This is a genomic window from Bacillus sp. FSL K6-2819, from assembly GCF_038008305.1.
Classification (GTDB): Bacteria; Bacillota; Bacilli; order Bacillales; family Bacillaceae; genus Bacillus; species Bacillus amyloliquefaciens.
Window position 1 is genome coordinate 37,501 of the sequence record NZ_JBBOYV010000001.1, and the last position, 57,671, is coordinate 95,171.

Below are 57,671 nucleotides of genomic sequence, written 5' to 3' on the forward strand. Positions count from 1 at the left end.
TTGACCAGGTAAACCCTGATGATCTGCAGATGAAGAATAAAGGATTTTTCGCCCGTTTGTTTAAAAGGGTATCTGGTTCTGTGCAGGAAGTGCTTTCGAAATATCAAAAGACAAGTGTGCAGATTGAGCGTATCAGCAGAAGGCTCGAGCATTCTAAAAATGTGCTGTTGAGTGACAATAAACTGTTAGATCAACTGTACGCCCAAAATAAACAATACTTCTCTGACTTAAATCTGTATATAGCGGCGGGTGAATTAAAGTTAGATGAGCTGAAAACAAAGCTGATTCCCGAAGCGGCAAGAAAAGCCGAATCACGGGAACACAATCAAATGGCCGCGCAGGAAGTGAATGATCTTCGCCAGTTTGCCGACCGTCTGGATAAGAGAGTGCATGATCTGCTTCTGAGCAGGCAGATTACGCTTCAGAGTGCGCCGCAAATCCGTTTGATTCAAAACACGAATCAGGCACTGGCGGAAAAAATTCAGTCCTCCATTGTTACGGCTATTCCATTATGGAAGAATCAAGTTGCGATCGCGCTGACGCTTATGAGGCAGCGGAGTGCGGCAGATGCGCAGCAGAAGGCGGCTGATACGACAAATCAATTGCTGCTGAAAAACGCTGAACTTCTGAAAACAAGTACAGTCGAGACAGCCAAAGCTAATGAGCGAGGCCTTGTTGAGGCAGATACCCTCAAAAAAGTGCAGGAAAGCTTAGTCAGCACACTTGAAGAAATCATGTCTATTCAAGAAGACGGCAGGATGAAACGCAAACGTGCCGAAGAGGAGCTTGTTATCATGGAAGGCGACTTGAAAAAGAAGCTGCTTAATATGACGCTCGGCCGTGATGACGTCTAGCTGGCAAAAAGTCTTAGCTTTAAGTTGGCTCACAGGCACGATATAATAAGAAAGACAGGCAAAGGATTTGTTTAAAAATGGACACACCTTTATATACAGCGCTGCTGAAGCATGCGCACCGAAATACGTATTCTTTTCATGTTCCGGGACATCACAATGGAGATGTCTTTTTTGATGAAGCCAAATCTGTATATCAATCTCTTTTATCTATTGATATGACTGAGATCACGGGGCTTGATGACTTGCATCACCCAACGGGAGTCATCAAAGAAGCACAAGATTTGGTGAGCAGGCTTTACGGCTCTCAGGAAAGCTTCTTTCTCGTCAATGGAACGACTGCCGGCAACCTGGCGATGATTTTGGCTGTTTGTGAACCGGACGAACCCATCCTGATTCAGCGTAATTGTCACAAATCTGTTTTTCATGCGGTGGCAATGGCCGGAGCCAAGCCGGTGTATTTGGCACCGGAAATTGATAAAAATATGCATGTGCCTTCCTATGTATCCCTTTCAGTCATCGAAAAAGCGTTAGCGTCATATCCGAATGCGAAAGGCCTTGTTCTGACCAACCCGACTTACTACGGGCATGCTGCCGATTTGAATGCGGCAGTTAAAAAAGCTCATTCATACGGCGTTCCTGTACTGGTAGACGAGGCTCATGGTGCTCACTTTGTGTTGGGTGAACCGTTCCCGCCTTCATCATTGGCTATGGGGGCGGATGCAGTTGTTCAATCGGCTCACAAAACGCTTCCGGCTATGACGATGGGATCTTACTTTCATTTAAACAGCAGCCGGATTGACAGAGATCGATTAACCTATTATCTAAGCAGTTTGCAAAGCAGCAGCCCGTCATATCCGATTATGGCATCTTTAGATACGGCGCGCGCTTATATACAGGATATCGCTGAAAAAGGAACACTCCCTGTTCATATAGCGCACATTGAGCAAATAAAACGGAACTTCGCATCAATTTCTTCTATTGAAGTAATCGAGCCCTCCGGATATGGGATCAAAGCGGACCCGTTAAAACTCATTCTTCGCTCAAAGCTCGGACATTCCGGCTATTCATTACAAAATATTTTGGAGAGCGAAGGCATTTTTGCCGAGCTGGCTGACGAGTATCAAGTATTGCTCGTACTGCCGATAGGCGGCCGGCGGATGATTAAACAGGAAACCGTAAAAAACATACAGCAGAAACTGGAGAATACACCGCCCGATAGACTGCCGGAAGCAGTGGATTGGACATTCCCATCCATTACGACACTTGAATATCCGCAAAATGAAATGCGCAAGTTTGCAAAAGAGCTTACGGATATGAATAAAGCGGCCGGTCGCTTGCATGCGGGGAATATTATTCCTTATCCTCCGGGAATCCCGCTTATCATGGACGGAGAACGGATAACAGAAGAGATCGTACAAAAGCTTTCCCGTTTAATCGGCATGGATGCGCATATTCAAGGCTTGTTAAACGGGGAACAATTACTTGTTTATACAGAAGAGGAGAAATCATGAGCGGTTTATTTATTACATTTGAAGGTCCTGAAGGTGCAGGAAAAACGACAGTGCTTCAGGAAATAAAAGATATTCTGTCGGCGGAGGGGCACCCGGTGACAGCGACAAGAGAACCGGGCGGCATTGACATTGCTGAGCAGATCAGAGAAGTGATCTTAAATAAAAACAATACACTGATGGATGCCAAAACGGAAGCGCTCCTTTACGCCGCGGCCAGAAGACAGCATTTAGTCGAAAAGGTGCAGCCTGCATTGAAAGAAGGGCGCATTGTACTGTGTGATCGTTTCATCGACAGCTCACTGGCTTATCAAGGCTATGCGAGAGGACTGGGCATTGATGAAGTTTTTTCTATCAACCGGTTTGCAATTGGCGATACGATGCCTGATGTCACCATCTATTTTTCTATCGATCCGGAAGAAGGGCTGAAACGGATTACGTCGAATGATTCAAGAGAAAAGAATCGTCTCGACCTTGAGGCGCTGCATTTTCACACGAAAGTACGGGAAGGGTACCAAAAAGTCATGCAGCGTTTTCCGGAAAGATTCCATACAATCGACGCATCGAGAAAGAAGGAATTCGTCATTCAAGACGCGCTTCAGGTGATAAATGAGGCATTGAAAAAAATTCAGTTGTGACCTGTTTCTCATAAGTTGATATAATGAATGTAACGACAATGTTCTTTCCAACCTAAAGGGGGCCTAGAGAATGAAATTAATAGTGGCAGTGGTGCAGGATCAGGACAGCAACAGGCTTTTGAAAGTATTAACCGACCACAACTTCAGGGTGACGAAGCTTGCGACAACAGGCGGATTTCTTAAATCAGGCAATACGACGTTTATGATCGGAGTGGAAGATATCCGTGTCGATAAAGCGCTCAGCCTCATTAAAGAAAATGGCTGTAAACGCGATCAGATGATTGCCCCGGTATCCCCGATGGGCGGGAATGCGGATTCTTACGTTCCATATCCCGTCGAAGTGGAAGTCGGCGGAGCGACGGTCTTTGTCCTTCCGGTCGATGAATTTCATCAATTTTAAGGATTTGACGACGTGAAAATAAATTCTGACTTACGCACCTTTATTGAGAAAAAGCAGCAGCCTGCCTATAAAGTGGCAGAGCTTTCCGGAACTTTTAAAAGTTCAATGGACAGCCAAAGCAGTAAGCTGAAGTTTGATCAGCTAAGCAGGTTCTTAACGGATATAGAAACGTTCGGGAAAAGACTGACGAAATCGAGGAACTTCAAAGACTTAGCAAAATTCAAAGGGCTGGTGAAGCGTTTTGTAAAAGAGGCCGTAGACAGCGGGTTATCGCATGAGACGGCGAAAAGCTTCGACCTGTACGGCAACAGCCGGACCCTGGGACTTGTGAAAGAAATAGATGAAAAACTGATTCAGCTGACGGAAGAGATGTTGGATCAGGAAAAACCGGCAATTGATTTGCTGGATCGAATCGGAGAAATAAAAGGTTTATTGATTAACCTTTACACATAGAGAGTGATACAATGGCAATATCATGGAAGGAAATGACCGAGCAGCAGCCCAGAGTGATGCGGCTTTTGCATAATAGCATTGAAAAGAAAAGGCTTTCTCACGCATATCTGTTTGAAGGCAAAAAAGGTACGGGCAAATTGGATGCCGCACTGCTTCTCGCAAAAAGCTTTTTTTGCCTTGAAGCCGGGACTGAGCCATGCGGGGAGTGCCGGAACTGCAAGCGTATTGCATCCGGAAACCATCCTGACCTGCACGTGGTTCAGCCCGACGGACTATCAATTAAAAAGGCTCAGATCCAATCGCTGCAGGAGGAGTTTTCTAAAACCGGACTGGAATCGCATAAAAAACTGTACATTATATCCCATGCGGATCAAATGACGACAAATGCGGCAAACAGTCTGCTGAAATTTTTAGAGGAGCCGAGTCAAGACACCATCGCAATTCTCATTACTGAGCAGCTCCACAGAATACTGGATACCATCGTTTCGAGATGTCAGGTTCTTCCGTTTCAGCCGCTTCAGCCGAAAGCGATAGAAGAGAGACTGATGGAGCAGGAAGTAAGCCCTCACATGGCCAGACTCTTAGCAAATATGACAAATAACATTGCGGAAGCAGTCGAATTAAGTCGAAATGATGAGTTTGCAGAGTCCAGAGCGAAAGTGATAAAATTGTATGAAGTCTTACATCAGCGGAAAGGACATGCCTTTTTCTTCATTCAGGATCAGTGGGTGCCCTTTTTCAAAGAAAAAACCCATCAAGAAATGGGTCTTGATATGCTCTTATTGATATACCGTGATGTATTATCCATCCAAATTGGAAATGAAGATAAACTGATTTATCAAGACTTATTCCAATCAATAAAACAGCATGCGCTGCAATTTACACAACAAAGCGTTACGAACCAAATTCTCGCTGTTTTAGAAGCAAAAAAACGGCTTCATTCCAATGTGAATGCGCAGGGATTAATGGAGCACTTGGTGTTAACGTTGCAGGAGGGATAAGCTTGTACAACGTAATAGGCGTCCGCTTTAAAAAAGCGGGAAAAATTTATTATTTTGATCCGAACGGATTTGATATAGAACAGGACAGCTGCGTCATTGTTGAAACCGTAAGAGGTGTCGAATACGGACAGGTTGTCATCGCAAATAAACAAGTGGACGAGCATGATGTTGTGCTTCCGCTTCGAAAAGTCATTCGCGTTGCTGATGAACGCGATCTTCTCATTGTAGAAGAAAACAAACAAGAGGCCCTGTCCGCTTTTGAAATCTGTCAGAAAAAAGTGGCTGATCACGGCTTAGATATGAAACTGGTTGATGTTGAGTTTACGTTTGACCGCAATAAAGTCATTTTTTACTTCACAGCCGACGGACGGGTTGATTTCAGGGAATTGGTCAAAGACTTGGCTTCTATCTTTAAAACAAGAATCGAATTGCGTCAAATCGGTGTGAGAGACGAAGCGAAAATGCTCGGCGGTATCGGCCCGTGCGGGAGAATGCTTTGCTGCTCCACGTTCCTCGGTGATTTTGAACCGGTGTCCATCAAAATGGCGAAGGACCAAAATTTATCGTTGAACCCAACGAAAATTTCGGGTCTGTGCGGCCGTTTGATGTGCTGTTTGAAGTACGAAAATGATGAGTATGAGACGGCGAAAGAACAGCTACCGGATTTAGGCGAAATGATTACAACGGCAAACGGCCCCGCAAAGGTTGTCGGTCTTAATATTCTGGAACGGGTGCTTCAGGTGGAACTGAAGAATCGTGAAAAAGTGATAGAATATACTTGGGAAGAGCTCTTGGAAGAGGGCGTCGTATCCGCACAAACCACAGATTAACGAGGTGTGGAACCTTGGATAAAAAAGAGTTAATTGATACTGTCATAAACCTGGAGGAACAAATCGGTTCGCTGTACCGTCAGCTGGGTGACTTAAAGCAGCATATCGGCGAAATGATTGAAGAGAATCACCATCTGCAGCTTGAAAATAAGCATTTGCGGAAGCGGCTTGATGACACGACAGAGCAAATTGAGAAATTCAAGGCCGATCAGAAAGAAACAAAAACACAGAAGGCAGAGCAGAGTGATATAGGAGAAGGGTACGATAATCTGGCCCGGCTGTATCAAGAAGGCTTTCATATTTGCAACGTCCATTATGGGAGCGTCCGCAAGGGAGATTGCCTTTTTTGTCTGTCCTTCTTAAATAAAAAATAAGGAAAAGGCTTCCGCTGATGTCGGAAGCCTTTTTCAAAGAGTGCTGAAAGGAATAAGATTATGGTTTCATTACGTGATGATGAAAGATTGGATTACTTATTAGCAGAGGATATGAAAATTGTACAGAGCCCGACGGTTTTCGCTTTTTCGCTAGATGCCGTGCTGCTGTCAAAGTTTGCATACGTTCCGATTCAAAAGGGCAACATCGTTGATTTATGTACGGGAAATGGGATTGTGCCGCTTTTGCTCAGCACAAGGTCAAAAGCGGATATCACAGGGGTTGAAATTCAGGAGCGTTTGTATGATATGGCGCTCCGAAGTGTCGAATACAACGGTCTGGGCGGTCAGATCAGCCTCATTCATGATGATCTGAAAAATATGCCGGATAGACTCGGACATAATAAATATGACGTTGTCACTTGCAACCCGCCTTATTTTAAAACGCCGAAAGAGGCTGAGCAGAATCTGAACGAACATCTCAGAATCGCAAGGCACGAAATTCTTTGCACGCTTGAAGATGTGATTTCCGTCAGCAGCAAACTGCTGAAACAAGGCGGAAAAGCGGCCCTCGTTCATCGGCCGGGAAGGCTTTTGGAAATCTTTGAATTAATGAAAGCATACCGAATAGAACCGAAACGGGTGCAGTTTATTTATCCGAAACAAGGTAAAGAAGCGAATACCATTTTGGTTGAAGGCATTAAAGGCGGCCGCCCTGATCTCAAAATTCTTCCTCCGCTGTTTGTATATAATGAACAAAATGAATATACGAAAGAGATCCGCACCATTTTATATGGAGACGAATAGTCATTTCTTTTATGTGCTGCTGTGCAATGACAACAGTCTGTATGCCGGTTATACAAATGATCTGCAAAAACGGCTGAAGACCCACAATGAGGGAAAGGGCGCAAAGTACACAAGGGCGAGAAGGCCGGTTTCGTTATGCCATGCGGAATCATTTGAAACAAAACGGGAAGCGATGCAGGCGGAATATCGTTTTAAGCAGCTGACCCGAAAGAAAAAAGAACAATATATAGAAGAAAAACGAAGCAGCAAGGAGGCTGTATATGTTAAGTCGCCAGATGAGTTTTAACGGAAAATCCGAAATGGGAATTCTTTATCTTGTTCCTACACCGATCGGCAACTTGGAGGACATGACCTTTCGTGCAGTGGAGACGCTGAAATCGGTCGATGTCATCGCTGCCGAAGATACGAGACAGACGAAAAAGCTGTGTCACGTCTATGACATAGAAACATCTCTCACCAGCTATCATGAACATAATAAAGAAAGCAGCGGCCATAAAATCATTGAATGGCTGAAAACAGGAAAGAATGTGGCACTGGTCAGTGACGCCGGTATGCCGACAATTTCCGACCCGGGGGCTGAGATTGTAAGAGATTTCACCCAAATCGGCGGATATGTCGTTCCGCTTCCGGGAGCAAATGCGGCGTTAACCGCGCTGACCGCATCAGGTATCACCCCGCAGCCGTTTTTCTTCTATGGATTCTTAAACAGACAGAAAAAAGAAAAGAAGAAGGAACTCGAAATCCTGAAAAAACGGCAGGAAACGATGATATTTTACGAAGCGCCGCACAGGTTAAAAGAAACATTAACAGCAATGCATGCCGTTTTGGGAAATCGAAACATCGCCGTCACGAGGGAATTAACGAAAAAGTACGAGGAATTCATCAGAGGAACGATCGCCGAAGTAATTGAATGGGCAAATGAAGACCAAATCCGCGGTGAGTTCTGTCTCGTTGTCGAAGGCAATCAAGCCGCTGAACCGGATGAAGACGACAAACCCTGGTGGATGGAGCTTTCTGAAAAAGAGCATGTGGAACATTACATAAATGAAGGGGCTTCTTCCAAACAGGCCATAAAACAAACAGCGGTAGATCGGGACGTACCGAAACGCGAGATCTATGACGCTTATCACATTCAATCATAAAAAAAACCGTTCTTGCGTCACAACAAGAACGGTTTTTGTATGAAATAACTTATTTTTGGTTTTGAAGCTGGTTTTGAATTTCAGAGATGATTTGCTCAGCGCCTTCTTTGCTGAGTACCAATTTGCCGCCGGCAAGTTTAAGGTTATCATCAGAGACTTCACCAGTTACTTGGCAAGTCATGTTTGGTTTATATTTTTTAAGGATGATTTTTTCATCATCAACATAAATTTCAAGAGCGTCTTTTTCTGCGATGCCCAGTGTACGGCGAAGTTCGATAGGGATAACTACGCGTCCAAGTTCATCAACTTTACGTACGATACCAGTAGATTTCATTAACAGTCTCCTCCCGAGAGATAATTATTTGTAGTTTATATTTTTCTTCGTCATTATTCGACAAAATTCCTTACATTCCTAGCATAACAAGGTTTCCAATAATCGTCAATCATTTTGTTTACTATTGTTTGTAAGAATTAGTTCTTATAGTAAGTAAAGCCTTGGAAATCCTGAAATAACAGGCTTTTTGACTGCTTTTTCGAACCTATTATCCTATGGAAAATCCTTTTAAATCAAGACTTTCGAACCAAGATGTTTTATATTAGTAGATTATATACGACAAAATTCGACATGTTAAGACTTTATTTAATTTCAATAAAAATTTTTAATTTTATTTACTCTTTTACGCGCAGTACGTATATATCCTTGATCTTAAAGGCTAAGATGGTATCATAGATAGAGGACAAATATCAATATTGTATATCAAATAAAACCGCTCTCGTCCTTTGGGCGTGAGCTTTTCGACATTCTGAATGGGAGGTTGCAACATGCCGCAAGAGAATAATACTTTTTATATTACGACCCCGATATATTATCCGAGCGGAAAATTACATATCGGCCATGCTTATACTACCGTGGCCGGCGATGCAATGGCGCGTTACAAAAGATTAAAGGGATTTGACGTTCGCTACTTAACCGGAACGGATGAACACGGACAAAAAATCCAGCAGAAAGCGGAGGAAGAGAATATCACGCCTCAAGCGTATGTAGACCGCGCTGTTGCTGAAATCCAAAAATTGTGGAAGCAGCTCGACATTTCTCACGATGATTTCATCCGGACTACGGAAAGCCGGCACAAAGAAATCATTGAGAAAGTGTTTCAAAAGCTTCTTGATAATGGTGATATTTATCTGGATGAGTATGAGGGCTGGTACAGCATTCCTGACGAAACATTCTATACTGAAACACAGCTGGTGGATGTGGAACGTAATGAGAAGGGCGAGGTTGTCGGCGGAAAAAGCCCGGACAGCGGCCACCCTGTCGAATTAATCAAAGAGGAATCATACTTCTTCCGCATGAGCAAATATGCAGACCGCCTGCTGAAGTTTTATGAAGAAAACCCTTCATTTATCCAGCCGGAATCACGCAAAAATGAAATGATTAATAACTTCATTAAACCGGGTCTTGAAGATTTGGCCGTTTCCAGAACGACGTTTGACTGGGGCGTAAAAGTGCCGGGAAATCCGAAGCATGTCGTGTATGTATGGATTGACGCATTATTCAACTATATTACAGCGCTCGGTTACGATACGGAAAATGACGAGCTTTACAAAAAGTACTGGCCGGCTGACGTTCACCTGGTCGGTAAGGAAATTGTCCGTTTCCACACCATCTACTGGCCGATTATGCTGATGGCGCTTGATCTCCCGTTGCCTAAGCAAGTTTTCGCGCATGGCTGGTTATTGATGAAAGACGGAAAAATGTCGAAATCAAAAGGAAACGTTGTTGATCCGGTAACATTGATTGAACGTTACGGCTTGGATGAGCTTCGTTATTACCTGCTTCGCGAAGTGCCGTTCGGTTCAGACGGTGTCTTTACGCCGGAAGGTTTCGTAGAACGAATTAATTATGACTTGGCAAACGACTTAGGAAATCTTCTGAATCGGACAGTCGCCATGATCCAAAAATATTTTGACGGTGAGATTGGTTCATATGAAGGAAATGTGACCGATTTTGATCAAGAGCTTTCTTCTGTAGCCGGAGAAACGGTTCAAGCTTATGAAAAGGCAATGGAAAACATGGAGTTTTCAGTAGCTTTATCAACGCTATGGCAATTGATCAGCCGTACGAACAAATATATTGATGAAACTGCTCCGTGGGTGCTGGCAAAAGATCCGGAAAAAGAAAAAGAATTACGCTCAGTCATGTATCATTTAGCTGAATCATTGCGTATTTCGGCTGTACTTCTTCAGCCTTTCTTGACGCAAACACCTGAAAAAATGTTTGCCCAGCTCGGAGTTGAGGATCAGTCTCTTAAAGCTTGGGACAGCATTCAGACATTTGGCCAATTAAAGAGCACAAAAGTGAAAAAAGGGGAACCGCTTTTCCCTCGTCTTGAAGCTGAAGAGGAAGTAGCTTACATCAAGCAAAAAATGCAGGGGACTGCTCCTGTGAAAGAAGAAAAGGCGGAAGAGCCGCAAGAAGTTGAGCGCCTTCCTGAAATTACGTTTGATCAATTCATGGATACAGAACTTCGCGTTGCAGAAGTCTTGTCCGCAGAACCGGTAAAAAAAGCGGATCGTCTGTTGAAACTGCAAATTGATTTGGGCTTTGAACAGCGCCAAGTTGTATCAGGTATCGCGAAACATTACACACCGGATCAGCTTGTGGGAATGAAAATCATTTGTGTAACGAACTTAAAACCGGTAAAACTGAGAGGCGAGCTTTCTCAAGGGATGATCCTCGCAGGAGAATCTGACGGTGTCCTCAAGGTTGTAGCTGTCGATCAGTCATTACCGAAAGGCACTAGAATTAAATAATAAGGGGCAAAAGGTGTTTCACGTGTAACATTCCGTCGAACACCTTTTGTTTTTCAACAAGAAAGGAGTTTTTATGATGCTTTTTGATACACATGCGCACTTAAACGCCGAGCAATTCGACACAGATCTTGAGGAAGTCATTGCTCGTGCAAAGGCTGAAAAGGTTGAACGAATTGTCGTTGTCGGATTCGACAAACCCACTATCACGCGGGCGATGGAACTGATTGAGGAATATCACTTTATATACGCTGCGATCGGCTGGCATCCGGTAGATGCAATCGACATGACAGAAGAAGATTTAACGTGGATTAAGGAACTGTCCTCTCACGAAAAAGTCGTGGCAATCGGAGAAATGGGCCTTGATTATCACTGGGACAAATCACCAAAGGATATTCAAAAAGAGGTGTTCCGAAAACAAATCGCGCTCGCCAAGGAAGTGAACCTTCCAATCATCATTCACAATCGCGATGCAACGGAAGATGTTGTCACGATTTTGAAAGAAGAGGGGGCTGAAGAAGTCGGCGGTATTATGCACTGCTTTACGGGCAGCGCGGAGGTTGCGCGGCAGTGTATGGATATGAATTTCTATATCTCATTCGGCGGACCGGTCACCTTCAAAAATGCGAAGAAACCAAAAGAAGTGGCAAAGGAAATTCCGAATGACCGCTTGCTGATTGAAACGGACTGCCCTTTCCTGACACCGCATCCTTTCCGCGGCAAACGGAATGAGCCAAGCTACGTGAAATATGTTGCGGAACAGCTCGCTGAATTAAAAGGACTGACGTATGAAGAAATTGCTTCGATTACAACTGAAAATGCAAAAAGACTTTTCCGCATGAACTGACAGAATGCGCTGTCGTAACGTGTAAAGGCTTGTCCGATTCAGAGGATATATCAAACAGTTCTACAAGCTTCCTTCTTCTCATAAGATAGGTTGTCGATATCTCTTTCTTCCTTTTTTTGCTTTGTTTTTGCATAATGAGGGATACGCTGAAGGTTTTTGATCTTCGAGATGGGAGGGTTGACAGCATTTTAGATACTCTATATAATCTCTCCGAGGAGAAGGAGGCGTTTTTCATCACACAAAAAATGAAAAAACTGTTTTCCGTAAAGCTTGGTAAAAGCAAGGTTATTCTTATTGCAGCTATTATTCTGCTGGGAGGAACCGGGACTGCATACGGGGCGCATGAGCTCTCAAAACAATCAGTCTCTGTTTCCATCAACGGCAAGAAAAAGCAAATACGCACTCATGCAAAAACAGTTGGGGAACTTCTGGAAGATTTACATATAAAGACGAGAAATGAAGACCGGATTACCCCCTCTAAGCAGACAGCATTGGCAGACAACATGAATGTCGTGTATGAAGCTGCAAAGCAGATCCGCGTGACAAGAGGCGGAGAAGAAAAGACTTTATGGTCAACGGCAAAAACAGTCGGCGCATTTCTAGACGAACAGCATACACCTGTGAATCAGCACGATAAAATAGATCCGGCAGCAGATACGAAAGTGACAAACGGCATGAAAGTCACGGTAGATCCGGCTTTTCAGGTCACTGTAAATGATGCGGGAAAGAAAAAGAAAATATGGACGACTTCGACTACGGTCGCTGACTTTTTAACGCAGCATAAGATGGACATGAAAGACGAAGATAAAGTAAAACCGGCATTACACGAAAAGCTCACAAAAGATCAAGCCGGCATACAAATCACTCGTATCGAAAAAGTCACCGATGTAGTTGAGGAAAAAATAGCGTATCAAGTGAAAGAAAAAGAAGATGCGTCACTCGACAGCGGGGAAGAAAAGATCGTTCAAAAAGGAAAAGAAGGCAAGCTTAAAAAGCATTTTCATGTTGTTAAAGAAAATGGAAAAGAAGTATCGAGAAAGCTTGTTAAAGAAGAAACATCTGAAAAAAGCAAAGACCAGATCATTGCGGTCGGCACAAAGCGGCACAGTCCCAAGATTGAGCAGCTCAGTGCAAAGGCATCTTCGGGCGAAGCCGGATCTTCCGGTAAAGTGATTACCGTGTCTTCCACGGCATATACCGCAAGCTGCAGCGGCTGTTCCGGCCATACGGCTACAGGCGTTAACCTGACAAGTAATCCGAATGCCAAAGTCATTGCGGTAGACCCAAGCGTCATTCCGCTCGGCACAAGAGTCCACGTAGACGGATATGGGGACGCTGTGGCCGCTGACACAGGCTCGGCCATTAAAGGAAGACGGATTGATGTCTTTTTCCCTGAAAAATCTTCGGCTTACCGCTGGGGGAAAAAACAGGTCAAAATAAAAATCTTAAATTAATTCCGATTCATTCAGAGGGTTTTGCGCCCTCTGTTTTTTTCGTTATAATAGGTAAAGTGTATTTTCAGTATATTAGACGTGACATGTAAGCAAAGGTTTCGTTTTGGATATAAAAAGTTTTTTTGGAGGAAGTAATGAAAATTAAAGAAATTATTGTAGTCGAGGGACGCGATGACACCGCGCGCATAAAACTTGCCGTTGATGCGGACACGATCGAGACGAACGGTTCAGCGATCGGAGACGAAGTCATCAGGCAGATTCGGCTGGCGCAGGAAACGAGAGGGGTCATCGTGCTGACGGACCCGGATTTTCCCGGGGAAAAGATCCGGAAAACCATTTCTGAAGCAGTGCCCGGCTGTAAACACGCATTTCTGCCCAAACATCTTGCCAAACCGAAAAACAAGCGCGGAATAGGCGTTGAGCACGCATCCATTGAAAGCATCAGAGCATGTCTGGAAAATGTGCATGAAGAGATGGAGGCAAAGCCGAGTGAGATTTCAGCTGAAGATTTAATACAGGCCGGTCTGATCGGCGGGCCGGCTGCTAAAAGACGCCGCGAACGTTTGGGCGACCTGCTGAAAATCGGATATACAAACGGCAAACAGCTTCAAAAACGGCTGCAAATGTTTCAAATCAAAAGAAGTGATTTTATTGATGCGCTCGATGCTATGATGCAGGAGGAACAGGATGAACAATAAAGATATCGCGACACCTATCAGAACGAAGGAAATTCTGAAAAAGTACGGTTTCTCTTTTAAAAAGAGTCTTGGACAGAATTTCTTAATTGACACAAACATATTGGACAGGATTGTGGACCATGCAGAAATAACGGATCGGACCGGTGTGATTGAAATCGGGCCCGGAATCGGCGCGCTGACAGAGCAGCTTGCCAAACGGGCGAAAAAGGTCGTCGCGTTTGAAATTGATCAGCGCCTCCTGCCCATTCTCAATGACACGCTGTCTCCTTATGACAATGTAACGATCATTCATCATGATGTGCTGAAAGCAGACGTTAAGTCAGTTATTGAAGAGCAGTTTCAGGACTGTGATGAAATTATGGTGACGGCGAATCTCCCGTATTATGTGACGACACCGATCATCATGAAGCTTTTGGAAGAACATCTTCCGTTAAAAGGAATTGTCGTGATGCTGCAAAAAGAGGTCGCTGAGCGGATGGCCGCAGATCCTTCCTCTAAGGAGTATGGATCTCTTTCCATTGCGGTTCAGTTCTACACGGAGGCCAAGACCGTCATGACCGTGCCGAAAACGGTGTTTGTGCCTCAGCCTAATGTCGATTCCGCGGTCATCCGGCTTTTGCTGCGTGACGGCCCGGCGGTGGACGTCGACAATGAATCATTTTTCTTCCAGCTGATTAAAGCAAGCTTCGCTCAGCGCCGGAAAACTTTGCTGAACAACCTTGTGAACAATCTCCCGGGCGGAAAAGAGAAAAAACCTCAAATTGAAGAAGTCCTTCAAGAAACGAATATTGACGGAAAGCGGCGCGGTGAATCCCTGTCTATAGAAGAATTCGCGCTCCTGTCCAACGGATTGTATAAAGCCCTTTTCTAAGAAGGGCTTTTTGTTTTGCGTCACCACTTGGACTGCCGCTACATAGGCTAGAGAAGAACCTTATTCATTCAACTGCAAGAAAAGCTTGAAACATCAAGCGCCGCAGCGGAAAGAGGTGCATTTGATAAGGCTTCTTTCATGATGAGGCTTAGTCTATTTGTGGAGTGGGTAACGTGCAATTTCAAATAGGAGATATGGTAGCCAGGAAATCCTATCAAATGGATGTTTTATTTCGCATTATCGGCATAGAGCAAACAAGCAAAGGAAATTCAATTGCCATCCTGCATGGTGACGAAGTCAGATTGATTGCGGATGCTGATTTTTCTGATTTAGAGCCTGTAAGAAAAGACGAACAGGCCGTGAGAAAGCAGAAAGATGAAAGCAGGATGAATGAATCTCTCGAGCTGCTCCGCCAGGATTATAAGCTGCTTCGGGAAAAACAGGAATATTACGCGACAAATCAATATCAGCATCAGGAGCACTACTTTCATATGCCCGGCAAGGTATTGCATCTGGACGGCGATGAGGCTTATTTGAAAAAGTGCCTGAACTTTTACGAAAAAATCGGTGTGCCTGTATACGGGATTCATTGCCATGAGAAAAAAATGGCGGCCTCAATAGAGGAGCTGCTCGACAAATACCGGCCGGATATTTTAGTCATCACCGGTCACGATGCTTATTCCAAGCATAAGGGAGGCGTGAACGATTTAAGCGCCTACAGGCATTCCAAACATTTTGTCGAAACCGTTCAACGAGCGAGGTGGAAAGTCCCTCACTTGGACCAGCTGGTGATATTCGCGGGTGCCTGCCAATCCCATTTCGAGTCTTTAATCAGAGCGGGTGCGAATTTTGCAAGTTCACCGTCACGCGTCAACATCCATGCGCTTGACCCGGTCTATATTGTCGCAAAAATCAGCTTCACTCCGTTTATGGAGCGGATCAATGTGTGGGATGTCCTGAGAAACACTCTGACACGAGAGAAAGGGCTGGGAGGAATTGAAACGAAAGGTGTGCTGCGTGTCGGTATGCCGTATAAATCAAATGGATGAGTGAAAAACCCGCATAAATTTCGCTATGCGGGTTAATTATTTTACATATTGATACATAAATTACCGGAACTTGCGAAAAATAACGTAGAAATCAATAGAATTTTGTCAAAATAATTTTGTTGACAATGACTTGATAACGTTGATATAATTTAAATTTTATTTGACAAAATTGGGCTCTTGTTGTACAATAAATGTAGTGAGGTGGATGCAATGGCGAAGACGTTGTCCGATATAAAAAGATCGCTTGATGGGAATTTAGGTAAACGGCTTACGTTAAAAGCAAACGGCGGCCGCCGAAAAACGATTGAGCGTTCGGGCATTTTAGCTGAGACGTACCCTTCTGTTTTTGTGATACAACTAGATCAAGACGAGAACTCGTTTGAAAGAGTTTCATACAGTTATGCTGATATTCTTACTGAGACTGTTGAATTGACATTCAATGATGATGCGGCAAGCTCAGTAGCATTTTAATGGGCAGTGAACCTTTTGTTTACTGCTTTTTGTTTTGCCTTCTAAAGCTCTTCTAATTATTCCCTCGAAAGTTTCAGCCGATTAAACGGAAGCTATAGATGTCACATGTTTTATCGTGGCGTGCACGAATGGTGATCAATTCTATAAAAGGGGTTGTTTCGTTTGGGCAGACGTCGTGGAGTTATGTCAGATGAGTTCAAATATGAGCTGGCAAAGGACCTTGGTTTTTACGATACGGTGAAAAACGAGGGCTGGGGAGGCATTCGGGCGCGCGATGCCGGGAATATGGTAAAGCGCGCAATCGAGATTGCCGAACAGCAGATGGCGGCTCAGAACCAAAATAACCGATAATGCAGTGGCCCGGGGGACAATCCGTTCCCCGGTTTTTTTCTATCGGCTGTCAAAATCAGCGCCAATTTCGGATAAGTACCTCCGGGTCTCCAAATGTGATACAATGTTCATACTTATGTTTAGATGGAGAAGTAGGTGAAAGCTATGCGTATTTTAGAAAAAGCGCCGGCCAAAATCAATCTGTCCCTCGATGTAACGAGTAAACGCCCGGATGGTTATCATGAAGTGGAGATGATCATGACGACAATTGATTTGGCAGATCGGATTGAACTGACAGAACTGCCCGAAAACGTGATCAGAGTGGCGTCGCATAATCGCTTTGTTCCCGATGATCAGCGGAATCTGGCTTATCAGGCAGCCAAACTGCTCAAAGAACGGTACCAAGTCAAAAAAGGCGTTTCTATTATGATTACAAAAGTGATACCTGTAGCAGCAGGGCTTGCCGGCGGAAGCAGCGATGCAGCAGCCACGCTCAGAGGGCTGAACAGACTCTGGGATTTAAAGCTTTCTGTTGAAGAGCTCGCGGAGCTTGGGGCTGAAATCGGTTCAGACGTGTCCTTCTGTGTATACGGCGGAACTGCCCTGGCAACAGGACGCGGTGAGAAGATCAGGCATATCAGTGCTCCGCCTCATTGCTGGGTCGTGCTTGCCAAACCGACGATTGGGGTATCGACTGCCGAAGTGTACCGCCGGCTGAACTTGCAGCAGGTTCGGCATCCGGATGTACAAGCGATGATTGACGCAATTGAAGAAAAAAGTTTCCAAAAGGTTTGCGGACAATTAGGAAACGTATTGGAATCGGTTACGCTCAACCTTCATCCCGAGGTGGCGATGATTAAAAATCAAATGAAACGCTTCGGCGCTGACGCGGTGTTAATGAGCGGAAGCGGACCGACTGTATTCGGTTTGGTTCAATACGAATCAAAGGTGCAGCGGATTTATAACGGGTTAAGAGGTTTCTGTGATCAGGTGTACGCGGTGCGGATGATCGGCGAACAGAATGCTCTTGATTAAATCCGTATGTTAAGTTATATTATTTTTAAATTATTCGGATTTTGGGGGTAAGTTCATGAAGTTTCGTCGCAGCGGCAGATTGGTGGACTTAACAAATTATTTGTTAACCCATCCGCATGAATTAATACCGTTAACGTTTTTCTCAGAACGGTATCAATCAGCAAAGTCATCAATCAGTGAAGATTTAACAATTATTAAACAGACCTTCGAACAGCAAGGCATTGGGACGCTGCTTACAGTGCCGGGAGCTGCCGGAGGCGTCAAATATATTCCGAAAGTAAAACAGGCTGAAGCAGAAGCGTTTATACAGGAGCTGGGACAGTCTTTAGTAAATCCTGAGCGTATCCTTCCGGGCGGTTATGTATATTTAACGGATATCTTAGGCAAACCTTCTGTCCTCTCTAATGCAGGCAGGCTTTTTGCTTCCGTTTTTGCGGAGCGGGAGATTGATGTGGTGATGACCGTTGCGACAAAAGGAATCCCTCTTGCTTACGCAGCGGCCAGTTATCTGAACGTTCCGGTTGTCATCGTACGAAAAGACAATAAAGTGACGGAAGGCTCTACAGTGAGCATCAATTATGTATCAGGGTCGTCTAACCGCATTCAAACAATGTCGCTTGCGAAAAGAAGTTTGGCCACGGGGTCGAACGTTTTGATTATTGACGACTTTATGAAAGCCGGCGGCACAATTAACGGCATGATCAGCCTGCTTGATGAGTTTAATGCGAACGTCGCGGGTATAGGCGTCTTGGTTGAAGCTGAGGGAGTGAATGAACGGCTTGTCGATGAATACATGTCGCTGCTTACCCTTTCAACCATCAACATGAAAGACAAAACGATTGAGATTCAAAACGGCAATTTTCTGCGATTTTTTAAAGAACAGCATTTAAAGAATGGGGAGACAGAAAAATGACAAAAGCAATCCATACGAAACACGCGCCGGCAGCCATCGGGCCATATTCACAAGGCATCATCGTAAATAACATGTTTTACAGCTCAGGCCAGATTCCTCTTACTGCTGAAGGAGAAATGGTAAACGGTGATATCACAGAACAAACGCATCAGGTGTTCAGCAATTTAAAGGCCGTCCTCAAAGAAGCGGGTGCTTCTCTCGAAACGGTTGTAAAAGCAACGGTGTTTATTGCTGACATGGAGCAGTTTGCGGAAGTGAATGAAGTGTACGGACAATACTTTGATGTACATAAGCCGGCAAGGTCTTGTGTGGAAGTGGCGAGACTGCCGAAAGACGCTCTCGTGGAAATTGAAGTCATTGCGCTGGTGAAATCTTAAATCTCAGAAAAGTGGTTCCGGACTCCGGAATCACTTTTTTTATGCAGTATATGATTCCCGAATATGATTTATCACCTAATTGTGTATGTATATCCTATATTTTCAAAAAAACTTTTTGAAACGTGCAGGAATTTAAAGAGAATCGTGGAATTGTTAGACTAATGCTTTTATATAGGGAAAAGGTGGTGAACTACTGTGGAAGTTACTGACGTAAGATTACGCCGCGTGAATACCGATGGTCGCATGAGAGCGATTGCATCCATCACGCTGGATCACGAATTTGTCGTACATGATATTCGTGTGATTGATGGAAACAATGGTCTTTTCGTTGCGATGCCGAGTAAACGCACCCCTGATGGAGAATTCCGCGATATTGCTCATCCTATTAATTCCAGCACGCGGGGCAAGATCCAGGATGCTGTTTTAAATGAGTACCATCGCTTGGGTGATTCTGAAGCATTAGAATATGAAGAAGCCGGGGCTTCTTAAAATAACAAAATGTAAGGACTGCTGATAAAGGCTGACACAAGGCCTTTTCCGGCAGTCCTTTTTTAAATCTGATTTTTCAGTAATAAAGCGATTACATAGAAAATTCTTGCACTTTTTGATGTCTTCTTGAAATCAACAGCTATTTAGGATATATTTTTCTATGGATAAAAGGGATATTGGAGGCCATTAAATGGATAAGCGGTTTGCAGTGATTTTAGCTGCCGGAAAAGGAACGAGAATGAAATCGAAGCTTTATAAGGTCCTTCATCCGGTATGCGGAAAGCCTATGGTAGAGCACGTCGCAGACGAAGCTCTGAAATTATCTTTAGCGAAGCTTGTCACCATCGTAGGACACGGCGCCGAAGATGTGAAGAAGCAGCTCGGACAGAAAAGCGATTACGCAATCCAAGCAGAACAGCTCGGTACGGCTCATGCAGTCAAGCAGGCAAAACCATTTCTTCACGGGGAGAAGGGTGTCACGATCGTTATTTGCGGCGATACACCGCTTCTGACGGCGGAGACGATGGAAGCCATGCTGAATGAACATACAAACAAAGGTGCGAAAGCCACGGTTTTAACGGCCGTTGCCGAAGATCCCGCCGGATACGGAAGAATTATCCGCAGCGAAGACGGCGCCGTTCAAAAAATCGTGGAGCATAAGGATGCTTCGGAGCAAGAACGTCTTGTGAAAGAAATCAACACGGGAACGTACTGTTTTGATAACGAGGCTCTTTTTCGTGTCATCGAACAGGTTTCGAATGAAAATGCCCAAGGCGAGTATTACCTGCCGGATGTTATCGAAATCCTCAAAGACGAAGGCGAAACTGTTGCCGCTTACCAGACTGGTAACTTCCAAGAGACGCTCGGAGTGAATGATAGAGTCGCTCTTTCTCAGGCTGAAATGTATATGAAAGAGCGTATCAACAAACGTCATATGCAAAACGGAGTCACTTTAATTGATCCGATGAATACGTACATCTCACCTGACGCACGTATCGGACAAGATACAGTTATTTATCCCGGAACTGTGTTAAAGGGACAAGCTGAAATCGGCGATGAATGTGTCATCGGCCCTCACACTGAGATAGAGGACAGCTCAATCGGCAGCCGTACTGTGATTAAACAATCCGTTGTCAATCGGAGCAAAGTTGGGAATGATGTAAATATCGGTCCATTTGCTCACATCAGACCCGATTCTGCAATCGGCAATGAAGTGAAAATCGGCAACTTTGTTGAAATCAAGAAAACACAATTCGGCGACCGAAGCAAAGCATCTCACTTAAGCTATATCGGTGATGCCGAAGTAGGTACGGACGTGAATCTGGGCTGCGGCTCCATCACGGTCAATTATGACGGGAAGAAAAAATATTTAACCAAAATTGAAGACGGCGCTTTTATAGGCTGCAACTCCAATCTGGTAGCTCCTGTTACAGTGGGAGAAGGCGCGTACGTCGCTGCGGGTTCAACCGTAACAGAAGATGTGCCGGGCGAAGCGCTTGCCATTGCCAGAGCAAGACAAGTAAATAAAGAAGATTATGTGAAAAACATTCATAAAAAATAATCCTAAAATCGGAGGTTTACCATGTCTAACGAATACGGAGATAAGAATTTAAAGATTTTTTCTTTGAATTCAAATCCAGAACTTGCAAAAGAAATCGCGGATAATGTAGGAGTTCAATTAGGAAAGTGCTCTGTTACAAGATTTAGTGACGGAGAGGTCCAGATCAACATAGAAGAAAGTATTCGCGGCTGTGATTGCTACATCATCCAGTCTACAAGTGCGCCGGTCAACGAGCACATCATGGAATTGCTGATTATGGTTGACGCTTTAAAGCGCGCTTCCGCGAAAACAATCAACATTGTCATCCCGTACTACGGTTATGCGCGCCAGGACAGAAAAGCAAGATCACGTGAACCGATTACGGCAAAACTTTTTGCAAACCTGCTTGAAACAGCGGGAGCGACACGCGTAATCGCACTTGATTTACACGCGCCGCAAATTCAAGGTTTCTTTGATATTCCGATTGACCACTTAATGGGTGTTCCGATTTTAGGCCATTATTTTGAAGGTAAAGACTTGAAAGATATTGTTATTGTTTCACCTGACCACGGCGGTGTGACGCGCGCCCGCAAACTTGCGGACCGTCTGAAAGCGCCGATCGCGATTATCGACAAACGCCGTCCTAGACCGAATGAGGTAGAAGTGATGAACATCGTCGGTAACGTGGAAGGAAAAACAGCGATTCTGATCGATGATATTATTGATACGGCCGGCACAATCACACTTGCCGCAAACGCGCTGGTTGAAAACGGAGCTGCGGAAGTGTATGCATGCTGTACGCACCCTGTATTGTCAGGCCCTGCCGTTGAGCGGATCAATAACTCTAAAATCAAGGAGCTTGTCGTGACGAACAGCATTAAGCTTCCTGAGGAGAAAAAAATCGAACGCTTTAAACAGCTTTCTGTCGGACCGCTTCTGGCTGAAGCGATTATCCGCGTTCACGAGAAACAATCTGTCAGCTATTTATTCAGCTAAACCGAAAGTTTAAGGTTTAAATTCCGGCTATCGTGGGTATTGTTCTAATAGGACGATAAAACGATAATTAGGATGGTGCTGAATATGGCAACTTTAAAAGCAAATGAAAGAACAGATTTTAAACGTTCGACGCTTCGGAAAATCCGTCATTCAGGACACGTTCCGGGGATTATATACGGTAAAGAAACAACGAATACACCTGTCTCTTTAGACAGTGTCGAATTGCTTAAAACATTGCGGGACGAAGGAAAAAACACGATTATCACAATTGATGTCAACGGAAATCAGCAATCGGTTATGGTGACTGAGCTTCAGACAGACCCGCTCAAAAACGAATTGACGCACGCCGATTTTCAAGTCGTGAATATGAGTGAAGAGCTGGAGGCTGAGGTGCCGATTCAGCTGACGGGAGAGGCGAAAGGAGTCAAAGACGGAGGTATCATCCAGCAGCCGCTGCATGAGCTTTCGATTAAGGCTAAACCGAAGGACATCCCTCAGACAATCGATGTTGATATTTCCGGACTGGAAATGAATGATGTGCTGACCATCGCGGATCTGACTGCTGACGGCAATTATACATTTACGAACGATCCGGAAGAAGTCGTGGCTTCCATCCTTCCTCCTAAGCAGGAAGCATTCGAAGAAGATGCAGAACCATCTCCTGAGGAAGAGCCCGAAGGAGAAAATCAATAAGTGCTTTAAGACGTAACCCGCCCGAGGTTACGTCTTTTGTGCTAGAATGAGAAGAATTACAGCGATGTTGAGGGAGGATTTACGATGCTTGTGATTGCCGGTCTGGGTAACCCGGGGAAAACCTATGAGAACACGAGACACAATGTCGGCTTTATGGCCATTGACGAGCTTTCTAAAGAATGGAATATTGAACTGAATAAAACGAAATTCAACGGACTTTACGGAATGGGTTTTGTTTCCGGAAAAAAAGTTCTACTTGTTAAACCGCTTACATATATGAATTTATCAGGAGAATGTTTGCGGCCGCTGTTGGATTATTATGATGCCGACCATGAAGATTTGAAAGTCATATACGATGACCTTGATCTTCCTACGGGGAAAATCAGACTCCGGACGAAGGGGAGCGCAGGCGGACACAACGGAATTAAATCACTTATTCAGCACCTTGGAACCCCTGAATTTGACCGGGTCAGAATCGGAATCGGCCGTCCCGCCAACGGGATGAAAGTCGTTGACTATGTGCTGGGAGCTTTTACGAAAGAAGAAGCGCCGCATATCAATGATGCTGTCTCAAAAACGGTAAAAGCCTGCGAAGCTTCCTTAACGAAACCATTTTTAGAAGTTATGAACGAATTCAACGCAAATGTATAAGATAAATAATGGGAGACCATACTAGGGAAAAATGATTTTTTCACATCAGGAGGTCCAATGTATGGCTTTGCATTATTTCTGCCGCCACTGCGGTATTAAGGTAGGGAGCCTGGAATATACGACGGTGCCGACACAGTCACTTGGATTTCAGCACTTAACAAATGAGGAAAGAAACGATATGATTTCATATAAAGACAATGGAGATCTCCATGTTCTTACAATTTGTGAAGACTGCCAAGAGGCGCTGGAACGGAATCCGCACTACCATGAACACAACACATTTATTCAATAAGAAGCTTTGGTGTAGATTCTAGACCAAAGCGTTTTTCTGTTCTTGCAGAAAACAGAGAGGAGGGGCCCATATGGACAATATTCAAACCTTTATTAAAGAAAGCGATGATTTTAAATCCATTGTTAACGGTTTACATGAGGGGCTGAAGGAACAGCTGCTTGCGGGTCTGTCAGGTTCCGCGCGTTCTGTTTTTACCTCCGCCCTTGCACAGGAAACGAAAAGGCCGATTTTCTTTATCACCCATAATTTATATCAGGCCCAAAAAGTGACAGAAGATCTGACGGCGCTTCTCGGGGATCAATCTGTTTTTCTATACCCCGTAAATGAATTGATTTCTTCAGAAATTGCTGTAGCCAGTCCTGAACTGCGGGCTCAGCGGCTCGATGTCATTAATAGATTAACAAACGGAGAAGCCCCGGTCGTTGTGGCGCCCGTTGCGGCAGTGAGAAGAATGCTTCCGCCGAAGGAGCTGTGGAAAAGCAGCCAAATCGTCATTTCGCTTGGAGACGATATAGAACCGGATCAGCTGTCTGCCCGCCTTGTTGAGGTAGGGTATGAGCGTTCCGATATGGTTTCTGCACCCGGTGAATTCAGTATTCGCGGCGGAATTATCGACATTTATCCGCTGACATCAGAGCATCCGGTGCGAATTGAGCTGTTTGATACGGAGGTCGACTCCATCAGAAGCTTTAACTCTGATGACCAGAGATCAATTGAGACGCTCAAAACGGTGGCGATCGGACCGGCGAAGGAACTGATCATCCGGGCGGAAGAAAAAGCCCGCGCGATGGATAGGCTCGATAAAGGGCTTGCCGACAGTCTGAAAAAGCTGAAGCAGGACAAACAAAAAGAAATGCTTCATATCAACATCTCACATGATAAAGAACGATTATCAACGGGACAGACTGATCAGGAACTTGTGAAGTATCTCTCGTACTTTTACGAAAAACCTGCTAGTTTGCTAGATTATACCCCGTCAGACACCTTGTTAGTGTTAGACGAGGTCAGCCGCATTCATGAAATGGAGGATCAGCTCCAAAAAGAAGAGGCCGAATTTACGACAAGTCTGCTGGAGGAAGGGAAAATTCTGCATGACATTAACTTATCCTTCAGCTTTCAGGAGCTTATGGGCCAAAAGCGGCGTCCGGCAATTTATTTCTCATTATTTTTGCGTCATGTTCAGCATACAAGCCCTCAAAACATCGTGAATGTGACAAGCCGGCAGATGCAGAATTTTCACGGACAGATGAATGTGCTTACCGGTGAAATGGAGCGCTTTAAAAAATCAAACTTCACCGTTGTCTTTTTAGGGGCAAATAAGGACAGAACCGACAGATTGGCATCCGTGCTGGCTGATTACGAAATTGAAGCCGCAAAAACGGACAGCTCCAAAGCGCTTGTGCAAGGACAGGTCTATGTCATGGAAGGCGAACTGCAATCCGGTTTTGAACTGCCGCTGATGAAGCTGGCCGTCATTACAGAGGAAGAGCTGTTCAAAAACCGAATCAAGAAGAAGCCGAGAAAGCAGAAGCTGACAAATGCCGAACGGATCAAAAGCTATTCCGAGCTTCAAGTCGGTGACTATGTCGTCCACGTCAATCACGGGATCGGTAAGTATTTGGGGATCGAAACACTTGAAATCAAGGGCATTCATAAAGATTACCTCAATATTCACTATCAGGGCAGCGATAAGCTGTACGTCCCGGTAGAGCAAATCGACCAGGTGCAGAAGTACGTCGGCTCTGAAGGAAAAGAACCGAAGCTTTATAAACTGGGCGGCAGTGAATGGAAACGGGTTAAGAAAAAAGTCGAAAATTCCGTTCAGGACATCGCCGATGATCTGATTAAGCTTTATGCGGAACGCGAAGCAAGCAAAGGCTATGCTTTCTCGCCTGATCATGAAATGCAGCGGCAGTTCGAGGCTGCTTTCCCTTATCAGGAAACAGACGACCAGCTCCGTTCCATTCAGGAAATTAAAAAGGATATGGAAAGAGAGCGCCCGATGGACCGCTTGCTTTGCGGGGACGTCGGTTACGGTAAGACAGAGGTAGCCATCCGTGCGGCCTTTAAAGCGATCGCCGACGGGAAGCAGGTCGCGCTGCTTGTGCCGACGACGATACTCGCACAGCAGCATTACGAAACCATTATGGAACGTTTCCAAGACTACCCGATTAACATCGGTCTTCTCAGCCGGTTCAGAACGAGAAAAGAATCCAATGAGACCATCAAAGGCCTGAAAAACGGAACGGTAGATATCGTGATCGGAACCCACAGGCTTTTATCTAAAGATGTCGTCTATAAAGATCTCGGCTTGCTCATAATCGACGAAGAGCAGCGGTTCGGCGTCACACATAAGGAAAAAATCAAACAGATCAAAGCCAATGTTGATGTGCTGACTCTGACGGCGACTCCGATTCCTCGTACCCTTCATATGTCCATGCTCGGTGTGCGGGACTTATCTGTTATTGAAACGCCGCCGGAAAACCGTTTTCCTGTCCAGACGTATGTCGTGGAATACAACGGGGCGCTTGTAAGAGAAGCCATCGAAAGAGAACTGGCGCGCGGAGGGCAAGTATATTTCTTATACAACCGCGTGGATGACATTGAGCGGAAGGCTGACGAAATTTCCATGCTCGTTCCTGATGCGAAGGTGGCGTACGCCCACGGGAAAATGACCGAAAATGAATTGGAAAGCGTCATGCTTAATTTTCTGGAAGGGGAATCAGACGTCCTTGTCAGCACGACCATTATTGAGACAGGCGTAGACATACCAAACGTCAATACCTTAATCGTGTTTGACGGAGACAAAATGGGGCTGTCTCAGCTGTATCAGCTGAGAGGACGGGTTGGCCGTTCCAACCGCGTCGCTTACGCCTATTTTACGTATCGCAGAGACAAAGTGCTTACTGAGGTGGCGGAAAAACGGCTGCAGGCGATTAAAGAATTTACCGAGCTTGGTTCAGGCTTTAAAATTGCCATGCGTGACTTGACGATCAGGGGAGCGGGGAATCTCCTCGGCGCCCAGCAGCACGGTTTCATCGACTCAGTCGGTTTTGACCTGTACTCGCAGATGCTCAAGGAAGCGATTGAAGAGCGAAAAGGCGATACACCAAAAATCGAACAGTTTGAGACGGAAATCGACATCGAGCTTGACGCATATATCCCTGAAAACTATATACAAGACGGCAAGCAAAAAATCGATATGTATAAACGCTTCAGATCAATCACTACAATTGAGGAGAAAAACGAGCTTCAAGATGAAATCATCGACAGGTTCGGCAGTTACCCGAAAGAAGTTGAATGGCTGTTTACAGTTGCAGAGATGAAGGTGTACGGAAAATATGAACGCGTCGAACTCATCAAGCAGGATAAGGACGCAGTCAGATTTACCATTTCGGAAGAGGCCAGTGCACAGATTGACGGACAGAAATTGTTCGAACTCGGCAATAAATACGGCCGGCAAATCGGACTGGGAATGGAAGGGAAAAAGCTGAAAATCTCAGTACAGACGAAAGGCCGCAAAACGGAAGAGTGGCTGGAGACCGTACTCGGCATGCTGAAAGGCCTTCAGGGCGTGAAGAAAGAAACAATCGCGTCTTCATAAAAATTGTTACTCTCTGGTGTATATTACATTTGATGTGACGGATACTAATTTCAAGCGAGTGGCGGAAGCTACATAAAGTAGAGAACTTTAGTACTTTCCCTTAAATATCATCACATGAAAGAGAGGCACCAGAGAGATGAAAGCTACAGGTATCGTACGTCGTATTGATGATCTAGGACGGGTCGTCATTCCTAAAGAAATTCGGAGAACACTGCGAATCAGGGAAGGAGACCCGCTTGAAATATTCGTTGACCGCGACGGAGAAGTTATATTGAAAAAATATTCTCCTATCAGTGAGCTTGGCGATTTTGCGAAAGAGTATGCAGATGCATTGTATGACAGTCTCGGCCATTCCGTCTTGATTTGCGACCGTGACGTGTATATTGCCGTTTCAGGCAGTTCGAAAAAAGAATTTCTGAACAAATCCATCAGCGATTTGCTCGAAAAAACGATGGATCAGCGCAGCTCAGTGTTAGAAAACGATGTGAAGTCCGCACAGCTTGTTAATGACATTGAAGAAGATATGAGCTCCTATACAATTGCTCCTATCGTGGCGAATGGCGATCCTATCGGTGCCGTGGTCATTTTTTCTAAGGAACAGGCTCTTGGAGAAGTAGAACATAAAGCGGTAGAAACGGCAGCCAGTTTTTTGGCGAGACAAATGGAACAGTAGGTCTTATTACCATTATTGAAATAAGAAACGGGGAAAGAACAGCTCTTAAACAGTGCTGTTCTTTTTCATATGTGCTCTCTATCGGTCCGCCGGCCGTTAGGATTGTGATATAATAAGCTCGTTTTATAGACGTAATTTTCTAGCGGCTGGAAGGAGCTTTTGGATGAACGATTCAGTTGGCGCCAAACGGCAATCAGCATGGAAAGGTGCTTTTGTGCTCGTCGTTGCGGGGATCGTGACGAAGATATTAAGCGCCGTGTACAGGGTTCCTTTTCAGAATATTGTCGGTGACGTCGGATTTTACATTTATCAGCAGGTGTATCCGTTTTTAGGGATCGCGGTAATGCTGTCAACATCCGGATTTCCGGTAATCATCTCGAAATTAATGAACGATTATAGCGATCATAAACAAAAAATAATGAAAATTTCCGCCTTTTATGTCACGGCGGCCGGACTTGTTCTGTTTGCGCTCATGTATGCCGGTGCGGCGTCGTTGGCCGGTTTTATGGGTGACGCCCGCCTTGTGATGCTGATACGGGTCGCCGCGTTCGCTTTTGTATTGTTTCCGTTCACAGCGATTTTCCGGGGGTATTTCCAAGGCGTGCATGATATGATGCCGTCAGCCTTATCCCAGATTACGGAACAGCTTCTTCGTGTGGCGGTGCTTCTCGGTTTATCCTTTTGGCTTTTGAAAAGCGGCCGCTCATTATACGCGGCGGGTGCGGGCGCTGCCTCGGGGTCACTTGCCGGAAGCTTGGCGGCCCTTTGTGTATTGGCTGTATTCTGGTACAAGCGGAAAGACACAAAGACGGACGGCGGGCATATCGAAACAGGCGTCATTGTGAAAAAGCTGCTGCTTTATTCAGTCACCATCTGTATCAGCAGTGTATTGATGCTGTTGATTCAGCTCGTAGACGCCTTAAACTTATATTCCCTGCTTTCAGACGGGACAGGGAGCCATGCTGCGAAACAGCTGAAAGGCATATACGACCGCGGACAGCCGCTCCTTCAGCTGGGAACGGTGTTCGCCGTCAGTATCGCCGCGTCCCTGGTTCCCTCAATTTCAAAAGCGGTGCATGAGAACAAGCCGTTTATCATAAAAGAGAAAGCGACATCTGCCGTTAAGCTCTGCCTTGCGGTAGGGATCGGCGCGGCGGCCGGACTTTTTTGCATTTTAGATCCGGTGAATATCATGCTTTTCCAAAACAGCGAGGGGACGCAGACCTTACAAATATTCAGCTTATCTATCTTTTTTGCTTCGATTGCGCTTACGGCAGCCGCGATCCTTCAAGGAGCGGGACATACCGTTTTTCCCGCCGTGTCCGTCTTGGCGGGAGGTGCGCTGAAATGGGTGCTGAATGTTTGGCTGGTTCCGGGCTGGGGTATTACAGGAGCGGCGCTGGCGACCGTCTTGGCATTTGCCGCAGCCGCGTGCCTGAACCTGCAGAGAATTTGGTCGAAGGGCTGGCTGACGAATCTCGGCGGCGTTTTTGCCCGTCTATGCGGATGCAGTCTGCTGATGGTCTCTTTTCTGCTCGCATATATGAAGGTTTGGCAGTTATGTGTACCCGTCAGCAGGGCGGGAGCTGCAGGTGAAAGTTTATCTGCGTCAGTCATCGGAGGGCTTTTGTTTATTTATTGTATGATAAGAATGAAAATATTTACGGACGAAGAGCTGAGCAGCCTTCCTTTCGGCAGTACTTTAAGCAAATTGAATAAGAGGAGAGAAAAATATGGCAGGTAACATTACGGTCGTCGGCCTCGGCGCCGGAGACATGGATCAGCTGACAGTGGGCGTACATAAGCTGCTGACTCAGGCGAAGCATCTATATATACGAACGAAAGACCACCCTTTGATTCCAGAATTAGAGCAGGAGGCTGCAGCGGACATCCGGTATTTTGATGATATTTATGAAAAACATGATCAGTTTGAAGCGGTCTATGAAGAGATCACTGACATTCTGTTTGAAAAAGCGAAGCAGGAGGATGTCGTCTACGCAGTGCCCGGCCATCCGTTTGTCGCCGAGAAAACCGTTCAGCTGTTATTTGAACGCCGGGAAGAACAACACGCAGCCGTTCACACCGCCGGGGGGCAAAGCTTTCTGGACGCCACCTTCAACGCACTGCGAATTGACCCGATTGAAGGATTTCAATTTACGGATGCGCAAACAATGACGCCGGATGAGCTTGAACTCCGCCATCACCTGATCATTTGCCAGGTTTATGACCAGATGACAGCCTCTGAGGTCAAGCTGACACTCATGGAGAAATTGCCTGACGACTATGAAGTGGTCATCGTAACGGCAGCAGGAAGCAAGGAAGAAAAGATCACCAAGGTGCCTTTGTTTGAGCTTGACCGCAATGTCGGCATAAATAACTTAACAAGTGTGTATGTTCCGCCGATTAGAAAAGAAGAGCTCCTTTACCAAGAATTTTCTGCATTCCGAAGAATTATTCGTGAGCTTCGCGGGCCGAACGGCTGTCCGTGGGATCAAAAGCAGACACACCAGTCATTAAAGAAATATATGATTGAGGAATGCTACGAACTGCTCGAGGCCATTGACGAAGAGGACACGGATCACATGATAGAAGAACTCGGGGACGTCATGCTTCAGGTTATGCTTCACGCTCAGATCGGAGAAGACGAGGGATATTTCTCAATTGATGATGTCATCAGAGACATCAGTGCGAAGATGGTCAGACGGCACCCGCACGTGTTTAAGGATGTTAAGGTTCAGGATGAACATGATGTCGTCGCCAACTGGGAAGAAATCAAAAAGGCGGAAAAACAAACAACATCCTCTTCGCTGCTGGATTCCGTACCGAAAACACTGCCTTCTCTTGCAAAAGCGGCCAAGCTTCAGAAAAAAGCCGCAAAAACCGGCTTTGACTGGGATGATGTTCAGGATATATGGGACAAAGTGAATGAAGAACTGAAGGAATTTTCTGCGGAGGCTTCTGCTGAATCTGCAGATGAAGTAAGCCTGAAAGCTGAATTCGGCGATGTTTTATTTGCATTGGTCAACATCGGCCGATACTATAAAATTGAGCCTGAGGAAGCGCTCGCCATGACAAATGACAAATTCCGCAGACGCTTTTCTTATATTGAAAAAGAAGCGGCAGCAAAGGGACTTGAATTGACCGGGATGTCTCTTGAAGAAATGGACAAATTGTGGGATGAAGCAAAAGAAATGGAGAGGAGATTCTAATATGAGACTTGATAAGTTTTTAAAAGTATCCAGATTAATTAAGCGCCGCACATTGGCGAAAGAGGTCGCCGATCAAGGGAGAATCACCGTTAACGGGAATCAGGCGAAAGCCAGCTCAGACGTAAAAGCCGGTGATGAACTGACGGTCCGCTTCGGCCAAAAGCTTGTCACCGTAAAGGTAAATGAATTAAAAGAGACAACAAAAAAAGAAGAAGCCGCAGGTATGTATACAATCGTCAAAGAAGAAAAACTCGGCGAATAGGCTTGTTCTAAACAAAGCTCCCGCCTCATACAATGCAGTAATAATGCTAAAAGTATCGAGGATATGGGGGCTGAATAGATGAATTCATATTATGAGCAAAAAGGTTCTTCTTCTGTTCCGGAACAGCATGATGTAACGATGAAAGGGAGAAAGCATTTAGACATTTCGGGCGTCAAGCATGTGGAAAGTTTTGATAACGAAGAGTTTTTGCTGGAAACGGTTATGGGAATGCTTTCCGTCAGAGGTGAGAATCTGCAGATGAAAAACCTTGATGTGGAAAAAGGGATTGTATCTATAAAGGGCAGGGTGTTTGACCTTGTATATTTAGACGAGCAGCAAGGGGATAAAGCTAAAGGGTTTTTTAGCAAGTTGTTTAAATGACGCTGACGACGCAATTTTATACGATGCTGGCAATGACCGGTATGGGCGCCTGGCTCGGAGCGTCGCTTGATACATACAGGCTGTTTGTCAGCCGCGCCAAAACGGCCAGATGGCTGTTATTCGTTCATGATATTCTCTTTTGGATTGTACAAGGCCTGCTGTTTTTCTATGTGCTGCTCAACGTGAATGAAGGAGAACTCAGGATATACATTTTCTTGGCTGTCTTACTGGGTATTGCGACGTACCAAAGTCTGTTTAAACGAATGTATATAAAAATGCTGAAATTGGCCATTCATCTTGCGGTGTCTCTTTATCAATTCGCAAAAAAGCTCATTCAGCACGTGCTGTTCCGTCCGGTGGTCCTGCTATTTAAGCTGCTCATCGGGCTGATCACGTTTATTTCTTTATACTCCTATCGGGTGATTGCCTTTTTTGTGAAATGTCTTTTTAAGATCGTAACATTTTTGCTGTATCCGCTGTTCTTCCTGTTGAAACAAATATTGAAACTTCTTCCTGAAAAGTGGCGTCTTACTTTCAAACGATATTTTCAAAAAAGTGCAGGATTTTTACAAAAGAGCAAGAAACTAATCATAACAATCAGATCGACCATGATACGTATTTTGAAAAGGTGAAAGGAGGGCCGTCTGATTTGAATCTATCTAGAGAACGTACAATAACTGAAATTCAAAACGACTATAAAGAGCAGGTTGAGCGGCAATCCCAGCTTATGAAAAGAAGGCGGAAAGGGCTTTTCAGACGGTTGATTGTATTCGGCGCCCTTGTGTTGTTGACGGCTATTGTCTTAGCGGGTTCTCTGTGGTCACAGACCTCTTCCCTTAGCGCGAATGAAGAAAAGAAAGCTCAGCTGGAAAAACAAGTGAAAGAATTGAACGGGAAACAGGCTGATTTAAAAGATGAAATTTCCAAATTAAAGGATGAGGATTACGTCACAGAGCTAGCCAGAAGAGACTTGTTTATGTCAGGAAATGGTGAGATTCTCTTTAATGTAGAAAAGAAGAGCAAGTAGCCTTGTTGACACTTAAATTTTTATTTAGGTATAATTAAACAAACGATCTTTTTATAAGCCTAAGGAGGAGCACTTTTTTTATGTCGATTGAAGTTGGCAGCAAGTTGCAAGGGAAAATAACAGGTATTACAAATTTCGGAGCATTTGTTGAATTGCCTGGAGGCTCAACCGGTCTCGTTCATATCAGTGAGGTAGCCGATAATTATGTGAAAGACATTAACGAACATTTAAAAGTCGGCGATCAAGTTGAAGTGAAAGTCATCAACGTTGAAAAAGACGGGAAAATTGGTTTATCAATTAAAAAAGCTAAAGACCGTCCGCAAGCCAGACCTAGAAATGATTTCCGTCCGAAAGAATCTTTTGAACAGAAAATGAACAAGTTTCTTAAAGATAGCGAAGACCGCTTATCATCTTTAAAACGAAACACGGAATCAAAACGTGGAGGGCGCGGAGCAAGAAGAGGATAACTTGCTGCTTTCTATAAATACATGGGGCATCCGTCTATCCCGCGGATGCTTTTTTTATTTATCCTCTTAGTCAGAAAATTAAAACTTCATAATTTTTGTTGACGGAATGAAGAAACCTTTGTATTATATAACTTGTGCTTATAAGCACTTATATGGCGGTGTAGCTCAGCTGGCTAGAGCGTACGGTTCATACCCGTGAGGTCGGGGGTTCGATCCCCTCCGCCGCTACCATATATATTTGGCCCGTTGGTCAAGCGGTTAAGACACCGCCCTTTCACGGCGGTAACACGGGTTCGAATCCCGTACGGGTCATCCAAGCGAATCGGCTTCTTTTACAGAAGCCGATTTTTTCATATTTAGACAACTTTTTGAGAAATGTCGGAGGAAATACGAGAGGAAAGGGGAACAAGGGAGAAAGCGTCGAAGAGTTCTTTGAAATCGTTACCTTCTTTTGACAAAATCCTATCTGTGCTTTCATTTATAATGACAAGCAACGAATAAAACAGGTGGGGGATGAGAGCAATGGAAAAAGCGGAAAGAAGAGTGAACGGGCCGATGGCGGGACAAGCTCTGGAAAAACTGCAATCGTTTTTTGAAAAGGCTGCAAAGCTTGCGGTTCATCAAGCGCATTCACTTTTTTTCTATAAGGGTTTCATTTATGTCGTGATCGGTTTTTTACTTGGACGGGCTTTCATATTATCTGAGGTTCTTCCGTTTGCGCTCCCGTTTTTCGGAGCAATGCTTTTGATCAGAAGAGATAAAGCCTTCTATGCTTGTCTGTCGTTACTTGCGGGCGCTTTAACCATTTCGCCGAAACACTCTTTGCTGATTCTGACAGCTTTGGCCGTCTTCACTCTATTTTCAAAAATCGGTACATATATTATGCAGGACCGGGTGAAGATGCTGCCGATCGTGGTGTTTTTCTCCATGGCTGCCGCGAGAATCGGTTTTGTTTATTTTGAAAGCGGCGCTTTTACCACCTATGATTATGTGATGGCTGTTGTCGAGGCGGGCTTGGCCTTTATTTTGACGCTGATCTTTTTGCAAAGCTTGCCGATCTTCACGATCAAAAAAGTGAAACAATCATTAAAAATAGAAGAAATCATCTGTTTTATGATCTTGATCGCATCCGTTTTAACCGGGCTTGCCGGTGTTTCATTTCAAGGAATGCAGGCCGAGCATATCCTGGCCCGCTATGTCGTGCTGAGTTTTTCCTTTGTCGGCGGAGCAAGTATCGGCTGTACTGTCGGTGTTGTGACCGGGCTGATTCTCGGGCTCGCGAATATCGGGAATCTCTATCAAATGAGTCTGCTTGCGTTTTCCGGACTTCTTGGCGGACTGCTGAAGGAAGGCAAGAAAGCCGGCGCCGCAGTCGGATTAGTGATCGGCTCACTGCTGATTTCATTATATGGGGAAGGGTCCGCCGGATTAATGACCACCCTTTACGAATCGTTAATTGCCGTTGCCTTGTTTTTAATTACGCCCCAATCGATTACGAAAAAGGTGGCGCGCTACATACCGGGCACTGCTGAGCACAGTCAGGAACAGCAGCAGTACGCGAGGAAAATCAGAGATGTCACTGCCCAGAAAGTAGACCAGTTCTCCAATGTGTTTCATGCCTTGTCGGAGAGCTTTGCCACCTTTCATCAGACGTCTTCCGATGAGCAGGCTGAAGAAGGGGAAGTGGATCTCTTTTTAAGCAAAATTACTGAGCATTCCTGCCAATCCTGTTATAAGAAAAGCAAATGCTGGGTTCAAAACTTTGATAAAACATATGATTTAATGAAACAAGTTATGCATGAAACAGAAGAAAAACAATATGCCTCAAACCGCAGATTAAAAAAGGAGTTTCAGCAGCACTGTTCCAAATCCAGACAGGTGGAAGAGCTGATTGAAGACGAGCTTGCCCACCATCACGCCCATCTGACGCTGAAAAGAAAAGTCCAGGACAGCAGAAGGCTTGTTGCCGAGCAGCTGTTGGGGGTTTCTGAGGTCATGGCGGACTTTTCTCGGGAAATAAAACGGGAAAGGGAGCAGCATTTTATACAGGAAGAACAAATGATAGAGGCGCTTCAGCATTTCGGAATCGAGATTCAGCATGTCGAGATATACAGCTTGGAGCAGGGCAACATTGATATCGAAATGACAATCCCGTTCAGCGGGGGGCACGGTGAGAGTGAGAAAATTATCGCCCCGATGCTGTCTGACATTCTTGAGGAGCAGATACTTGTCAAAAGCGAACAGCACTCGACTCATCCAAATGGCTACAGCCATGTCGCGTTCGGTTCGACCAAGTCTTACCGGGTATCGACAGGCGCGGCTCATGCGGCAAAAGGCGGCGGTCTTGTCTCCGGCGACAGCTACAGCATGATGGAACTGGGCGCGAGAAAGTATGCGGCCGCGATCAGTGACGGCATGGGCAATGGGGCGAGGGCTCATTATGAGAGTAATGAAACGATTAAACTGCTTGAAAAAATTCTCGAATCCGGTATTGATGAAAAGATAGCGATTAAAACCATCAACAGTATTCTGTCTTTACGGACGACAGACGAAATCTATTCAACTCTTGATCTTTCTATCATCGACCTTCAGGATGCAAGCTGCAAATTCTTGAAGGTCGGTTCAACGCCGAGTTTTATTAAGCGGGGAGATCAAGTCATGAAAGTGCAGGCCAGCAATCTGCCGATCGGCATTATCAATGAATTTGATGTGGAAGTCGTAAGTGAACAGTTAAAAGCGGGTGATCTGCTTGTCATGATGAGTGACGGTATATTTGAAGGACCGAAGCATGTTGAAAACCACGACCTGTGGATGAAACGGAAAATGAAAGGGCTAAAAACCGAAGACCCGCAGGAAATCGCTGATATATTAATGGAAGAGGTCATCAGAACGCGTGCCGGCCAAATCGAAGACGACATGACGGTCGTTGTCGTCCGGATTGATCATAATACGCCGAAATGGGCTTCCATACCTGTGCCGGCAGTTTTCCAAAATAATAAGGAGATTTCTTAAACCTTTCGTATAAATCACTTTCCTTCTGGCGAAGATGGGACTAATCGTATCACCGGGAGGAATGTATGTGAATAAGGGACATTTAAATCAAGTTCTGCTGATTACAGATGGCTGCTCCAATCATGGCGAAGACCCGATCGCAATGGCGGCTTTCGCCAAGGAGCAGGGGATTACGGTGAATGTTATAGGAATTATGGAAGAAAACGCGATTGACCAAGAGGCAATGAAGGAAGTTGAAGGCATCGCCATGGCCGGAGGCGGCGTCCACCAAGTTGTGTATGCATCTCAATTGTCTCAGACGGTTCAAATGGTGACGAAAAAAGCAATGACCCAGACACTGCAGGGTGTCGTCAATCAAGAGCTTAAACAAATTTTAGGGAAAAACGTTGAAATGGAAGAGCTTTCTCCGGAAAAACGCGGCGAAGTGATGGAAGTGGTTGATGAGCTCGGCGAAACGGTTCATCTGCAAGTGCTTGTACTGGTTGATACGAGTGCCAGCATGGCGCCAAAACTGCCGACGGTGAAAGAAGCGCTGATCGATCTTTCCATCAGTTTAAATTCCCGGGCCGGACACAATGAATTTGCAATGTGTATATTTCCCGGGAAAAGCCAGGAAGTTGAGCTTGTGCTGAATTGGACGCCGAAGCTTGAATCCCTTTCTGCACTCTTTGCGAAGCTGTCAACCGGCGGAATCACCCCTACGGGTCCCGCTATCCGGGAAGCGACACAGCAGTTTGAGAGAATCCGCTCAAGAAGGAGCATGTTGGCAGATGATGAACGACGCTTTGACGAGTTTGGCATGTAGTCTGGCACCGGGGACGGCAATTCAGGGCAAATGGAACGGCAAATCCTACAGATTGCTCAAACAGCTTGGCAAAGGGGCTAACGGTATTGTATATCTGGCAGAAGCATCAGGCGGACATGTCGCTTTGAAAATAAGCAGCGACAGCATGTCTGTTACCTCTGAAGTGAATGTCTTGAAATCCTTTTCAAAGGCCCGGTCGCAAACGATGGGGCCTTCTTTTTTTGATGCGGACGATGCGTTTATTCCGCAGCTGAATAAAAATGTATCTTTTTACGTGATGGAGTACATAGAAGGGCCGCTTCTTCCGCAATATATCAGCAGTAAGGGAACAGAGTGGATTCCGGTGCTGATGGTTCAGCTTCTTTCCAGTCTGTCAGTCCTTCATCAGCAAGGATGGGTCTTTGGCGACCTCAAGCCGGAAAACCTCATTGTAACCGGACCTCCGGCTGCCATTCGCTGCATTGATGTAGGGGGAACGACAAAACAGGGCCGCGCAATTAAAGAGTATACGGAGTTTTACGACAGGGGCTATTGGGGGTATGGAACAAGAAAAGCAGAACCATCCTATGACTTGTTTGCTGTAGCGATGATCATGATCCACTGTGTTCAGAAGAAAGAGTGCAAGAAGACAGGCAAGCCGAAAGAGCAGCTTCGGTCCATCATTGAAGGCCATCCGTTTTTGAATAAGTATAAGAAGGTTCTGTTTTCTGCTTTAAACGGCCAATATCCTTCGGCGGAAGCCATGAAGCATGATATCCTGACGGCGGGGCAGTGTATCGGGAGCAAAAGGAAGGATGCCGCAAAGCCTAAGCCGCCGCAAGCAAAACCGCGGCAGGGCACTGTTTCTCAGACCCGGTATAAACCTAAACAAAAACCCGCAAAAAACAATGGTTTATTTGAAACAACACTCATTTTAATCAGCGTTCTCGCCCTTTATTTCGCTTACATCGTCTTTTTTCTCATCTAATGCCGGCCGGACGCCTGAGCTCATGCTTCTTCTTTGCTTGGAGGGAATGAAAGTGATAGGATATGTATATCTTTAAAAAACCTGCTCATCGTGAGGGGGACATTGTGAAAAGCGTGGAAGATTTTTTCAAAACATATCATCTTCAGGCGGAGGGGGAAACGATTATTGCCGGGGTCTCCGGAGGCCCAGATTCAATGGCGCTTCTCAGTATGCTGAATAAGCACTTCGGGAAGTCCTCCGTTATCATAGCGGCGCATGTCGACCATCAGTTCAGAGGATCTGAATCTGAAGAAGATATGAAGTTTGTGCAGTCATACTGCGAGGCGGAACACATTCTCTGCGAAACGGTCCAGATTGATGTTTCTGCATACGCAAAGAAGAATAAGCTGAACAAGCAGGCTGCCGCGCGTGATTGCAGATATCAGTTTTTCAAAGATCTGATGGCAAAGCACCAAGCGAAGTTTTTAGCGTTGGCTCATCATGGAGATGATCAAGTTGAGACCATGCTCATGAGGCTTGCGAAAGGCACGCTCGGGGCAGGGCTTGCGGGAATGCAGCCCGTCCGCGAATTTGCTTCCGGTTTGCTGATCAGGCCTTTCCTCTATGCGGCAAAGGATGAAATCCTTGAATACTGCCGTCAAGAAAGACTGTCCTACAGAACGGATGAGAGCAATACAAAGGACGATTATACAAGAAACAGATTCAGAAAGACCGTGCTTCCTTTTTTAAAACAAGAATCACCTGACGTTCATAAAATGTTTCAAAAAGTGAGTGAAGCACTGACAGAAGACGAACAATACTTGCAGTCATTAACGAAAGAACGAATGAATAAGGTTATTACAAGCAAGTCTGACACATCAGTTGAAGTCAGCTCCTCTCAATTGCTTGCCCTTCCGATACCTTTACAAAGAAGAGGAGTTCAACTAATATTAAACTATCTTTATGAAAACGTTCCATCGTCGTTTTCCGCCCGCCACATACAGCAGTTTCTTGAATGGGCAGAAAACGGAAGCGCTTCTGGGGTGCTTGATTTTCCGAAAGGGCTGAAGGTGGTCAAATCATATCAGACATGTTTGTTTACATTTGAACAATGGCAATGTGAAAAGGTTCCCTTTGAGCTGCAGCTGCAAGGAGCGGAAGGCGAGACTGCTGTTCTGCCCAACGGCTTTATGATAGAGGTGGCCGATCAGGCTGACCCTCATATCACAAATGGGAATGCTGTTTTTATGACAAGCAGAAATAAGGTGCAATTTCCTTTAACAATCCGGACGAGAAAAATCGGTGACCGGATCAAACTTAAAGGGATGAATGGCTCGAAAAAGGTAAAAGATATATTTATTGATCATAAACTGCCTCTGCGTGATCGGGACGTATGGCCGATTGTAACGGATGCAAGCGGTGAAATTATCTGGCTGCCTGGCTTGAAAAAATCCATCTTTGACGATCTTGTGATTCCAAACAGTGACCGCATTGTATTACAATATAGACAGCATGAAAAGTGTAGGGGGCAAGCATTAACATGAAACAAGATATCGAAAAAGTGCTGATTTCAGAAGAAGAGATCCAGCAGAAAGTAAAACAGCTTGGAGAACAATTAACAAGCGAGTACAGCGACACGTTTCCGTTGGCAATCGGTGTATTAAAGGGAGCGCTTCCTTTTATGGCTGATCTTATAAAGCATATTGATACATATTTGGAAATGGACTTCATGGATGTATCAAGCTACGGAAATTCCACGGTTTCTTCCGGAGAAGTCAAAATCATCAAAGATTTGGATACATCTGTAGAAGGCCGGGACATCTTAATCATTGAAGATATTATCGACAGTGGGTTAACCTTGAGCTATCTCGTAGAACTCTTCCGATATCGTAAAGCGAAATCAATTAAGATTGTTACCCTGTTGGATAAACCAAGCGGAAGAAAAGCGGACATTAAAGCAGACTTCGTAGGCTTTGAAGTTCCTGACGCGTTTGTTGTGGGTTACGGACTTGATTATGCCGAACGCTATCGCAATCTGCCTTACATCGGAGTGTTAAAACCGGCGATTTATGAAAGCTGATCGGCTGCCTGCTTCCGAGATGGTTATCGGTTGTATTGGAATGATTTTCTATGGTACTATTGAACATAGTTGTGCTTACTGTGGGAGGAGGTAAGGAATGAATCGGGTCTTCCGTAATACCATTTTTTATTTACTTATTTTATTAGTAGTAATCGGGGTTGTGAGTTACTTCCAGACTTCAAACCCGAAAACAGAAAATATGTCGTACAGTACGTTTATCAAGAATCTCGATGAAGGGAAAGTTGACAGCGTATCGGTTCAGCCTGTCAGAGGTGTTTATGAGGTAAAAGGACAGCTGAAAAAATATGACAAAGACCAGTACTTTTTAACACATGTTCCTGAAGGAAAAGGAGCAGACCAGATATTTGACGCAATTAAAAAGACGGACGTAAAAGTTGATCCCGCACAGGAAACAAGCGGGTGGGTGACGTTCTTAACGACGATCATTCCGTTTGTCATCATCTTTATTCTGTTTTTCTTCCTGCTCAATCAGGCTCAGGGCGGCGGAAGCCGTGTCATGAACTTCGGAAAGAGCAAAGCGAAGCTGTATACGGAAGAAAAGAAACGCGTGAAGTTTAAAGATGTAGCCGGCGCGGATGAGGAGAAGCAGGAGCTTGTTGAGGTTGTTGAGTTTCTGAAAGATCCTCGCAAATTTGCCGAGCTTGGCGCGAGAATTCCTAAAGGCGTACTGTTGGTCGGACCTCCGGGAACCGGTAAGACATTGCTTGCGAGAGCATCAGCCGGTGAAGCGGGCGTTCCTTTCTTCAGCATCAGCGGATCTGACTTCGTTGAAATGTTTGTCGGTGTCGGTGCTTCCCGTGTTCGTGATTTATTCGAAAATGCGAAAAAGAACGCGCCCTGCCTGATCTTTATTGATGAGATTGACGCTGTGGGACGTCAGCGCGGCGCCGGTCTTGGCGGCGGGCATGATGAACGCGAACAGACGCTGAACCAGCTGCTTGTAGAGATGGACGGTTTCAGTGCGAATGAAGGAATCATTATTATCGCTGCGACAAACCGTGCGGACATTCTGGACCCTGCATTGCTCCGTCCAGGACGTTTTGACCGTCAGATTACGGTAGACCGTCCGGATGTCATCGGCCGTGAAGCCGTATTGAAGGTCCATGCGAGAAACAAACCGCTTGATGAGACGGTGAACTTAAAAGCAATTGCTTCAAGAACACCTGGTTTCTCAGGCGCCGATTTAGAAAACCTTCTTAACGAAGCGGCACTCGTTGCTGCCCGTCAAAACAAGAAGAAAATTGACATGCGCGACATTGATGAAGCAACGGACCGTGTCATTGCGGGCCCTGCGAAGAAAAGCCGCGTCATTTCGAAAAAAGAACGCAATATCGTGGCGTACCACGAAGGCGGTCACACCGTTATCGGACTTGTGCTGGATGAAGCCGATATGGTTCATAAAGTAACGATCGTTCCGAGGGGGCAGGCAGGCGGATACGCAGTCATGCTTCCGAGAGAAGACCGTTACTTCCAGACAAAACCTGAACTTCTCGATAAAATTGTCGGTCTTCTGGGCGGACGCGTTGCCGAGGAAATTATCTTCGGCGAAGTCAGCACGGGGGCTCACAATGACTTCCAGCGGGCAACGAACATTGCCAGAAGAATGGTGACAGAGTTCGGTATGTCAGAAAAACTCGGACCGCTTCAGTTCGGTCAATCTCAAGGCGGTCAAGTATTCCTGGGCCGGGATTTCAACAACGAGCAAAACTACAGTGATCAGATCGCTTACGAAATCGATCAGGAAATTCAACGCATCATTAAAGAATGTTATGAGCGTGCGAAAACAATCCTGACTGAAAATCGCGATAAGCTTGAATTGATTGCTCAGACATTGCTTGATGTGGAAACATTAGATGCGGAACAAATCAAGCATCTTGTGGATCACGGAAAACTCCCAGAGCGCAATTTCTCAGATGACCATCTTCAAAAAGACGATGTGAAAGTAAACATTCTGTCTAAAACAGAAGACGAAAAGAAGGACGAACCGAAAGAATAGTTCGCATTCTGATATGAAAACCGCCGGCATATACCGGCGGTTTTTTTACTGGTTCCGTTTTGTTTACAAAAGAGCCGCAGATCGTGTATGGTATTGTAGAATGTTGAAAATGTTATGATTAGAAACTATTCAAAAGTGGTGATAGAGGTTGTTACTGGTTATAGATGTGGGGAACACCAACACCGTGATTGGTGTATATCATGATGGGGAATTAGAATATCATTGGCGTATAGAAACGAGCAGACACAAAACGGAAGATGAATTCGGCATGCTGCTCCGCTCCTTATTTGAACATTCCGGACTCATGTTTGAACAAATTGAAGGGATTATCATCTCATCCGTTGTGCCGCCGATCATGTTCTCTTTAGAAAGAATGTGCACAAAATACTTTCACATCGAGCCGCAGGTTGTCGGCCCGGGGATGAAAACAGGTTTAAATATAAAATATGACAATCCGAAAGAAGTGGGGGCAGACAGGATCGTCAACGCCGTTGCGGCAATTCAGCAGTATGGCGGCCCATTAATTGTCGTTGACTTCGGAACGGCGACGACGTATTGCTACATTGATGAAAACAAGCAATATATGGGCGGCGCGATTGCTCCCGGCATTACGATTTCAACGGAAGCGCTCTACTCCCGTGCGGCCAAGCTTCCGAGAATTGAAATTGCCCGTCCGGATAATATCATCGGCAAAAACACGGTAAGCGCCATGCAGTCCGGCATCCTTTTCGGCTATGTCGGACAAGTTGAAGGCATAGTGAAGCGGATGAAATGGCAGGCCAAACAAGAACCGAAAGTCATTGCGACAGGCGGACTTGCATCATTGATCGCGAACGAATCAGACTGTATTGATATTGTTGACCCGTTTCTCACTCTGAAAGGGCTTGAAATCATTTATGAGCGAAATCGCGTGGGTCACGTATAGGAGGTAAACGATGGATTATTTAATTAAAGCAATTGCATATGACGGTAAAGTACGGGCTTATGCAGCCAGAACGACAGATATGGTAAATGAAGCGCAAAGAAGGCATGACACATGGCCGACGGCATCAGCCGCAATCGGCCGGACGATGACAGCTTCTCTGATCCTCGGAGCGATGCTGAAGGGTGAAGATAAGCTGACCGTCAAGATAGAAGGCGGCGGCCCGATCGGTGCCATTGTCGCAGATGCGAACGCAAAGGGTGAAGTCAGAGCCTACGTATCAAATCCGCACGTTCATTTTGACCTCAATGAACAGGGGAAACTGGATGTCAGACGGGCGGTAGGAACGGACGGAACCCTTAGTGTTGTAAAAGATCTGGGCTTGCGTGACTATTTTACGGGACAAGTAGAGATTGTCTCAGGCGAACTCGGTGACGACTTCACATACTACCTAGTTTCTTCTGAACAAGTCCCTTCATCCGTCGGTGTAGGTGTGCTTGTAAACCCTGATAACACAATTCTCGCTGCGGGCGGCTTCATTATCCAGCTTCTCCCGGGAACCGATGAAGAAACCATTTCAACAATCGAAAAGCAATTATCTCAAATCGAACCGATTTCTAAATTAATTCAAAAAGGCCTGACACCGGAAGAAATCTTAGAAGAAGTACTGGGTCAAAAACCGGACGTACTCGAGACCATGCCGGTCAAATTTCACTGTTCTTGTTCAAAAGACCGATTCGAAGCGGCTATTTTAGGACTAGGCAAAAAAGAAATACAAGATATGATAGAAGAAGACGGAAAAGCCGAAGCGGTTTGCCATTTTTGTAATGAGAAATATTTATTTACAAAAGAAGAACTGGAAGAGCTTCGTGACGAAACAACCCGCTAGCTCTTTAGCGGGTTGTTCTATTTTATTAAAGGGATGGGGTAGATTTTGAAACCGAGAACACTTTTGACAATTATTGTAGCGGCGCTGTTAGTATGCAGCGTGGCAGTCGCGTATAAGTTAACAAAATCCCAAGCCGCGGGATCATCTGAAGAATCCATCGCGACAATCGGTGATAAACATATCACGAGGCAAGACTGGATGAAAAAGATGGAAGATGAGTACGGAAAATCAACTCTGGAAGACATGATTAATACACAAGTAGTGGAAGAACTTGCGAAAAAGAATAAACTCACAGTGTCAAACAGCGAACTGGAGAGAGAATTTCTTTTAATCAAAGCTGTGAATAATTCATTTTATGAAGACAGTCATATTACGGAAAAAGAATGGAAAGACCAGATCCGCTACAACATTCTTCTTGAAGAACTGCTGACGAAGGATATCGATATTTCGGATAAGGAAATGCAATCATTTTATAATAAAAATAAAGAACTGTATCAATTCGATGATTCCTACAGAATCCGGCATATCGTCGTTAAAAGCAAAGAAGAAGCGGACAGGGTTCTGGCTGATTTGAAAGGCGGTTCCAGCTTTGAAGCCGTCGCCGCAGAGCGTTCCACAGACAGATACACGTCTCAGTATGGCGGAGACCTCGGCTTTGTGACAGAAAACCAGGAGAATATCCCGCCGGCATATATCACAGAAGCCAAAAACCTTAAAGAAAATGAATGGTCGGCTGAACCGATTAAAGTTTCTTCAGGATATGCGGTCATTCAGCTGAAAGAAAAGCTTAAAGCGAGAACTTTCTCATACAATGAAGTGAAGAGCCAAATCAGACGCCAGATCGCGATGGATCAATTAGGTGATAAGGCGACGGTCAAAACGCTGTGGAAAGAGGCGGGGGTCTCTTGGTTCTACGGGGAAAAAAGAACTAAATGATTGACAAAAAATTTTGAAATTGATAACTTGTATTTATAATACCAATAAATTTAGTCGGAAATTGAGGTGTCCAATATGGTTCGTATTGCAAATTCTATTACTGAACTAATCGGTAATACTCCTATTGTGAAATTGAATCGCCTGACGGATGAAAACAGCGCAGATGTATATCTGAAGCTTGAATACATGAATCCGGGCAGCAGCGTAAAAGACCGTATCGGAGTGGCGATGATTGAAGCGGCTGAAAAAGAAGGGAAATTAAAAGCCGGCGACACAATCATTGAACCGACAAGCGGAAATACAGGAATCGGTCTTGCGATGGTGGCTGCGGCAAAAGGCCTCAGAGCGATCCTCGTTATGCCTGATACGATGAGTATGGAGCGACGCAATCTGCTGCGCGCATACGGGGCGGAGCTTGTACTGACTCCCGGCGCAGAAGGAATGAAGGGCGCCATTAAAAAGGCGGAAGAACTTGCGGAGGAACACGGCTATTTTGTGCCTCAGCAATTCAACAATGCGGCAAACCCGGAAATTCACCGTCAAACAACGGGGAAAGAAATCGTAGAACAGTTTGGAGAAGACCAGCTTGACGCGTTCGTGGCCGGTATCGGTACGGGCGGAACCATCACGGGAGCGGGTGAAGTGCTGAAAGAAGCATATCCATCCATCAAAATTTATGCGGTAGAGCCGGCGGACTCTCCAGTTCTTTCTGGCGGAAAACCGGGTCCGCATAAAATTCAGGGTATCGGTGCGGGTTTTGTCCCTGAAACATTGAACACGGACATTTATGATCAGATCATTCCCGTTAAAAACGAGGACGCATTTGAATATGCCCGTAAAACGGCAAAAGAAGAAGGGATTCTCGGCGGTATTTCTTCCGGAGCAGCCATTTACGCGGCGCTGGAAATCGCGAAAAAACTGGGAAAAGGCAAGAAAGTGCTTGCGATCATCCCTAGTAACGGAGAGCGTTACTTAAGCACACCGCTATATCAGTTTGAATAGAGACATACACACGGCTCCCGGCTGTATCCGGGAGTTTTTTTGTGCCTGAAGCATCGAAAATCCAAAAAACGTTTCGAATTCTATCGTTGGAAGAGAAATTCACTTTTTTCACCAGTGTGATTGCTATAAAATAAAACTAGAGAAAAACGAAGCAGAGGATTGATAAGATGGCACAACGCAGACCGGCAGGAAGAAGAATACCTTTTACGAAACAAGCATTTTTACAGCAGTATGAAAACCTTTCGAAATCGAGAAAACGGCATGTTCTGCTCGAAAGCGCGAGAGGGGGAAGATTCAGTATAGCCGGTCTAGATCCGATTGCGTCCGTCAAGGGGAAAGACGGAATTACGACAATCAAGCATGAAGGGGAAACGCTGTTTAAAGAAGGTGACCCGCTGCGGGCCTTTCATGAGTGGTTTGAGGCGCTTGGGACGGAAACAAACGATGAGTTCCCGGACTTCCAAGGCGGCGCAATTGGCTTTATCAGTTACGACTACGCCCGATATATTGAGAATTTTAAGATGCTGTCTTTAGATGATTTGGAAACACCTGATATTTACTTTCTCGTTTTTGACGATGTGGCCGTTTATGACCATGAGGAAGAGGCGTTATGGCTCATTACTCATACCGAATCGGAAGAAGCGGAGCTTGCGGAAGAGAAGCTGTCCGGCTTAGAGGATATGTGGTGTTCCCTCCAAACGGAGGACGAGCCTTATTCACCGCTGAACCGGGACGGAGACGGATCGTATGCCGCTCCGTTCACTGAAGAAGGATTTTCACAGGCTGTAGAACAAATTAAACAATATATTGCGAGCGGTGATGTGTTTCAGGTTAATTTGTCCATCAGGCAATCCCAGTCCTTATCCGTTCATCCGTATGAAGTGTATAAACATTTGAGAAACGTTAATCCGTCTCCTTACATGGCCTATCTGGAGACGCCGGGTTTTCAAGTGATATGCGGGTCGCCGGAGCTATTGGTAACAAAAAAGGGGAAGAAGCTTGAAACGAGACCGATCGCGGGTACGCGTTCAAGAGGAAAAGACGATGCTGAAGACAAGGCGCTTGCTGATGAATTAATTCACAATGAAAAAGAACGTGCGGAACACGTCATGCTTGTTGATCTTGAGCGCAATGATCTCGGGCGCGTATCGCGCTACGGCTCCGTGCGGGTGAACGAGTTTATGGCGATCGAAAAGTACTCCCACGTCATGCATATCGTGTCAAATGTACAGGGAGAACTGCAGGACGGATATGACGCGACAGATATTATTCATGCGGTTTTTCCGGGCGGCACCATCACGGGAGCGCCCAAAGTGAGAACGATGGAAATTATAGAAGAGCTTGAGCCGACAAGACGAGGGCTTTATACTGGATCTATAGGCTGGTTTGGATTTAACGGAGATTTGCAGTTTAACATTGTAATCCGGACGATCTATGCAGCCGGAGGACATGCTTTTATGCAGTCCGGCGCAGGAGTGGTCATTGACTCGGTTCCGAAGCATGAATACAAGGAATCGTTCAAAAAAGCTTTTGCGATGAAAAAGGCATTAGAGCTGAGCGAAGAAGAGACAAAAAATTAGATGAGGTGAGCAGAGATGATATTAATGATTGACAATTATGATTCATTTACGTACAACTTGGTTCAATATTTGGGTGAGCTGGGGGAGGAACTGATCGTCAGACGGAATGACGGGATTACGATTGAAGAGATAGAAGAGCTGGCGCCGGATTTCTTGATGATTTCACCTGGGCCGTGCAGTCCGGATGAAGCGGGGATCAGCCTCGAAGCGATCAAACATTTTGCCGGCAGCATTCCTATTTTCGGCGTATGTCTCGGACATCAGTCGATCGCACAAGTATTCGGCGGCGATGTCGTCAGAGCGGAGCGGCTCATGCACGGCAAAACGTCAGAGATTATGCATGACGGGCAGACAATTTTTAATGGCCTGCAAAATCCGCTGGTCGCCACTCGGTACCACTCGCTTATTGTCAAAGCGGATACATTGCCGGACTGCTTTACGGTATCCGCTCAAACCAAGGAAGGAGAAATTATGGCAATCCGTCATAATGAGCTGCCCATTGAAGGTGTTCAGTTCCATCCGGAATCCATCATGACCTCCTTCGGCAAAGAGATGCTCAGAAACTTTATAGAGACACACCGCAAGAAGGAAGTGACGGTGTGATTATATATTTGAATGGTCAATATATAGAGGAGAAAGAAGCGGCGCTTTCTCCTTTTGACCATGGTTATCTGTACGGGATCGGCGCGTTCGAGACGTTCAGGCTTTACAGCGGCCGGCCGTTTCTGCCGGATGCGCATGTCGCCAGGCTCAACAGGGCGCTCCGGGATCTGCAGATTGCATATGAGGTGAACAAACAGGAGCTGCTTGATATGCTTGACAGCCTCTTGCTCCTCAATGACATAGAGGACGGCAGCGCGCGTGTCCGGCTTAACGTCTCCGCCGGCGTCAGCGATAAGGGATTTACTGCCCAGACTTATGAAAAGCCGACTGTCCTTTGTTTCGTCAACCGGCTCAATCCGGAAGCCCTGCCTGTTCAAAAAGAAGGCAAGCTTCTCTCTGTCCGGAGAAATACGCCTGAAGGATCTTTTCGGTTAAAATCCCATCACTATTTAAACAACATGTACGCTAAACAGGAAATCGGCAATGATCCGAATCTTGAAGGGATTTTCCTGACCAAAGAAGGAGATGTCGCGGAAGGCATTGTCTCCAATGTGTTTTGGCGAAAAGGAGACAAGGTCTTCACGCCATCCTTGGATACAGGCATTCTCGACGGTGTAACGAGGCAGTTTGTCATTGATGAATTGAAACGGCAGGGGACAGAAGTCATTGAAGGCCGATTCCGTTTTCAATCAATGCTTGAAGCGGATGAAGCGTGGATGACAAACTCCGTCCTTGAAATCATCCCGTTTTCTAAAATAGAGGAAGTGCCGCTTCCCGGAGCGGATGGTAAAACGGTGCAATTGCTCCGGACGCAGTATCAGCGGGAAATAAACAAAATGAATGTATAGGAGGAGGAACAAAATGGCGCAGCAAACAATTGAACAGCCTAAACTGATTCATACAAAAAAAGGCGCTCTGTCCTATAAAGAGAAGACACTCATTATGGGGATATTAAATGTAACGCCAGACTCCTTCTCTGACGGCGGTAAATACGACAGTACGGAAAGAGCGCTTCTCCATGCGGCGAAGATGGCTGAAGAAGGGGCGCACATCATAGATATCGGCGGAGAATCGACAAGGCCCGGCGCATCACTCGTGTCGGCTGATGAGGAAATGTCACGTGTAATCCCCGCCATAGAGCGGATCACAAGCGAACTGGACGTTCCGATTTCAATTGATACGTACAAAGCGTCCGTAGCAGACGAAGCGGTCAAAGCGGGGGCCTCCATCATTAATGACATCTGGGGGGCGAAAGGTGATCCTGACATGGCGTCAGTAGCCGCCGCACACAGTGTTCCGATTATCTTAATGCATAATCGCAAGGAGAGAAACTATAACGATCTGATTCCTGATATGCTCGCAGATTTGATGGAAAGTGTAAAAATTGCCGCAGAAGCCGGCGTTTCAGATGAAAACATGATTCTGGATCCGGGGATCGGCTTCGCGAAAAGCTATGAGGACAATCTGGCTGTCATGAACAAGCTGGAAGTGTTCAGCGGGTTAGGGTATCCGCTGCTCCTCGCGACATCGAGAAAAAGATTCATCGGCCGTGTGCTTGACCTTCCTCCTGAAGAACGTGCCGAGGGGACGGGAGCGACGGTATGCCTTGGCGTCCAGAAAGGCTGCGACATTGTGAGGGTGCACGATGTCAAGCAGATCGCGAGAATGACTAAGATGATGGATGCTATGTTGAATAAAGGAGGCGCACATCATGGATAAAGTATATGTAGAAGGTATGGAGTTTTACGGATATCACGGCGTGTTCGAAGAAGAAAATAAACTCGGTCAGCGTTTCAAAGTAGACCTGACTGCCGAGCTGGATTTGAGCAAAGCGGGACAAACGGATGACCTTTCTTATACCATTAATTATGCGGAGCTTTACAGTGTCTGCCGCGGCATCGTTGAGGGCGAGCCCGTCAATTTGGTCGAGACGCTTGCGGAACGGATCGCAGACACGGTTCTTAAGAAATTTGAGCCTGTGCAGCAATGTACGGTAAAGGTTATTAAGCCTGATCCGCCGATTCCCGGCCATTATAAATCAGTAGCCATAGAAATGACGAGAAAGAAATCATGAACAACACGGCATATATCGGCCTCGGCTCCAATATGGGCGATCGTGAACACTATTTGCGCCAGGCAGTGGCCATGCTCAGCCGGCAGGATGGCGTGACGGTGTCAAAAGTGTCCTCCATATATGAAACGGATCCCGTCGGCTATGAGGATCAGGATCAGTTTCTCAATATGGCGGTTGAAGTGAAAACGGCATTATCACCTTTTGACCTTCTTGATGTGACGCAGAGCATTGAAGCTGAATTAGGAAGAACGAGGGAGATCCGCTGGGGGCCGCGAACGGCAGACCTTGACATTTTGCTGTATAATCGTGAAAATATTGAAACAGAGCGGCTGATTGTTCCGCATCCGAGAATGTATGAGCGCTTATTTGTCCTTGCGCCGTTAAAAGAAATTTGTCCTCAGGCGGATCATATCACCATAAGCGCTGAAACAAACCAAGAAGGTGTAAGAGTATGGAAGCAGAAATCTGGGGTAGACGAATTCGTGCATTCAGAAAGCTGAAGGGGTATACTCAAGAAGGGTTTGCAAAAGCGATAGGTATATCAGTTTCCATTCTCGGCGAGATTGAACGCGGAAACCGTTTGCCGTCAGCTGTGATCATTCGTGATGCTGCTGATGCTTTAAATATAAGCGCGGAGGAATTGGCTCCGCCTCAAAATGCACGAAAGGAGGTCGATTAATGTTTAAAATCGGTGATATTGAATTGAAAAACAGAGTAGTTCTTGCTCCGATGGCCGGAGTCTGCAATGCCGCATTCCGTCTTACTGTTAAAGAATTCGGAGCGGGACTCGTATGTGCGGAAATGGTCAGTGACAAAGCCATTCTGTACAACAACGCGAAAACAATGGGAATGCTCTTCATCGAGGAGAGAGAAAAACCTCTCAGCCTTCAGATTTTCGGAGGAGAGAAAGAAACCCTTGTAGAAGCGGCTAAGTTTGTCGATCAAAATACGACAGCTGATATTATTGATATTAACATGGGATGTCCTGTGCCGAAGATTACAAAATGCGATGCGGGGGCAAAATGGCTTCTCGATCCGAACAAAATTTATGAAATGGTATCCGCAGTAGTAGATGCTGTTGATAAACCCGTCACAGTGAAAATGCGAATGGGTTGGGATGAAGATCACATTTATGCCGTGAAAAACGCCCAGGCTGTTGAACGCGCCGGCGGAAAAGCCGTTGCGCTGCACGGCCGCACAAGAGTGCAAATGTATGAAGGCACTGCGAACTGGGATATCATTAAAGAAGTAAAACAATCCCTCTCTATTCCTGTCATCGGAAACGGCGATGTCAAAACGCCTCAGGACGCGAAACGCATGCTCGAGGAAACCGGTGTTGACGGTGTCATGATCGGCCGTGCCGCACTCGGCAACCCGTGGATGATCTACCGTACGGTTCAGTACCTTGAAACCGGTGAGTTAAAAGACGAACCGAAAGTCCGTGAAAAAATGTCAGTATGTAAGCTGCACTTAGACCGCCTGATTAAGTTAAAAGGCGAAAAAGTGGCAGTCAGAGAAATGAGAAAACACGCTGCCTGGTATCTGAAAGGCGTCAGAGGCAATGCGGAGGTCCGCAACGGAATCAACCATTGTGAGGCGCGTGAAGAGTTTGTGCAGCTTTTAGATGCATTTACGGCTGAAGTAGAGGCAAAAGAGCTTCAAGATGCAAAAGTAGGTTAATATACACCCTCTATTGCTGCTCACTGCCAGCTTACCGCTGGCAGTTTTTCTGCTTTTTCATGAAATCAAAATGTAACGGAGTGATACCAATGAGTCAAGAAGAGCAAAATCATGAGGAATTGAACGACCAGCTGCAAGTCAGACGCGATAAAATGAACCAGCTGAGAGAAAACGGCATTGATCCTTTCGGCGAACGTTTCGAGAGAACACATCAATCTCAGCAGATCATTGACGCCTATCAGGAGCTTTCTAAAGAAGAACTTGAAGAAAAAGCGATCGAAGTTACCATTGCAGGCCGTATGATGACAAAGCGCGGAAAAGGAAAAGCCGGCTTTGCGCACCTGCAGGACTTAGAGGGCCAAATTCAAATCTACGTAAGAAAAGACAGTGTCGGCGAAGAACAATATGAAATCTTTAAATCTTCAGACCTCGGAGACGTTATCGGCATCACCGGGAAAGTTTTCAAAACAAACGTAGGCGAGCTGTCTGTCAAAGCGACATCTTTTGAACTGCTGACAAAAGCACTGCGTCCTCTTCCTGATAAATATCATGGATTAAAAGATGTAGAACAGCGTTACCGTCAGCGCTACCTTGATCTCATCGTAAATCCTGACAGCAAACAAACGTTTATCACACGCAGCAAAATCATCCAAGCGATGAGAAGATACTTAGATGACCATGGATACTTAGAAGTTGAAACACCTACGATGCACAGCATACCGGGAGGAGCGTCTGCACGCCCGTTCATCACGCATCATAATGCGCTCGATATGCCTCTTTATATGCGTATTGCGATTGAGCTGCATCTGAAACGCCTTATCGTCGGCGGATTAGAAAAAGTCTACGAAATCGGCCGCGTGTTCCGTAATGAAGGTGTTTCTACACGCCACAATCCTGAATTCACGATGATTGAGCTGTATGAAGCGTACGCCGATTATAAGGATATTATGAGCCTGACGGAAAACCTCGTTGCACATATTGCGCAGGAAGTGCTGGGAAGCACCACAATCCAGTACGGCGAAGAGCAGATTGATCTGAAACCTGAATGGAAACGACTCCATATGGTAGATGCCGTCAAAGAAGCGACAGGCGTAGATTTCTGGAATGAGATGACTGTTGAAGAAGCGCGAAGCCATGCAAAAGAACATGGCATCGAGATCACAAACTCAATGACAGTGGGCCATATCATCAATGAATTCTTCGAACAAAAAATTGAAGAAACACTCATTCAGCCGACATTTATTTACGGACATCCTGTAGAGATTTCTCCTCTCGCTAAGAAAAATCCTGAGGACCCTCGTTTTACAGACCGTTTCGAGCTGTTTATCGTCGGCCGTGAGCACGCTAACGCGTTTACGGAGCTGAATGACCCTATCGATCAGAGAGAACGCTTTGAAGCGCAATTGAAAGAAAGAGAAGAAGGAAACGATGAAGCGCATATGATGGATGAAGACTTCGTTGAAGCTCTTGAATACGGCATGCCGCCGACCGGAGGATTGGGTATCGGCATCGACCGCCTCGTCATGCTGTTAACAAATGCTCCGTCTATCAGAGACGTTTTATTATTCCCTCAAATGAGACATCGCTAATAAAAGTGAAAGCGCCGTTTCTGCATATCGCAGTACGGCGCTTTTTTAGAAACAAGTCGTTTGTAAAACTTTTTTGATTTTCTTTTTAAAAAACTATTGCACTATTATTTGTGAGGTGGTATATTATTATTCGTTGCCGCTAAACAAGGCGCTGACGAAAAAAGAAATTTTAAAAAGTTGTTGACTTCAAGAGATTGATAAGATATAATAATAAAGTCGCTTGAACGAAAGACAAAATGATCTTTGAAAACTAAACAAGACAAAACGTACCTGTTAATTCAAAGTTTTAAATAAATCGCACAGCGATGTGCGTAGTCAGTCAAACTACTTTATCGGAGAGTTTGATCCTGGCTCAGGACGAACGCTGGCGGCGTGCCTAATACATGCAAGTCGAGCGGACAGATGGGAGCTTGCTCCCTGATGTTAGCGGCGGACGGGTGAGTAACACGTGGGTAACCTGCCTGTAAGACTGGGATAACTCCGGGAAACCGGGGCTAATACCGGATGCTTGTTTGAACCGCATGGTTCAAACATAAAAGGTGGCTTCGGCTACCACTTACAGATGGACCCGCGGCGCATTAGCTAGTTGGTGAGGTAACGGCTCACCAAGGCGACGATGCGTAGCCGACCTGAGAGGGTGATCGGCCACACTGGGACTGAGACACGGCCCAGACTCCTACGGGAGGCAGCAGTAGGGAATCTTCCGCAATGGACGAAAGTCTGACGGAGCAACGCCGCGTGAGTGATGAAGGTTTTCGGATCGTAAAGCTCTGTTGTTAGGGAAGAACAAGTGCCGTTCAAATAGGGCGGCACCTTGACGGTACCTAACCAGAAAGCCACGGCTAACTACGTGCCAGCAGCCGCGGTAATACGTAGGTGGCAAGCGTTGTCCGGAATTATTGGGCGTAAAGGGCTCGCAGGCGGTTTCTTAAGTCTGATGTGAAAGCCCCCGGCTCAACCGGGGAGGGTCATTGGAAACTGGGGAACTTGAGTGCAGAAGAGGAGAGTGGAATTCCACGTGTAGCGGTGAAATGCGTAGAGATGTGGAGGAACACCAGTGGCGAAGGCGACTCTCTGGTCTGTAACTGACGCTGAGGAGCGAAAGCGTGGGGAGCGAACAGGATTAGATACCCTGGTAGTCCACGCCGTAAACGATGAGTGCTAAGTGTTAGGGGGTTTCCGCCCCTTAGTGCTGCAGCTAACGCATTAAGCACTCCGCCTGGGGAGTACGGTCGCAAGACTGAAACTCAAAGGAATTGACGGGGGCCCGCACAAGCGGTGGAGCATGTGGTTTAATTCGAAGCAACGCGAAGAACCTTACCAGGTCTTGACATCCTCTGACAATCCTAGAGATAGGACGTCCCCTTCGGGGGCAGAGTGACAGGTGGTGCATGGTTGTCGTCAGCTCGTGTCGTGAGATGTTGGGTTAAGTCCCGCAACGAGCGCAACCCTTGATCTTAGTTGCCAGCATTCAGTTGGGCACTCTAAGGTGACTGCCGGTGACAAACCGGAGGAAGGTGGGGATGACGTCAAATCATCATGCCCCTTATGACCTGGGCTACACACGTGCTACAATGGGCAGAACAAAGGGCAGCGAAACCGCGAGGTTAAGCCAATCCCACAAATCTGTTCTCAGTTCGGATCGCAGTCTGCAACTCGACTGCGTGAAGCTGGAATCGCTAGTAATCGCGGATCAGCATGCCGCGGTGAATACGTTCCCGGGCCTTGTACACACCGCCCGTCACACCACGAGAGTTTGTAACACCCGAAGTCGGTGAGGTAACCTTTTTGGAGCCAGCCGCCGAAGGTGGGACAGATGATTGGGGTGAAGTCGTAACAAGGTAGCCGTATCGGAAGGTGCGGCTGGATCACCTCCTTTCTAAGGATTTTAACGGAATATAAGACCTTGGGTCTTATAAACAGAACGTTCCCTGTCTTGTTTAGTTTTGAAGGATCATTCGATTCTTCGAGATGTTGTTCTTTGAAAACTAGATAACAGAAGTAATTCACATTCAATTGTAATGCAAGATATCACGTAGTGATTCTTTTTAACGGTTAAGTTAGAAAGGGCGCACGGTGGATGCCTTGGCACTAGGAGCCGATGAAGGACGGGACGAACACCGATATGCTTCGGGGAGCTGTAAGCAAGCTTTGATCCGGAGATTTCCGAATGGGGAAACCCACCACTCGTAATGGAGTGGTATCCATATCTGAATACATAGGATATGAGAAGGCAGACCCGGGGAACTGAAACATCTAAGTACCCGGAGGAAGAGAAAGCAAATGCGATTCCCTGAGTAGCGGCGAGCGAAACGGGACCAGCCCAAACCAAGAGGCTTGCCTCTTGGGGTTGTAGGACACTCTGTACGGAGTTACAAAGGAACGAGGTAGATGAAGAGGTCTGGAAAGGCCCGCCATAGGAGGTAACAGCCCTGTAGTCAAAACTTCGTTCTCTCCTGAGTGGATCCTGAGTACGGCGGAACACGTGAAATTCCGTCGGAATCCGGGAGGACCATCTCCCAAGGCTAAATACTCCCTAGTGACCGATAGTGAACCAGTACCGTGAGGGAAAGGTGAAAAGCACCCCGGAAGGGGAGTGAAAGAGATCCTGAAACCGTGTGCCTACAAGTAGTCAGAGCCCGTTAACGGGTGATGGCGTGCCTTTTGTAGAATGAACCGGCGAGTTACGATCCCGTGCAAGGTTAAGCAGAAGATGCGGAGCCGCAGCGAAAGCGAGTCTGAATAGGGCGAATTGAGTACGTGGTCGTAGACCCGAAACCAGGTGATCTACCCATGTCCAGGGTGAAGTTCAGGTAACACTGAATGGAGGCCCGAACCCACGCACGTTGAAAAGTGCGGGGATGAGGTGTGGGTAGGGGTGAAATGCCAATCGAACCTGGAGATAGCTGGTTCTCTCCGAAATAGCTTTAGGGCTAGCCTCAAGGTAAGAGTCTCGGAGGTAGAGCACTGATTGGACTAGGGGCCCCTACCGGGTTACCGAATTCAGTCAAACTCCGAATGCCGATGACTTATCCTTGGGAGTCAGACTGCGAGTGATAAGATCCGTAGTCGAAAGGGAAACAGCCCAGACCGCCAGCTAAGGTCCCAAAGTATACGTTAAGTGGAAAAGGATGTGGAGTTGCTTAGACAACCAGGATGTTGGCTTAGAAGCAGCCACCATTTAAAGAGTGCGTAATAGCTCACTGGTCGAGTGACTCTGCGCCGAAAATGTACCGGGGCTAAACGTATCACCGAAGCTGCGGACTGTTCTTCGAACAGTGGTAGGAGAGCGTTCTAAGGGCTGTGAAGCAAGACCGGAAGGACTTGTGGAGCGCTTAGAAGTGAGAATGCCGGTATGAGTAGCGAAAGAGGGGTGAGAATCCCCTCCACCGAATGCCTAAGGTTTCCTGAGGAAGGCTCGTCCGCTCAGGGTTAGTCGGGACCTAAGCCGAGGCCGAAAGGCGTAGGCGATGGATAACAGGTTGATATTCCTGTACCACCTCCTCACCATTTGAGCAATGGGGGGACGCAGGAGGATAGGGTAAGCGCGGTATTGGATATCCGCGTCCAAGCAGTTAGGCTGGGAAATAGGCAAATCCGTTTCCCGTGAAGGCTGAGCTGTGATGGCGAGCGAATTATAGTAGCGAAGTTCCTGATTCCACACTGCCAAGAAAAGCCTCTAGCGAGGTGAGAGGTGCCCGTACCGCAAACCGACACAGGTAGGCGAGGAGAGAATCCTAAGGTGATCGAGAGAACTCTCGTTAAGGAACTCGGCAAAATGACCCCGTAACTTCGGGAGAAGGGGTGCTCTGTTAGGGTGCAAGCCCGAGAGAGCCGCAGTGAATAGGCCCAGGCGACTGTTTAGCAAAAACACAGGTCTCTGCGAAGCCGTAAGGCGAAGTATAGGGGCTGACGCCTGCCCGGTGCTGGAAGGTTAAGAGGAGCGCTTAGCGTAAGCGAAGGTGCGAATTGAAGCCCCAGTAAACGGCGGCCGTAACTATAACGGTCCTAAGGTAGCGAAATTCCTTGTCGGGTAAGTTCCGACCCGCACGAAAGGCGCAACGATCTGGGCACTGTCTCAACGAGAGACTCGGTGAAATTATAGTACCTGTGAAGATGCAGGTTACCCGCGACAGGACGGAAAGACCCCGTGGAGCTTTACTGCAGCCTGATATTGAATGTTGGTACAGCTTGTACAGGATAGGTAGGAGCCTTGGAAACCGGAGCGCCAGCTTCGGTGGAGGCATCGGTGGGATACTACCCTGGCTGTATTGACCTTCTAACCCGCCGCCCTTATCGGGCGGGGAGACAGTGTCAGGTGGGCAGTTTGACTGGGGCGGTCGCCTCCTAAAAGGTAACGGAGGCGCCCAAAGGTTCCCTCAGAATGGTTGG

57 protein-coding genes, 2 tRNA genes and 2 rRNA genes (2 of these 61 only partly in view) are annotated in these 57,671 nt (G+C 46.0%); 60 read left to right on the forward strand and 1 reads right to left on the reverse strand.

Features of this window, described 5'->3' with window-relative positions:
• The 11 genes from MHH91_RS00195 to rsmI form a co-directional block, all read left to right on the forward strand.
• A protein-coding gene (locus MHH91_RS00195) for a toxic anion resistance protein (protein WP_013350742.1) crosses the window boundary here: on the forward strand, positions 1-854 show its 3' portion. 262 nt of this gene lie to the left of the window's left edge; 854 of the gene's 1,116 nt are visible here — the last part of the coding sequence; its start codon lies beyond the left edge, outside the window; its stop codon occupies positions 852-854.
• A gap of 77 nt (positions 855-931) precedes the next feature.
• Positions 932-2,365 (forward strand): aminotransferase class I/II-fold pyridoxal phosphate-dependent enzyme, encoded by a 1,434-nt coding sequence (locus tag MHH91_RS00200; protein ID WP_013350743.1) that lies wholly within the window; start codon positions 932-934, stop codon positions 2,363-2,365.
• Complete coding sequence (gene tmk / locus MHH91_RS00205) at positions 2,362-3,000, forward strand: dTMP kinase (protein ID WP_013350744.1); 639 nt, start codon at positions 2,362-2,364, stop codon at positions 2,998-3,000. Before MHH91_RS00200 ends, tmk begins: the two co-directional genes overlap by 4 nt.
• A 70-nt stretch (positions 3,001-3,070) precedes the next feature.
• Complete coding sequence (gene darA, locus MHH91_RS00210; RefSeq protein WP_004264734.1) at positions 3,071-3,400, forward strand: cyclic di-AMP receptor DarA; 330 nt, start codon at positions 3,071-3,073, stop codon at positions 3,398-3,400.
• Between the two features lie 12 nt (positions 3,401-3,412).
• Entirely contained in the window at positions 3,413-3,853 is a 441-nt protein-coding gene (locus MHH91_RS00215) for a YaaR family protein (protein WP_013350745.1), read from the forward strand.
• A gap of 11 nt (positions 3,854-3,864) precedes the next feature.
• Complete coding sequence (gene holB, locus MHH91_RS00220) at positions 3,865-4,854, forward strand: DNA polymerase III subunit delta' (RefSeq protein WP_013350746.1); 990 nt, start codon at positions 3,865-3,867, stop codon at positions 4,852-4,854.
• A 2-nt stretch (positions 4,855-4,856) separates the two neighbouring features.
• Positions 4,857-5,684, forward strand: a complete 828-nt coding sequence (gene ricT / locus MHH91_RS00225) for a competence/sporulation regulator complex protein RicT (protein ID WP_013350747.1) — start codon at positions 4,857-4,859, stop codon at positions 5,682-5,684.
• A 14-nt stretch (positions 5,685-5,698) separates the two neighbouring features.
• Positions 5,699-6,058, forward strand: a complete 360-nt coding sequence (gene yabA / locus MHH91_RS00230) for a replication initiation-control protein YabA (protein ID WP_013350748.1) — start codon at positions 5,699-5,701, stop codon at positions 6,056-6,058.
• A 60-nt stretch (positions 6,059-6,118) separates the two neighbouring features.
• Positions 6,119-6,862: a tRNA1(Val) (adenine(37)-N6)-methyltransferase gene (locus tag MHH91_RS00235; RefSeq protein ID WP_013350749.1), complete on the forward strand. Its 744-nt coding sequence runs from the start codon at positions 6,119-6,121 to the stop codon at positions 6,860-6,862.
• Positions 6,849-7,148 carry a GIY-YIG nuclease family protein gene (locus MHH91_RS00240; protein WP_013350750.1) on the forward strand — a complete coding sequence of 100 codons (300 nt, stop codon included), beginning with the start codon at positions 6,849-6,851 and terminating at the stop codon, positions 7,146-7,148. Before MHH91_RS00235 ends, MHH91_RS00240 begins: the two co-directional genes overlap by 14 nt.
• Positions 7,123-8,004, forward strand: coding sequence for a 16S rRNA (cytidine(1402)-2'-O)-methyltransferase (gene rsmI, locus MHH91_RS00245; protein WP_013350751.1), 882 nt, complete (start codon positions 7,123-7,125; stop codon positions 8,002-8,004). Before MHH91_RS00240 ends, rsmI begins: the two co-directional genes overlap by 26 nt.
• A gap of 49 nt (positions 8,005-8,053) precedes the next feature.
• On the opposite strand, the gene abrB is transcribed toward rsmI, so the two are convergent.
• Positions 8,054-8,344, reverse strand: a complete 291-nt coding sequence (gene abrB, locus MHH91_RS00250) for a transition state genes transcriptional regulator AbrB (RefSeq protein ID WP_169510469.1) — start codon at positions 8,342-8,344, stop codon at positions 8,054-8,056.
• Positions 8,345-8,826: 482 nt separating this feature from the next.
• On the opposite strand from abrB, the gene metG reads away from it, so the two are divergent.
• From metG to MHH91_RS00495, 49 genes are all read left to right on the forward strand, one after another.
• Positions 8,827-10,818 carry a methionine--tRNA ligase gene (gene metG, locus MHH91_RS00255; RefSeq protein WP_014469597.1) on the forward strand — a complete coding sequence of 664 codons (1,992 nt, stop codon included), beginning with the start codon at positions 8,827-8,829 and terminating at the stop codon, positions 10,816-10,818.
• A gap of 76 nt (positions 10,819-10,894) precedes the next feature.
• Positions 10,895-11,662: a TatD family hydrolase gene (locus MHH91_RS00260; RefSeq protein ID WP_014469598.1), complete on the forward strand. Its 768-nt coding sequence runs from the start codon at positions 10,895-10,897 to the stop codon at positions 11,660-11,662.
• A gap of 134 nt (positions 11,663-11,796) precedes the next feature.
• The gene (locus MHH91_RS00265; RefSeq protein ID WP_014471348.1) at positions 11,797-13,116 is read left to right on the forward strand and encodes a G5 and 3D domain-containing protein; all 1,320 of its coding nucleotides are present in this window, start codon (positions 11,797-11,799) and stop codon (positions 13,114-13,116) included.
• A 134-nt stretch (positions 13,117-13,250) separates the two neighbouring features.
• A complete protein-coding gene (gene rnmV / locus MHH91_RS00270; protein WP_013350755.1) occupies positions 13,251-13,814 on the forward strand; it encodes a ribonuclease M5 in 564 nt (187 codons plus the stop codon).
• A complete protein-coding gene (gene rsmA, locus MHH91_RS00275; protein WP_013350756.1) occupies positions 13,804-14,685 on the forward strand; it encodes a 16S rRNA (adenine(1518)-N(6)/adenine(1519)-N(6))-dimethyltransferase RsmA in 882 nt (293 codons plus the stop codon). Before rnmV ends, rsmA begins: the two co-directional genes overlap by 11 nt.
• Before the next feature lie 173 nt (positions 14,686-14,858).
• Complete coding sequence (yabG, locus tag MHH91_RS00280; RefSeq protein ID WP_014471349.1) at positions 14,859-15,734, forward strand: sporulation peptidase YabG; 876 nt, start codon at positions 14,859-14,861, stop codon at positions 15,732-15,734.
• A gap of 210 nt (positions 15,735-15,944) precedes the next feature.
• A complete protein-coding gene (veg, locus tag MHH91_RS00285; protein ID WP_003218330.1) occupies positions 15,945-16,205 on the forward strand; it encodes a biofilm formation stimulator Veg in 261 nt (86 codons plus the stop codon).
• Between the two features lie 162 nt (positions 16,206-16,367).
• Positions 16,368-16,556 carry a small, acid-soluble spore protein, alpha/beta type gene (locus tag MHH91_RS00290; RefSeq protein ID WP_011996172.1) on the forward strand — a complete coding sequence of 63 codons (189 nt, stop codon included), beginning with the start codon at positions 16,368-16,370 and terminating at the stop codon, positions 16,554-16,556.
• A gap of 144 nt (positions 16,557-16,700) precedes the next feature.
• Positions 16,701-17,570, forward strand: a complete 870-nt coding sequence (gene ispE, locus MHH91_RS00295) for a 4-(cytidine 5'-diphospho)-2-C-methyl-D-erythritol kinase (protein WP_013350758.1) — start codon at positions 16,701-16,703, stop codon at positions 17,568-17,570.
• A 55-nt stretch (positions 17,571-17,625) separates the two neighbouring features.
• Positions 17,626-18,483, forward strand: coding sequence for a pur operon repressor (gene purR / locus MHH91_RS00300; RefSeq protein WP_013350759.1), 858 nt, complete (start codon positions 17,626-17,628; stop codon positions 18,481-18,483).
• Positions 18,480-18,860 carry a 2-iminobutanoate/2-iminopropanoate deaminase gene (gene ridA, locus MHH91_RS00305; RefSeq protein WP_004264663.1) on the forward strand — a complete coding sequence of 127 codons (381 nt, stop codon included), beginning with the start codon at positions 18,480-18,482 and terminating at the stop codon, positions 18,858-18,860. Before purR ends, ridA begins: the two co-directional genes overlap by 4 nt.
• Positions 18,861-19,055: 195 nt before the next feature.
• Positions 19,056-19,349, forward strand: coding sequence for a septation regulator SpoVG (gene spoVG / locus MHH91_RS00310; protein WP_004264660.1), 294 nt, complete (start codon positions 19,056-19,058; stop codon positions 19,347-19,349).
• A gap of 190 nt (positions 19,350-19,539) precedes the next feature.
• Entirely contained in the window at positions 19,540-20,910 is a 1,371-nt protein-coding gene (glmU, locus tag MHH91_RS00315) for a bifunctional UDP-N-acetylglucosamine diphosphorylase/glucosamine-1-phosphate N-acetyltransferase GlmU (protein ID WP_013350760.1), read from the forward strand.
• Positions 20,911-20,931: 21 nt separating this feature from the next.
• Positions 20,932-21,885 carry a ribose-phosphate diphosphokinase gene (locus MHH91_RS00320; protein WP_013350761.1) on the forward strand — a complete coding sequence of 318 codons (954 nt, stop codon included), beginning with the start codon at positions 20,932-20,934 and terminating at the stop codon, positions 21,883-21,885.
• Between the two features lie 84 nt (positions 21,886-21,969).
• Positions 21,970-22,578 (forward strand): 50S ribosomal protein L25/general stress protein Ctc, encoded by a 609-nt coding sequence (locus MHH91_RS00325; RefSeq protein ID WP_013350762.1) that lies wholly within the window; start codon positions 21,970-21,972, stop codon positions 22,576-22,578.
• 84 nt (positions 22,579-22,662) lie between these two features.
• Positions 22,663-23,229 carry an aminoacyl-tRNA hydrolase gene (pth, locus tag MHH91_RS00330; protein WP_013350763.1) on the forward strand — a complete coding sequence of 189 codons (567 nt, stop codon included), beginning with the start codon at positions 22,663-22,665 and terminating at the stop codon, positions 23,227-23,229.
• A gap of 61 nt (positions 23,230-23,290) precedes the next feature.
• On the forward strand, positions 23,291-23,521 hold the full coding sequence (locus tag MHH91_RS00335) for an anti-sigma-F factor Fin family protein (RefSeq protein ID WP_013350764.1): 231 nt from the start codon (positions 23,291-23,293) through the stop codon (positions 23,519-23,521).
• Positions 23,522-23,591: 70 nt separating this feature from the next.
• On the forward strand, positions 23,592-27,125 hold the full coding sequence (mfd, locus tag MHH91_RS00340; protein ID WP_013350765.1) for a transcription-repair coupling factor: 3,534 nt from the start codon (positions 23,592-23,594) through the stop codon (positions 27,123-27,125).
• A gap of 136 nt (positions 27,126-27,261) precedes the next feature.
• Positions 27,262-27,798: a stage V sporulation protein T gene (gene spoVT, locus MHH91_RS00345; protein ID WP_013350766.1), complete on the forward strand. Its 537-nt coding sequence runs from the start codon at positions 27,262-27,264 to the stop codon at positions 27,796-27,798.
• A 163-nt stretch (positions 27,799-27,961) separates the two neighbouring features.
• Positions 27,962-29,542 (forward strand): putative polysaccharide biosynthesis protein, encoded by a 1,581-nt coding sequence (locus tag MHH91_RS00350; RefSeq protein WP_013350767.1) that lies wholly within the window; start codon positions 27,962-27,964, stop codon positions 29,540-29,542.
• Complete coding sequence (gene mazG / locus MHH91_RS00355; RefSeq protein WP_013350768.1) at positions 29,532-31,007, forward strand: nucleoside triphosphate pyrophosphohydrolase; 1,476 nt, start codon at positions 29,532-29,534, stop codon at positions 31,005-31,007. The genes MHH91_RS00350 and mazG overlap by 11 nt, the downstream gene beginning before the upstream one ends.
• 1 nt (position 31,008) lies before the next feature.
• Entirely contained in the window at positions 31,009-31,269 is a 261-nt protein-coding gene (locus tag MHH91_RS00360; RefSeq protein WP_007409934.1) for an RNA-binding S4 domain-containing protein, read from the forward strand.
• 78 nt (positions 31,270-31,347) lie between these two features.
• Positions 31,348-31,650: a sporulation protein YabP gene (gene yabP, locus MHH91_RS00365; protein WP_004264638.1), complete on the forward strand. Its 303-nt coding sequence runs from the start codon at positions 31,348-31,350 to the stop codon at positions 31,648-31,650.
• Complete coding sequence (gene yabQ / locus MHH91_RS00370) at positions 31,647-32,282, forward strand: spore cortex biosynthesis protein YabQ (protein WP_014469603.1); 636 nt, start codon at positions 31,647-31,649, stop codon at positions 32,280-32,282. The genes yabP and yabQ overlap by 4 nt, the downstream gene beginning before the upstream one ends.
• Positions 32,283-32,299: 17 nt before the next feature.
• A complete protein-coding gene (gene divIC / locus MHH91_RS00375; protein ID WP_013350770.1) occupies positions 32,300-32,677 on the forward strand; it encodes a cell division protein DivIC in 378 nt (125 codons plus the stop codon).
• Positions 32,678-32,757: 80 nt separating this feature from the next.
• Complete coding sequence (locus MHH91_RS00380) at positions 32,758-33,144, forward strand: S1 domain-containing RNA-binding protein (RefSeq protein WP_004264630.1); 387 nt, start codon at positions 32,758-32,760, stop codon at positions 33,142-33,144.
• Between the two features lie 154 nt (positions 33,145-33,298).
• A tRNA-Met gene (locus MHH91_RS00385) sits at positions 33,299-33,375 on the forward strand.
• 9 nt (positions 33,376-33,384) lie between these two features.
• Positions 33,385-33,456, forward strand: a tRNA-Glu gene (locus MHH91_RS00390).
• Between the two features lie 210 nt (positions 33,457-33,666).
• A complete protein-coding gene (spoIIE, locus tag MHH91_RS00395) occupies positions 33,667-36,156 on the forward strand; it encodes a stage II sporulation protein E (RefSeq protein WP_014469604.1) in 2,490 nt (829 codons plus the stop codon).
• A 67-nt stretch (positions 36,157-36,223) separates the two neighbouring features.
• Positions 36,224-36,961, forward strand: coding sequence for a VWA domain-containing protein (locus MHH91_RS00400; protein WP_013350772.1), 738 nt, complete (start codon positions 36,224-36,226; stop codon positions 36,959-36,961).
• Entirely contained in the window at positions 36,927-37,928 is a 1,002-nt protein-coding gene (locus tag MHH91_RS00405; RefSeq protein ID WP_013350773.1) for a protein kinase domain-containing protein, read from the forward strand. Before MHH91_RS00400 ends, MHH91_RS00405 begins: the two co-directional genes overlap by 35 nt.
• 104 nt (positions 37,929-38,032) lie before the next feature.
• On the forward strand, positions 38,033-39,451 hold the full coding sequence (gene tilS, locus MHH91_RS00410; RefSeq protein ID WP_014469605.1) for a tRNA lysidine(34) synthetase TilS: 1,419 nt from the start codon (positions 38,033-38,035) through the stop codon (positions 39,449-39,451).
• Entirely contained in the window at positions 39,448-39,987 is a 540-nt protein-coding gene (hpt, locus tag MHH91_RS00415; RefSeq protein WP_013350775.1) for a hypoxanthine phosphoribosyltransferase, read from the forward strand. Before tilS ends, hpt begins: the two co-directional genes overlap by 4 nt.
• Positions 39,988-40,084: 97 nt before the next feature.
• Positions 40,085-42,004: an ATP-dependent zinc metalloprotease FtsH gene (gene ftsH, locus MHH91_RS00420; RefSeq protein WP_013350776.1), complete on the forward strand. Its 1,920-nt coding sequence runs from the start codon at positions 40,085-40,087 to the stop codon at positions 42,002-42,004.
• 148 nt (positions 42,005-42,152) lie between these two features.
• Positions 42,153-42,929 (forward strand): type III pantothenate kinase, encoded by a 777-nt coding sequence (locus MHH91_RS00425; RefSeq protein ID WP_013350777.1) that lies wholly within the window; start codon positions 42,153-42,155, stop codon positions 42,927-42,929.
• A gap of 10 nt (positions 42,930-42,939) precedes the next feature.
• Positions 42,940-43,815, forward strand: a complete 876-nt coding sequence (hslO, locus tag MHH91_RS00430; RefSeq protein ID WP_013350778.1) for an Hsp33 family molecular chaperone HslO — start codon at positions 42,940-42,942, stop codon at positions 43,813-43,815.
• Positions 43,816-43,860: 45 nt separating this feature from the next.
• Positions 43,861-44,751: a peptidyl-prolyl cis-trans isomerase gene (locus MHH91_RS00435; protein WP_014469608.1), complete on the forward strand. Its 891-nt coding sequence runs from the start codon at positions 43,861-43,863 to the stop codon at positions 44,749-44,751.
• A 75-nt stretch (positions 44,752-44,826) separates the two neighbouring features.
• Positions 44,827-45,753, forward strand: coding sequence for a cysteine synthase A (gene cysK, locus MHH91_RS00440; protein WP_013350780.1), 927 nt, complete (start codon positions 44,827-44,829; stop codon positions 45,751-45,753).
• Between the two features lie 167 nt (positions 45,754-45,920).
• Positions 45,921-47,333 carry an aminodeoxychorismate synthase, component I gene (pabB, locus tag MHH91_RS00445; RefSeq protein ID WP_014469609.1) on the forward strand — a complete coding sequence of 471 codons (1,413 nt, stop codon included), beginning with the start codon at positions 45,921-45,923 and terminating at the stop codon, positions 47,331-47,333.
• A 15-nt stretch (positions 47,334-47,348) separates the two neighbouring features.
• On the forward strand, positions 47,349-47,936 hold the full coding sequence (pabA, locus tag MHH91_RS00450; RefSeq protein ID WP_013350782.1) for an aminodeoxychorismate/anthranilate synthase component II: 588 nt from the start codon (positions 47,349-47,351) through the stop codon (positions 47,934-47,936).
• Entirely contained in the window at positions 47,933-48,784 is an 852-nt protein-coding gene (gene pabC / locus MHH91_RS00455; RefSeq protein WP_013350783.1) for an aminodeoxychorismate lyase, read from the forward strand. Before pabA ends, pabC begins: the two co-directional genes overlap by 4 nt.
• A 13-nt stretch (positions 48,785-48,797) precedes the next feature.
• Positions 48,798-49,655, forward strand: coding sequence for a dihydropteroate synthase (gene folP, locus MHH91_RS00460; RefSeq protein ID WP_013350784.1), 858 nt, complete (start codon positions 48,798-48,800; stop codon positions 49,653-49,655).
• Entirely contained in the window at positions 49,648-50,010 is a 363-nt protein-coding gene (folB, locus tag MHH91_RS00465; RefSeq protein WP_013350785.1) for a dihydroneopterin aldolase, read from the forward strand. The genes folP and folB overlap by 8 nt, the downstream gene beginning before the upstream one ends.
• On the forward strand, positions 50,007-50,510 hold the full coding sequence (gene folK / locus MHH91_RS00470; protein WP_013350786.1) for a 2-amino-4-hydroxy-6-hydroxymethyldihydropteridine diphosphokinase: 504 nt from the start codon (positions 50,007-50,009) through the stop codon (positions 50,508-50,510). The genes folB and folK overlap by 4 nt, the downstream gene beginning before the upstream one ends.
• Positions 50,462-50,689, forward strand: a complete 228-nt coding sequence (locus MHH91_RS00475; protein WP_014469610.1) for a helix-turn-helix domain-containing protein — start codon at positions 50,462-50,464, stop codon at positions 50,687-50,689. Before folK ends, MHH91_RS00475 begins: the two co-directional genes overlap by 49 nt.
• A complete protein-coding gene (gene dusB, locus MHH91_RS00480) occupies positions 50,689-51,690 on the forward strand; it encodes a tRNA dihydrouridine synthase DusB (RefSeq protein ID WP_013350787.1) in 1,002 nt (333 codons plus the stop codon). The genes MHH91_RS00475 and dusB overlap by 1 nt, the downstream gene beginning before the upstream one ends.
• Positions 51,691-51,779: 89 nt before the next feature.
• Complete coding sequence (gene lysS, locus MHH91_RS00485) at positions 51,780-53,279, forward strand: lysine--tRNA ligase (protein ID WP_013350788.1); 1,500 nt, start codon at positions 51,780-51,782, stop codon at positions 53,277-53,279.
• Between the two features lie 329 nt (positions 53,280-53,608).
• Positions 53,609-55,158 (forward strand): 16S ribosomal RNA (locus tag MHH91_RS00490).
• 174 nt (positions 55,159-55,332) lie between these two features.
• Positions 55,333-57,671 (forward strand): 23S ribosomal RNA (locus MHH91_RS00495); it runs 591 nt beyond the window's last position.
• The 16S and 23S rRNA genes sit together here, the layout of an rRNA operon.

What these genes read in the sequence shown, in the direction of transcription:
- MHH91_RS00320 (WP_013350761.1), top strand. Translation starts at nt 20,932, where the DNA reads ATGTCTAACGAATACGGAGATAAGAATTTAAAGATTTTTTCTTTGAAT.
- MHH91_RS00200 (WP_013350743.1), top strand. Translation starts at nt 932, where the DNA reads ATGGACACACCTTTATATACAGCGCTGCTGAAGCATGCGCACCGAAAT.
- tmk (WP_013350744.1), top strand. Translation starts at nt 2,362, where the DNA reads ATGAGCGGTTTATTTATTACATTTGAAGGTCCTGAAGGTGCAGGAAAA.
- MHH91_RS00360 (WP_007409934.1), top strand. Translation starts at nt 31,009, where the DNA reads ATGAGACTTGATAAGTTTTTAAAAGTATCCAGATTAATTAAGCGCCGC.
- MHH91_RS00350 (WP_013350767.1), top strand. Translation starts at nt 27,962, where the DNA reads ATGAACGATTCAGTTGGCGCCAAACGGCAATCAGCATGGAAAGGTGCT.
- purR (WP_013350759.1), top strand. Translation starts at nt 17,626, where the DNA reads ATGAAGTTTCGTCGCAGCGGCAGATTGGTGGACTTAACAAATTATTTG.
- yabP (WP_004264638.1), top strand. Translation starts at nt 31,348, where the DNA reads ATGAATTCATATTATGAGCAAAAAGGTTCTTCTTCTGTTCCGGAACAG.
- ftsH (WP_013350776.1), top strand. Translation starts at nt 40,085, where the DNA reads ATGAATCGGGTCTTCCGTAATACCATTTTTTATTTACTTATTTTATTA.
- darA (WP_004264734.1), top strand. Translation starts at nt 3,071, where the DNA reads ATGAAATTAATAGTGGCAGTGGTGCAGGATCAGGACAGCAACAGGCTT.
- MHH91_RS00325 (WP_013350762.1), top strand. Translation starts at nt 21,970, where the DNA reads ATGGCAACTTTAAAAGCAAATGAAAGAACAGATTTTAAACGTTCGACG.
- MHH91_RS00265 (WP_014471348.1), top strand. Translation starts at nt 11,797, where the DNA reads ATGAGGGATACGCTGAAGGTTTTTGATCTTCGAGATGGGAGGGTTGAC.
- veg (WP_003218330.1), top strand. Translation starts at nt 15,945, where the DNA reads ATGGCGAAGACGTTGTCCGATATAAAAAGATCGCTTGATGGGAATTTA.
- MHH91_RS00335 (WP_013350764.1), top strand. Translation starts at nt 23,291, where the DNA reads ATGGCTTTGCATTATTTCTGCCGCCACTGCGGTATTAAGGTAGGGAGC.
- ispE (WP_013350758.1), top strand. Translation starts at nt 16,701, where the DNA reads ATGCGTATTTTAGAAAAAGCGCCGGCCAAAATCAATCTGTCCCTCGAT.
- folP (WP_013350784.1), top strand. Translation starts at nt 48,798, where the DNA reads ATGGCGCAGCAAACAATTGAACAGCCTAAACTGATTCATACAAAAAAA.
- rnmV (WP_013350755.1), top strand. Translation starts at nt 13,251, where the DNA reads ATGAAAATTAAAGAAATTATTGTAGTCGAGGGACGCGATGACACCGCG.
- MHH91_RS00405 (WP_013350773.1), top strand. Translation starts at nt 36,927, where the DNA reads ATGATGAACGACGCTTTGACGAGTTTGGCATGTAGTCTGGCACCGGGG.
- mfd (WP_013350765.1), top strand. Translation starts at nt 23,592, where the DNA reads ATGGACAATATTCAAACCTTTATTAAAGAAAGCGATGATTTTAAATCC.
- mazG (WP_013350768.1), top strand. Translation starts at nt 29,532, where the DNA reads ATGGCAGGTAACATTACGGTCGTCGGCCTCGGCGCCGGAGACATGGAT.
- pabA (WP_013350782.1), top strand. Translation starts at nt 47,349, where the DNA reads ATGATATTAATGATTGACAATTATGATTCATTTACGTACAACTTGGTT.
- rsmI (WP_013350751.1), top strand. Translation starts at nt 7,123, where the DNA reads ATGTTAAGTCGCCAGATGAGTTTTAACGGAAAATCCGAAATGGGAATT.
- spoIIE (WP_014469604.1), top strand. Translation starts at nt 33,667, where the DNA reads ATGGAAAAAGCGGAAAGAAGAGTGAACGGGCCGATGGCGGGACAAGCT.
- pabB (WP_014469609.1), top strand. Translation starts at nt 45,921, where the DNA reads ATGGCACAACGCAGACCGGCAGGAAGAAGAATACCTTTTACGAAACAA.
- pth (WP_013350763.1), top strand. Translation starts at nt 22,663, where the DNA reads ATGCTTGTGATTGCCGGTCTGGGTAACCCGGGGAAAACCTATGAGAAC.
- ridA (WP_004264663.1), top strand. Translation starts at nt 18,480, where the DNA reads ATGACAAAAGCAATCCATACGAAACACGCGCCGGCAGCCATCGGGCCA.
- metG (WP_014469597.1), top strand. Translation starts at nt 8,827, where the DNA reads ATGCCGCAAGAGAATAATACTTTTTATATTACGACCCCGATATATTAT.
- cysK (WP_013350780.1), top strand. Translation starts at nt 44,827, where the DNA reads ATGGTTCGTATTGCAAATTCTATTACTGAACTAATCGGTAATACTCCT.
- MHH91_RS00235 (WP_013350749.1), top strand. Translation starts at nt 6,119, where the DNA reads ATGGTTTCATTACGTGATGATGAAAGATTGGATTACTTATTAGCAGAG.
- lysS (WP_013350788.1), top strand. Translation starts at nt 51,780, where the DNA reads ATGAGTCAAGAAGAGCAAAATCATGAGGAATTGAACGACCAGCTGCAA.
- MHH91_RS00380 (WP_004264630.1), top strand. Translation starts at nt 32,758, where the DNA reads ATGTCGATTGAAGTTGGCAGCAAGTTGCAAGGGAAAATAACAGGTATT.
- spoVT (WP_013350766.1), top strand. Translation starts at nt 27,262, where the DNA reads ATGAAAGCTACAGGTATCGTACGTCGTATTGATGATCTAGGACGGGTC.
- holB (WP_013350746.1), top strand. Translation starts at nt 3,865, where the DNA reads ATGGCAATATCATGGAAGGAAATGACCGAGCAGCAGCCCAGAGTGATG.
- glmU (WP_013350760.1), top strand. Translation starts at nt 19,540, where the DNA reads ATGGATAAGCGGTTTGCAGTGATTTTAGCTGCCGGAAAAGGAACGAGA.
- MHH91_RS00475 (WP_014469610.1), top strand. Translation starts at nt 50,462, where the DNA reads ATGGAAGCAGAAATCTGGGGTAGACGAATTCGTGCATTCAGAAAGCTG.
- folK (WP_013350786.1), top strand. Translation starts at nt 50,007, where the DNA reads ATGAACAACACGGCATATATCGGCCTCGGCTCCAATATGGGCGATCGT.
- rsmA (WP_013350756.1), top strand. Translation starts at nt 13,804, where the DNA reads ATGAACAATAAAGATATCGCGACACCTATCAGAACGAAGGAAATTCTG.
- yabQ (WP_014469603.1), top strand. Translation starts at nt 31,647, where the DNA reads ATGACGCTGACGACGCAATTTTATACGATGCTGGCAATGACCGGTATG.
- MHH91_RS00260 (WP_014469598.1), top strand. Translation starts at nt 10,895, where the DNA reads ATGCTTTTTGATACACATGCGCACTTAAACGCCGAGCAATTCGACACA.
- hpt (WP_013350775.1), top strand. Translation starts at nt 39,448, where the DNA reads ATGAAACAAGATATCGAAAAAGTGCTGATTTCAGAAGAAGAGATCCAG.
- hslO (WP_013350778.1), top strand. Translation starts at nt 42,940, where the DNA reads ATGGATTATTTAATTAAAGCAATTGCATATGACGGTAAAGTACGGGCT.
- MHH91_RS00240 (WP_013350750.1), top strand. Translation starts at nt 6,849, where the DNA reads ATGGAGACGAATAGTCATTTCTTTTATGTGCTGCTGTGCAATGACAAC.
- folB (WP_013350785.1), top strand. Translation starts at nt 49,648, where the DNA reads ATGGATAAAGTATATGTAGAAGGTATGGAGTTTTACGGATATCACGGC.
- dusB (WP_013350787.1), top strand. Translation starts at nt 50,689, where the DNA reads ATGTTTAAAATCGGTGATATTGAATTGAAAAACAGAGTAGTTCTTGCT.